We start from the raw sequence: 56,254 nt of genomic DNA on the forward strand, positions 1-56,254 counted from the left end.
CGCGGACGTGTCCGGCGAGCTCGGCGGCGGCCGCCATCGCCACTACTGGCCGCTGCCGCAACCTGAACCTGGTCAGCTCGGTACCAGCGACTGAGGTGCGCACGGTCGATCAGGCCAGCACGCGGTGGCCGGTCCCGCCACGGTCGTCCCCCCGGACTATGCCCAGCGCTACCTGGACGGATCCGCCGTGCCGGAGGTCTGCGGCCAACTGCTGCTGTCTGAGCCCGGCGAAGGGCGAACCGCTCACGGCCCGACCGAGGTGTCCTTCCCGTAGGGCAGCGGCCCGAAGCGCCTGGGCAGCCCCATGGGCCTGGCATGATCGAGGGATGTCAGAACGTATGGTCGCGGCTTGCGACGGTGCTGCCAAGATCAACCCCGGGCCTGCGGGTTGGGCCTGGGTGCTCGCCGACGCCGCGGGCACACCGCAGTGCTGGGAGGCGGGCCCGCTCGGCCGCACCACGAATAACGTGGCCGAACTCACCGCGCTCGCCGAACTCCTTGAGGCCACCGACCCGGCCGTGCCGCTGGAGATCCGGATGGACTCGCAGTACGCGATGAACGCGGTCACCAAGTGGATCGCGGGCTGGAAGCGCAACGGCTGGCAGACCGCGTCGAAGAAGCCCGTGGCCAACAAGGACCTGGTCATCCGCATCGACGCGCTGCTCGAAGGCCGCGATGTGACGTTCAAGCACGTCCTTGCCCACCAGGTGAACGGCGACCCGCTCAACGCCATCGCTGACGCCGCGGCTAGCACCGCCGCCACCGAGCAGGAGTCCGCGGGCACGGCGCACGGCGCCACTCACGTGCCGCGGCCGAGCCCCGAGACGGAGGACAAGCCGCGTGGGGCCCGCTCTCGCAAGACACCGGCGCGCAGGGCGCCGCGCGGCGGAGCGGGTGCCGTGATCAAGGCCAAGTTCCCCGGCCGCTGTGGCCACTGCCAGTCCCGCTACGAGATGGGTGAGAAGATCGCCAAGCTCGCGTCCGGTTGGGGCCACCCGGCCTGCAGCGAGGGCGCCCCTGCCGCCCCGTAGCGGAGGTGTGGTGCTATCACTGGATCGGGCGACTGAATGCATGTTGGTCCCACACGATTGGTAACGTGGGCGAGTTGTCTGTGTTCTGTTTCAGAGACGTCGCAGGACCGTCGTGACGACGCCGAGGATCGTGGCGTCGTTGCCGTTGATGGCCCTGTTCTCACCGCCCTTGTCACTGCTGTCCCGTCTCGTCGGGATCTGACGGGTGGGAGAGGTCAAGGCGCGCTGTGTGCCCGCCCGCCGTGGGGCCTGCCGCCCATCGATGGACACACCCGGGGCGTCCGGTGCGGTGCGGCACGCGGCCGCCTCGCGCGGTACGTAGCCTGGCCTGGGGTGTGCACCCGAGGCGCTCCCCGACGGGCCCGTCTTTCGCACGTGGGCGGGCCCGTACGCCCTTCGTGCACGGGCATGTGCGAGCCTCAGGTCGCCGACGTGGTCGACGCCGTCCTGCCCAGTTCGCGTTCGAGTTGGGATACCCGCCACGACAACGCGTTGATCTGCTGGGCCATATCCGCACGAGCTCCCGCAGATCCTGAGCGGCCGGGTGGCCGCTCAGGATCTGCGCCGGATGAGTGACGAAGCTGCCGACGCCTTGCACGGTGTGGACGAATCCTTCGCGGCGAAGGACCTCGAGCGCGTTGCGGACCGTCATATCCGCGATGCCGAAGCGCTTGCAAAGTTGGCGATCGGAGGGAAGCTGTTGACCGGGCTCGAATGTGCCGATCTTGATCTCCGCCCGGAGAGCACCGGCGGCCTGGAGGAGGAGCCTGCGACCGGGATGTAGCGACCGGCATGGTGTTCCTCATTCGTCTCCGCGGCTGCAGCCAGATCCACCTGCCCACGCTGATCAGCCCCGCGCGGGGAACCGCTCGATCAGCAATCGCCTCTGACGGGAGCCCAGCCCCTGGACGCGACGGCCGTCGGGGACGCCGATCTCCTTCATGATCTGCTCGGCCCGGACCCTGCCGATCGAGGGCAGGGCCTCCAGCAGCCGCCGGACAGGGGTCTTGCCGGCCACCGGGTCCTGGAGGGTGAGAAACTCGGGCAGTGAGAGTCGGCCGGACTTGACCGAAGCCAGCAACTCGGCCCGCTGCTGGCGGACAGCGATCGCCTTCTGCAGGGCCTTGGCTCGGTCATCCGCGGACAGAGCGGGCAGTGACATGGTCGATCAGTCCTCTCGTCAAGCCGCTGATGGCGGCCATCATGCCTGCGCGTCCCCCGGCTGAACAGGTGCTTCTCCCCCACCGGGCCCGTTTGCGTTGCTCCACGGGCGGCATGGGCTGGTGGTGAGCCCGGCTTGGCGGCGGGTCAGACCCTGCCGCTTCTCTCGCGGCGCGGGGTGAGGTCACACCGCCAACTGATGGCGCTACCTGGGCCTTTGACGATCGCGGTGGCGGTCGCGCACTCCACCGGTGTGCTGCTGCCTCCCGGCCCTCCGCTGTGGATCACGGTCCGAACCGGCGCCTGCATGACGCGGCGCCACTGGCACCGTGGTGTCACAGTTTCGGGCTGACCTCGCCCAACCCTCGGAGGGCGCCCCGTACGGAGCTGCCCCCGGGGGCCACGGGAGTGTGGGCCTGCTCCATCGACCCCGCCTCAGGGAACGCAGCAGAAGGGTCGCATGCTGCACAACTGCCTGCTGCGTCAGCGGATGCGCCGTCCCTGGACGCCGGCGCCGTGTAGAGAAATCCGCCCGCCTGGCGGGCGCGCCAACCATTCGCTGCCGAACCGGCCCCGGCCCCTGCACCCTTGGGCAGTTAGCTTCCGGCCAGGCCGAAGACGAACGCCGGCAGGAGACGAAAAGGAAGGGGGCCGGTCCGCGGTGCCGGCGTGGGTGGTGGGATCCATGAGAGCCGTTGGCGGACTCCTGCTCATCATCGGGTTCTGCTGCGCACTCATCGGTCCCATGATCGGGGATATCACGGACAATCGTTATCGCGGCGAGGACTGGGAGTCGACAGGTCCAGCGCTGATCGCCGCCGGTGGCGTCCTGGTCATCACGGCCCGCTATGCGATGTGAGCGGGCGAGCAGAGAAACGAAGGAGACGACATCGTGTGGGAGTTCATGGGACGCGTCCGGGATGGTCTTCCCGAACTGGAAGTCCATGCGCACGCGTGGCTGCCCGGCCCTCGGAGCCCGGCCGTCATCTACACCCATCCCCTGACGATCCAGATTCTCGACGAGGACGATGGCCAGCTGCAGGACACCGACGCCCTGCTGACGCGGGCACGGTGCCTGGGCTGGGTCACCACGGACGACTACGCGGGCTGGGCCGTGCCCTGTCCCGGCTGGAGCACCACCCTCATCGGCGACCACTTGCTGGTGCGGTCCCCGGACGGCGCTGCCTGGTACGACGGCACGCTGCCCACCAGCGAATGCTGGCGGCGAGCCGCGCGGGAGACCGGCCGCCTCTACCACTTCACTGCCGAGCACCAGGACCTCGGCGCCGTCGGCCGCGCCATTGCCGCGGGGCAGGCGCTGGCGATTGCCACCTCCCTCGACTGACCGGCCCGCACCACCCCTGACACGGCCGTCTCGATGAGCAGACAGCCCACCGATAGCATTCGCCGGGGAGAGATCCGCGAGGAGAGCCGCGGCGGCCAACTCACCAAGGGGAAACCCCGATGCTTCTGCGTATCCCGGTAGGCCGCGGGCGCAACGTGGAGTTCCGTTCTGGCCGGGACCGGCGCGAACCGGAACCGCTGCGACTGGACGGCCGCGCAGCCGCGTTCATCGCCCGGCTGACCGACGAGCTGCGGACCAGCGTCATCGTGCGGCGTTCTGTGCTGTCCGGCGGCGTGGCGGTGTTCCTGCTGGACCAGGACGGCGCCTTCTCCGCAGCCCCCAGGGACAGCGACGCCGAGGCAGTCAGGGCTCCGCGTTACCAGCCGCCATCATCCCGCCCGATCCCGCCGAACCCATCAACATGTACTTCGAGCCGGTCATCGGAACGAGCGTGGGATACGCCGGCAACGGCGCAGCTCACCTCGATGAGGCAGTCACCTGCCTCACTCAGCACTACACCCCGCGCTGGACCCCACAGCCCCGCTGTGGGTGCGATTTCTCGCCTCGGTGTCACCAGGTTTTCTCATTGCTCTGTCCGTGAAGACGCAGGTCGGAGGGTGGCCGTGGTGACATCCGGCGATGCAGCCGGGTGACAAGAGGTGAGAATGTCCAGCGCGCTGGAGTGAGAACTCGCACGTGCCGCCTCAGGCCACGCCGACGGCAGCGTCCTCCGGGGCACGGGCGACTGGTGGGAGTCGGACAGACGCAGCTATGCATCGTGCGGAGTTGATCGCCCCCCGGAAACGAACCTGCCGAACGGCCTACGCGCTGACTACGGTGATTGCATGCGTATGGGGGAGAGGCTGGGCCGCTGCGGGGCCCACATCGTGGTCACGGTCGTCCTGGCCAGCCAGGCGATCTCCACCGCGCTGCGAGGCCCCCAGCCCGCCGTGGCCGTCTACACAGCGCTGCTCGCCGGAGGTGTCTGGGCCTGGCACGGCCGGCACACGCACGACCGCGGGGTCTCCTCGGGCTACTTCGCGCAGTCACTGACCTGGGACCTCTTTGTCCGCCCCCGCACGCTTCCCGAGAACGACCACGGCGGCCTGTATACGGCGATGGCCGAGCGGATGCGGCAGACCGAGCATCACGTGCGGATCTTCGCCGCCCGGCACGGCCTGGAACGGATCTCCATCGCCCTGCCCAGTGAGCGCGGGGGCTTCGGCGACGCCCGCTCCACTCGCCACGGCAAGCGGGGACACCTGTGGCTCGGACAGCGGTGGTTCAGCCCACGCTACACGCGCCATCTGCCCGCGGTCCTGGAGCACGAACTGGCGCACCTGCGCCGCCGCGACACCCGCAAGCGCCTGCTCGCCGAGACATGCGCCGTGTCGGCGACCACCCTCGCCGCAGGCCTGCTGCCCCTTCCCGCCTTCGCGTGGGCCGCCGGTACGTCCTGGCTGGGAATCGGCGCCTTCCGCTGGTGGGGCGAACTCGCCTGCGACGCTCACGCGGTGCGCGCGTGCGGCCGCTCCCCCGTCGCTGACATGTGGAGCGCCGACCTCGCCGAGGAACGCACCACGCCCTTGGCTTTTCGGACCTGGACCACACTACGCGTCTTGCATATGCACCCGCCGCTGCGCCTGCGCCGCTGGTTCGCCCGCCGTGTACCGCTGTCGCTGCCCGCCGCCGACCACCCGCTGACCACGGCACCCGGGTCCGCCCAAGCTGTGCCGGGGCGTTGACCCGTCCGCCCCCGCGGAGTAGTGGTCAACTCTCCCACGCCACTGAGCGCGCCCGGCCGGGACGGCCCTCGTACCGTCCCAGTGCCCGGCGCGGACAGGACGGAGGGGCCGGACGGTCTCGCGCCTTCGATCGCACGTTGCGTGGGACCGCTCCCGGGTGCGCCGTCCGCCCCTTCCCGTTCTGGACCTGATCGCCCGCCCGGATTGATCCGGCACACCAACTGCTGCTCGCCGGGCCCGCCCTTCCGCCAGAGGAAGAGTCCGGCGATCGTGCGGGTCCCCCTCTGCGCAGCCGTCCTGCAGCGCTGGCGGTAGGGTGACTCGAAGGGGTTGGACTATGGCCGTTCGGCGGCATCCCGGCCTTGCGCGCCGCTACGCTCGGCAGGCGCGGCAGAACTCGTTGGCCGCGCGGTGGGGCACAGAGAGGCGCAGTACGTGGTATCCGTTCCGCCGATCACGAAGACGCCCTTGTGTTGTACGACGTGCGTTCAGACGGCCCGGGTACCGCAGTGGGTCCTGACCAGCTCGGCGAGATGCGCAGCGGCATCGGCGTAGCCAAGCCGCTCCAACTCCCACACGGTCCAAGCGAGTCGGCTATCCCGGTTCTCGGCCTTGCCTGCGTAGATCATGTGAGCGACACGGTCGATGACGTCGCCGACGTGGACGGGCGAGCCGTCGGCGGAAAACGTCAGCATTGACGCGAGGGAGTAGGCAGTCACCTCGGTAGTATGCGGGTTGACGTCGCCGGGGCCGTTCTCCTGGTGCAGCCGCCAGACGGCGCGCAGTGCGGCTTCGCGCAGCGACGCCAGCAGCGCGGCCTTAGCGTTCTTCCTCCGGTTGAACATCGGGTTCCTTCCCCTTGGGGGTGTGACAATCTCAGCGGTCGACGACGTCCGCGCCGATGTTCTCGGCGTGCCAGACGGCCAGGTTCTCGGCCTCCTGCTCGTCCAGCGGCACTGGTGCCGGGAGGCCGGTGACCTCGGCGTGCTCCAGGTGGTGCACGCTCTCCTCGTGGGGGTTGCTCATCCTGCTGTCTCCTTCACGGCGTTGGCGGCGAGGAAGGTGCCGGCCTCGGCGGCAGCCGCCGCGCTGGTGGACGCCAACGGCACCAGCGCCGAGTCCGACGACGACGCAGGACAAGACGCGGCCAGTGCCTCCGGCGGTCTCAATCTCGAAAGCGCCACCGCTGCCAGTCGTCGGTGCCGAAGATTTCCCACCGCCCGTACCGGGACGGTCCACCGTGGCCGGACGGATCACCGGTCGGGTGCGGTCAGGGGGCTGCTGTGCGCGTCCTGCAACCGGCTGGAAACCGACTACTTCCGGCGCCTGCGGATGTGCGTGAACCCGCCGCCGCACTGCTTCGAGGACTACTGGAGGTTTCCCCCGGCTTTGCGGTTCCGGTGGATCATGAGCAGCCCGGACTCCTTCCGGCACAAGGTCAAGCACATATGACCTGTTGGACCTAACAGGCCCAGCGGGTGTCTCAAGCCTTACCCTCCATCCCCGGGGCCGCCGCCGTCTCTGTGCAGCGGTTCAGTCGCCCGGGTGAGGTCTTCGAGCTTCTCGGACAGTGCCGCCGTGTTGCGGACCAGCTGCTCGATCCGCACACGCCGCACGATCGCCTTGGCCATGCTCCGGACATCGACTCCCGAGGGCCCGCCGGGCAAGTGCTCCTCGATGACCCTCTCGACCACCGCCACTAGCCGGTCCGGCTCCTTCTGTGAACCTGCCATCCGCTTCAGCCTTCGCGTTCCGTGAGAATGTCGCTGGCGTTGTTCCTGAGCGCTGCCGCCAGGTCGCGCAGCCCGGCCAGTCCGGCGTACTCATCGCGTGCCCCAGCGTCGGACACGTCGGCCTTGGTCTTCTCCCACAGGCCGTCGATGAACTCGTACAGCTCGTCGCGGGCGTCGTACTGCTCACGGAGGTGTGCGTCGCTCAGGGCTTCCAGCCCGGCTTTGTCGTGGGTGCTGATGTCGTCGCTCAGTTCCTGGGCGGCTTCCTGCAACGACTCGAACTCGACTGCCATGTGGCTCCTCCCCTTGGTGCAAGTGGACGTGGTGCGTTTCATCCTGCCTGTCGGGTAGGACAGGCCGGGTTCGGCCAGCAGACCCTGGCCGGGCGGCGGGCTGCACGCCCCAGTGGGCGGCTGCGTGGTCGATTGCCAGCTCCAGGACCCGCGTTCGTGCGGGGCCGGGGGCGTCGGGGGTTCCTCGTGAGGTTCAGTGCCCGGATCTGCGCCGTCGGGTGGTCCTTCACCCAGTCCCGGCAGCGTGGAGGATGTCGGACTCCTCGTTCCAGGTGAAGGTGATGATCTCGATATGCTTGGTGGTGCTGCGCTTCTCCACCGGGCCGTGGTGGAAGGCGTGGTCTCGGTCGCTGGGTATCCGTACGACCCGCTGGTCGTCGTCGCTGGTCATGGTGATCAGTCTCCCCGGGGTGCGCGGAGCGTGTCGCGCCGCAGCCCTGACCTGCGGCGGCATCCGCCCGCACGACCCCCTGGAGGCGCGTTGCAGGCTCTTGGCTGAGTCCGCGCGATGTCACTGGTCACCGGTAGCGTGACCGCCGTGATGGTAGGCACCGAAGACACCCGGCTGGTCGTGCTGCGCGGTAACAGCGCCTCGGGTAAGTCCTCCGTCGCAGCCGGCCTCCGCGAGAAGTTCGGCCGCGGCCTGGCCCTGGTAGGCCAGGACAACCTCCGCCGCATCGTCCTGCGCGAACGCGACCGGCCCGGCGCCGCAAACATCGGCCTGATCGACACCGTGGCCCGCTATGCCCTGGACGCCGGATTCCACGTCGTCGTCGAAGGCATCCTCGGCGCCGACCGCTACGGCGAGATGCTCGCCCAGCTGCGCGCCGACCACCGCGGCCCAACCTACGGCTACTACCTGGACGTGCCGTTCGAGCAGACCCTCGCCCGCCACGCCACGAAGCCGCAGGCGAGCGAGTACGGCGAAGCCGAGATGCGCGCCTGGTACCGGCCCCTCGATCTGCTGCCCAGCGGACTCGAAACTGTCATCGGTGCGGACAGCTCCCTGCACGAGACCGTCGACCGCATCATGCTCGACACCGGCCTGGCCCATCTGCCCGCGCTTGAGCACTGACGGGCAGGAGGCCGAGGGCGGTTACATGCCGAAGTGGGTCTCGGCACGCATGACGAGAATCTCGGCCAGTTCGTCGACGTCGATGGTGACGATTCCTCGCGGTTCGCTGCGAAGGACAGCTGTCAGCGAGAAGTCATCGAGCCGTGACGACTGAGTCAACAAGCTCGGTCACTTCACGGCCGAGTAGTTGACCAAAGAGTCTGCCTCCTCGCCGAACACCCGCGCGCACACGGACGACAACGTCATTGAGAAGTCCCTGTACAGACGCTTCCCGCGTAGCTCCTGGTACCGCGCAGCGCAGCCGAGCCCCGCTCAAGCGGGCCCGTCGACGATCAGTGGTCTGGTGGGCGAGTCCAGCCACGGGGTTGCGCGCCCGTCGGGGCGTACGGTCATGCCGTAGCGGTCGACGGGGGGTCGGCCTGCGTCGTGCCACAGTTTGTACGCTGTGGCGATCTCGTCCCAGAGCCGCCTGGGGCCGTGCTGGGCGACGCGGAAGGTGGTGCTTTGCTGGCCGTCGTAGTCGATGCTGGCCCAGCTGGTGGCCGCGTCGTCGGCCACCCACAGCCGGGTGTGGGCGTGGTCGGTCTCCGTGTCCCAGGAGTACCAGGCGCCGGGAACGGTCAGGCCCAGGTGGAATTGGGCGTTCAAGTCGGTGCCGGCAACTGCCCAGGGAGAAAGGGGCGTGGTGCTGGTGTCGGGCTGCTGGCCGGGGTGCAGAAGGTCGCGGGAAAGCTCGACGTCGACGCGCTGGGTGGTGATGAGCATGTACGAGCCGTATGGCGCGAAGCGGCCGCTGGCGCTCCCGTCTTGGTGTTTGGCGAGGACGAGGGTGCCGTAGCAGCACCAGGCGCTGTCCCAGGGGGTGACGATCACGCCCTCCGGGCGCGTCTGCTCGAGCCACTCGGCAGGGACCGAACGCACCGAGCAGGTGGCCAGGATCCGGTCGTACGGCGCAGCTGCGGGCCATCCCACCGTGCCGTCGGCACACACTACCGTTGGTTCGAACTCGACCCGTTTGAGGTTCTCCCGCGCCTGGACGGCGAGATGGGACTCGACCTCGGCGGTGGTGACGGAGTCCGGACCGAGAACCGAGCAGAGCAGGGCGGCGCTGAAGCCGGTTCCGGTGCCGATCTCCAGCGCACGCTGACCGTAGGACAGTTGGGCGCCCTGGAGCATCCGGATCACGGTACTCGGTGCGGACGCGGACGACGCTGGCACTTCCGTACCGTCGGAGGTGGTGGCGAACTGGGTGACCAAGGAAGCGTCGCTGTAGGCCGCCTGCCACCATCGCCCCGGCTCCTGGGCGCGGTCGCACAACTGGTAGCCGCCGTTGCCGTCGCGGAGCCAGATCTGGTCGGGAAGGAACTGGTCCCGCGGTACGGATCGCAGTGCCTGAGCCCATACCTCCGGCACGGGGTGACCGAGCCGACCGGAGATGCTGGCCAGCAGTCTCCCGATCCCCATCTCCACCGGGCCTGGGTCGGTAGCCACGGCCCTCGCCTACTCCTCCGGCGCCGGAGACGGCGGTGGTGTTGGCTCCGGTTCCGGTGGCGGGATAGGGCGTCCCGGCTGATCCCCATCGTCACCAATTGGACTGCGGTGCTTGGCCATAGCAGTCACGGGGTACCCCCTGCTGGTCGGCATCCGCTGCCAACCGTAGCGGCACGGTGACGCTCAGGACAGAGGGCTCTGGCGGGTGAGCATGGGGTCGGACGCCCACCGAGGTGGCTCGAAACGCCATCAAGGAGGACCCGGGCGCCGGACGTGCCCCGCGTGACGACATGATCGAAGAGTTCGAAGGCCTGGACCGCCACATCCCCCGCCCAGTGCGCCAGACCTGATCACCTGGCGCGACGCGGGACAGCTCACCATCCCGTCCGCTGTGAACTCCCAAGTCGACGGCGAGGTCGGCGTCATGGCCCTGCTGACGCGCCATCGTCCAGGCACTGCGGACCATCGCCCACAGTGCGGGATCGCGGGCCAGGTCCCGATCAGGGCCAAGCGCAGGACGGCGGCCGTACGTGGGGTGAGAACCTCCTCCCAGTCCTCCGTGTCCTCGCTTCAGGGTTCCGCGCCCTTGTAGCGAGCACGTGAGCGCAGGTGTTCATGCACCCGGTTTGCTGCCTTCTCAGGTGCGGCGAGCGCATTGTCGGTGATCAGCTCTGGCCAGGGCAGCCCATGCCGGAGCGAGGTTGCCTCATGGTCGAACTTCGATGAGACTGCTCAACCTGCTTCGCTGCGACAGGTCAACAGGCTCGAAAAGAGATCCCGCCCCATCGGGATGGTCGGCGGGATCTCGTCAACCGCCCCTGAGCTATCTCTAGGACGGCTGCTGGGCTGGGAAGGATTTCTAATGCTGTGTTGCGATGGGAACGTCCATTGCATCCTTGACGGGAGGCGCAGCGTTGGGATGGGCTGATGATTCGTCTTTGTCCGCGTAGTAGTCCGCTGGGGAGGTCGCGTCCATGCCCTCTGGCGCCTTTAGGGCCCGTAGGACAATGGTGACCACCACTGCGACGATCAGGTTGAGGATGAGGGCAGTCAGGCCGATGTAGCCCCTTTCTCCGATGATTGGGATGATCTCGTGTGCGCCACCGAAGTGGGAGCCGCTCTTGCCGGGTACAGGGACGCCGTAGGCTGTGAGCGTTCCGTAGCTCACACCGGTGGCCCAACCAGCTAGCAGGCCCCATCGGTGGAACCAGCGGGTGTACAGGCTGAAGACAACCGCCGGGAAAGTTTGCAGCAGCCAGATCGCCCCGAGCAGCTGCAGGTTCACTGCGAAGTTCTTGCCAAGTGCGAGAACGAAGAACAGTGCGCCGAACTTGATGAGCAGCGAGACGAGTTTCGCGACGCGGGTCTCCTGCGCCGGCGTGGCGTTCTGTTTGAAAAACTCCTTATAGATGTTGCGAGTGAATAGGTTTGCCGCAGCGATTGACATGACTGCGGCGGGCACCAGGGCACTGAGGCCGATTGCCGCGAAGGCGATCCCGGCAAACCATGCGGGGAACATGTTTTCGAACAACTGAGGCACAGCCAGTTGAGGGTTGCCTGCGATGCTCTCGCCCACACCAGCGGCTACCGCCATGAAGCCCAACAGTGCTATGAGACCCAGCAGTAGCGAGTACGCCGGTAGAAGCGCGGCATTCCGGCGGATCACGTTGCGGCTGCCTACAGAGAGCATCCCGGTGATCTGGTGAGGGGACATGCATACGGCCATGGCCGAGCCGAGGGCGAAAGTGGCGTAGGTCCACTGCATTTCGGGACCGATGGTCAGCGATCCGAGCGGCGCACCCGTTGCCGGGCTGGGTTGACTCAGGTGCTTTTCCACCGCGGTGAAGATGACATCAAATCCGCCGAGTTTGTAGGGGATGTAGACGACGGCGACGCCGAAGGCCAGGTAGACCAGGGCGTCCTTGACGAACGCGATGAGCGCTGGAGCCCTCATTCCGGAGGAGTAGGTGTAGGCCGCCAGTACAGCGAAGGCGATCAGCAGCGGGGCATCCTTGACCAGCCAATGGGTGCCCGGGCCGCCCCCGAGGCCCATCACATCCAGGACCATCTGGATTCCGATGATCTGCATGGCGATGAACGGCATGGTGGCCACCAGGCCGGTGATCGCTACGGCCAGGGCCAGCGCTTTCGAGCCGAAGCGGCCGCGGACGAAGTCGGCGCTGGTGACGTAGCCGTGCTTGCTGGTGACGGACCACAGGCGTGGCATGAAGATGAAGACCAGGGGAAAGGCGATCAGGGAGTAGGGCACGGCGTAGAAGCCGATCGCTCCCGCGCCGAAGATCAGGGCAGGGATGGCCACGAATGTATATGCGTTGTACAGCTCACCGCCGAGCACGAACCAGGTGGTCCAAGTGCCGAAGCGACGGCCGGCGAGTCCCCACTCGTCAAGGCGCATCGGATCGGCCGCGCGCCGCCACCGGGCGGCCCGGAAGCCCATGACCGTCACGACGGCGAAGAGAGCGGTGAAGACGATCAACGCGGGGATATTGATGTCCGTCACTGCTCTCTCCCTCTCCCAGACTTGTTTTCCGCTCGTCGAAGCAGCAGGTATGCGACTCCGGTCAGCGCGGCTCCCAGCGGCAGGAGCGCGAGCTGGTACCAGTAGAAGAAGGGAACGCCTCCCAGCGCCGGGGTGGTTCGGGCGTACGAGGGGACCCACAGGGCGGCCAGAATCGGGATCAGGAGGCAGACGGCTGCCCCGGCGCGTGCGGTGGTGAGGGAAGCCTGTCGGCTAGGCGGAGGGTGCTCCCCGCTCGTCGTGGGACTTGATGCCATGCGGTACCCCCTCAGATCATATGAACGCCTGACGGAGATGCACCGTAGGGCATCTCGGTGCACCTGGAGCCTCTTCGGCTTGAGATGCTCTGAAGACGCGACCAATCTTTTGACAGGTTTCGGACAAAAACGGCCGTTGAAGGGGAGGCGCCGGGCGGACAGCCTGCCCCCGCGTCCTCGCGTGGCACGCCGTCGCCGCTGTCCACGCCCAGCCTGATTCGGCCCCGGCTGCATCTGGGCAGAGCAGAGCTCGACGCTCTCGACCGCTGAGTTGAGTTCCGCGCCTCCGCCCCGCCGCCACACCCGGAGGACTTCCGTCACAGCGCTCGCATGCTGGAGACAGATGTCCTCACAGGCGTGGCAGTGGGACAGCGGGATCCTCACCAGGAGACGGAGTCTCAGGATCTCGGCGGCTGGCGTCAGGTTGCAGAGTCCTGGCGACACCACGTCAGCCGGGCTGCGGCGGCCCGGAAGCCCGGCCCGAAGCCCACAAGCAACCCGACATCACCAACCGGCGGAGCGTGGTCAAATGTCTTCGCAAGGACATCGAGGATCGATACGCCACCGAGGTTGCCGTGCTGTGCGAGGCTCTGTTGGGACAGGGCTCCTAGATCCTCGGCACCTCCCAGTCCCTTGACTGCACTCTCGATGATCTTCGTGCTTCCTGGATGAATGACGGCGAACTGAGGCTCCCACGGGTCGTCGGTGGCCATCCAAGCGCGTAGTTCGGGCATCACGTCATCGACCGACTGCGGGGCCCGACTGGTGCTGTCGAAGTGGTATCCGTCGTCCTCGATCCGCCGCCGGTAGCGATCCATGCTGTCGCGGAGCAGGTAGTCCCAGGTCGCATCGATGCGCGGTCCGTCCTCGAGTGGCGTCCCCGTCACGAGGCAAGCTGCAGCCGCGTCTCCGAAAAGGCCCTTGTAGATGAGGGATTCGATGCTGGTATCGGAATGCTGGTAGGTGGAGGAGAGAGACTCAGCGCAGACCACGAGGACGCGACGATGGGGCTGGGCTCGGATGACGTCTGCTGCGCGATTGAGCAGTGTGGCGCCGCCGGCGCACCCCAGTTGGCTGGTGGCGTTGAGAGGGATATCCGGTCGCAGACCAAGCGCGTTGGACAAGACCGTGTCCAGGCCGGGTACCGCGTCGCCGGTGGCGTTCGCGGTTAGTACGTAGTCGACATCGCTCGCGCTCAGGCCTGCCCGGTCAAGGGCAGCCTGGGCAGCCTGCTGTGCCAATGCGCTCACATGCAGGAATGCGATGAGGTTCCGCTTGCCGATCGTCTCTGAGGTCGCTACTTGCTCTAACGGCCGGGTGAAGCGGCGCGTCTCCACTCCGATATTGCCCAGGAGCCTCTCCGCGAGAGCAGAGAGCCGGCGGTTGTCGCTGTGCGCGCTCTGGATGTCGTCAATGATCTCACCGGTGGTGATCTCATACTCGGGAAGGATCACGGCGGGGCGGGAGATGAAGGCCATGAGGCTCCTCGATCGCATTCGACTAGACGCCGGAATCGGTGGGAACGGTGGCGGCGGAGCCGGAGATGGGCCTCGGCGCCGAGGGGTGTATTTGAGCAGTCTCGAGGTCGAGGGCCAGGCGCGCAGCCTGTGCGACGAGCTGGACGAGGTTCGGAGGTTGGGGATCAGATTCGAGGTGACGGTATTCCGCGGCAACCAGGAGAAAGAGCCGCTCGGGCAGGTCGAGGTGCGGGTGCCGGCCCTCACCGATCAGCGCGAGGGCCGCTTCGTCGGCGGGAAGACCGTGACGGTGGAGCGTGTGGGCTTGTTCGCGCACGTAGGTGAGGTAGGCCATGTAGTCGCGCAGTTGGTCAGGCCCCATGATCGGACCGTGCCCGGGGACGATGACGTCGGGATCGAGTTCGAGAATGCGGGAGCAGGCGTCCCAGACGCTGGCCAGCGGGCCCGCCCAGTGCACGGGATGGTCGCCGTGGAAGACGATGTCGCCGGCGCACACGGTTTTCCGCTGGGGGAGATGAACAATCAGGTCTCCTGCGGTGTGCGCCGGGCCGACCTCGATGAGCCGCACGTCGAGGGCGCCTACCTTGAGATCCTCGGCGCCGGTGAACGTGCGGTCGGGGCAACGCAGTTGCAGTCCGCTGTAGTCGAACCGGCCGAAGTGCTTCTTCATGTACCAGCCGAGCGGGGAATCCGGGTCGCCGCCGTGGACCAGCTGCTGCATCTGCGCCGGAGTCGGCTCCAGACACGCGTGATCCAGGGCGGACTGGGTGGCGATGACCTCCGCTTGGGGGAGGAACTCATTCCCATAGCAGTGGTCGCCGTTGGCGTGGGTGTTGATGACGGTCGTGATCGATGCGCCGTCAGGTAGCACCTGCTCTGCCGCCGTGAGGAGGCGTCTGGTCAGGGTCTCGGAATACGGCGTGTCGACGAGAGCTGCTGAGCGGTCGGAGGTGACGAGGACACAGTTGGCGAGCCCCCAGGTACCGGACCCGTCAGGTGCCCACACATGAACGCCTTCGGCGACAGGCACCAGTTGCGATGGATAGTCCATGGGCGACCATTCTGACGACCGCTGGCCCCTGCGCGACTGTGAGCGTGGTCACAGTCGTCGTATCTCGGTCGCTGCCCGAGCCGTGCCAGCAGTGCGGACCGGCTCCCGTGCCAGTTCACTAGGCGGGATCCTGTGGCGGGTGGTCAGGGGCGTCCGGTTCAAACAACAAGATCATCCAGCGCATACCGGTACCGCGGAAATCGAGGGGCGTGGAGACACACATCGTGACCCTCCCGTACCCCAGCTGCGCGTGGTACAGGGGGCGCGACTCGGAGGCGCGGGGATGGGTTTGTATGTCCGCCTCCACCCGCCGGTAGATCGGGCCGGCCACGGGGTCTGCCAGCACATCCTCGTGGAGCTGCGCCAAGACCTCGTTGTCATGATGCGCAGCCCATACGGCCCGCAGCTGCGCAAGAACAGGCACGGCCCATGTGTTCTCCCAGTTGGGGAAGTACTTCTTACGCGCTGCCTCGTCAAGCGCCATGAAACGCATGATGTTCTGCGGGACCTCTCCCGGGTCGAACATCGCTCTCCACGGGGCGTTCGAGAGCTTCAGCTCCCAGGCGACGTCGGTCCAGTAGGAGGGATGGGTGATGCCGTCGATGGCGCGTTGCCAAGCCTCAGGGATCGGCGGGGCGACGGGATGCAGGGGGCTGGGCGGTTCGTGGGTGCCAACGGCCAATCTCCACAGTGCCGTCCACCACTGCTCATCTGTGACGTTGAGTGCCCGGGCCACTGCCCGGAGATAGTCCTCGGACGGGTGCTCTATCTGGCCCCGCTCCAGTTTGCCGTAGGTCCCGGAGTCGGGGCGCCCCGTCAGCTCGTCCATGTTGGCCTGTGAGAGGCCCTGCGCGTGGTGCCCCCGGCCAGTCTTCACGGGTAGGCCTTTGTCTGCCGGGTTCACCTTGGCTCGTGCCGCTGCCAGGAGTCGCCCCAGTGCGCGGCGATCTTCCGGCCCACGGCTGTCCATGACGTACATCCCTTTCTGTCACATTTTGGGTCTCGCGTTTACTTGAACGGTGAATTTCAGGTAACCATCTTCCCTGGTTAATGGCTGAATCCGCTATGAAAATCAGTCACCGCCAGGGGCTCGCCGCCTTCGGTGCGCCCGTGGCGGACGGGGAAAGGAGGGATGCTGTGAAGCCGCCAACATGCCCGGTGACGCGGCGTCACTTAAGACGCTTCGCCTTGCCAGGCGACAGCGCGACTGCCCGGAGCGCGCACCTGCGTACACCCGACCCCCTGCGAACTCGCCGGTAACGCTACAAGACTTCGGCAAGTACCGAGCGCTCATTTGTTCGAGGCGGGCAGTCGCCGGGGGTCGCCGTGTTCAACCGGGGAAGAGCGCAGAGCCTGATAAGTCAGCTGTTTGGGGTTGTGTACCGCGCCCGCCAGACGCGGCCGACGCCCCACCGCTCGATCCAAACGTCGCCTCGATCAGCAGCCGACTGCATCGACGCGCCGACCGGCAGTGCATTACAGGGAGATGAGATGAGCCGTTCAGTGTTCATTGTTGGGGGCAGCCGCGGCATCGGCCGCGCGACTGCGACGGCCTTTGCCGAGCAGGGCGATAAGGTCGCGGTCACCTACCGGTCCGGAGAGCCACCCGAGCACACCCTCGCCGTCCGATGCGACATCACCAATGCCGAGCAGGTCGAGCAGAGCTTCAAGGAGGTCGAGGACAAGCACGGGCCGATTCAGGTTCTGGTGGCCAACGCCGGGATCACGCGTGACCAACTACTGATGCGCATGTCCGAAGAGGACTTCACCACGGTCCTCGACACCAACCTCACCGGCACCTTCCGCGTCGTCAAGCGGGCCAACCGCGGCATGCTGCGCGCCAGGAAAGGCCGCGTCATCCTGATCTCCTCGGCCGTGGGCCTACGGGGTGAGGCCGGACAGGCGAACTACGCCGCCTCGAAGTCGGCACTGGTCGGCTTCGCGCGCTCGCTCGCCCGCGAGCTCGGGTCGCGCAACATCACGGTCAACGTGGTCGCTCCTGGACTGACCAAGACCGCCATGTCTGAGGCACTCGGCGAGGAGCGGCTGAAGGCCATGTGCGATCAGATCCCCCTCGGTCGGGCGGCCGAACCAGAGGAGATCGCCGCCGCAGTCCGGTTCCTCGCCTCGGACGAGGCCTCCTATATCACCGGCGCCGTCCTGCCCGTCGACGGCGGCGTCGGCATGGGCCACTAGCAGCGGACCGCGCATGACCAGCCGAGCGGGCCCACTAAGGACACAGCGAACTGCACCCGGTTCACCAGCCGCACGAGCAGCATGCCGCGCAGCCGATACCGGGCACAGCCGTCGAGGGTTCGTCTTCATCTCCCTGTGCGGACCCTCGGCTGCGCGGAGGGGCGCCGCAGGCCAGCGGCGCCCCTCCCCCCCACCGCTACCGCAGCCGACCGCACCCCGCGCTGCGGGGACAACAGCGGCCACCCGGCAGATCAGAACCGAAGCTGCCGCATCCCACAGGTCCCACCGGGACAACGCCCTGGCATTCCGGGGGACCCTGACCGAATCGCTGCCGGGGCACCCAGGGGCGTGATGTCCGTGATGACGCTGGGAACCCTTGCAGATCGGCCAGTCGGCGTCCACTTCGGCGACGAGCAGCTGGGCGAGGAAACGTGACAACGCTCAGTGACCTGATACGCCTGAAGCCGGAACTCGAGCTTGTATTCGCCGAACCAGGACTGGCGGCACTCCATGCCGAGGCCGAAGTGAACACCGTGGTCACCTTCACCGAGGATGACATCACCAGGTCGCACCGAGACTACGCGGACTCAGCCGGTGCCCTTGTCCTGGTTTCGCTCCGAGGCCGGCCTCTCAAGGGGCTCACCGCCGCCGCCGTCGACCGCATGCTGCCCGCCCTGGCGCACCACAAAGCGGTGGGGCTGGTGCTGACGGCCTCTACTAGGGACCTCCCCGTCTATCCCGCCACCACCCGTGACCTCGCCAGCCGTCTGCGCGTACCACTGCTGACCACCACAGCGCCGCCTTCCCTCTGGAAAGACATCAACACGGCCCTGCAGCAGTTCAGACTGCAGTGTGCCCAGAGGCGGGCTGAGCACCTCGACGGCCTCCTGAACCAACTGCCGGCTCAACTCGCCGACACCAACGCAATACAGCGCCTCGCCGAATGGATCGCCACAGCGCTGGACGCACAGGTTCTGGTCAGTGCACCGGAACGCGGGGTGCTGGCGGCCGTGCCCGATAGCGCCCCCACCCAACTCGCGCACGCCGTCATCCGGCAGGCCATGGACTCCAAGAGGGCAGCGTCGGCGGACAACGCTGCAGCGCACACCCGGTTGATTTCCTTGGCCTCGGCCACCGGAATGGCAGCCGTGCTGGCCGTCGCCTCACCGTCCCCGTTCGATACAGCCGCCGCTTCTCTCACCCAGCACGCTGCGAAGGTGATGGGCCTTCTCGACCAAGCCCAGCTCGAGTACGAGAGGGCAGCACAGTCCGCTCGCGAAGCCAGAGTTGCGACCTTCCAGCTGCTGATGATCGGAGAGGTGACCAAGGCCCGCCGAGTGCTGGCCCCATCAGCACAGGGCCTGCTGGATACGGACGAGGTACGCGTCTATGTGATCGACTGCGGAACCGCCTCGCAGCGCGAGCAAACCGCTCGTCGATGCGAGACGGTCGCCGCCGGCAGAGCACTGGCGATCCGGTGCCCCGGTATGGAACAGCACGTCATCGTCCTTGAGCCGGTACACGATGAGGAGCCGAATACGGTCGGCCTCGCAGTCGAACTCGAGAAAGTTGTCGTCGGTTTCACCGACCTGCGCATGGGCGGAAGCGGCTGCCACCCACTCGCTCTGACGTCTGACGCTTATGAAGAAGCCATCACGGCTCTCGCGTTCACCACCCACCTGCAGGAGCCGGTCGCTCTCTCACCCGGCAGAGCCAAGCTCATCTACCTCCTCGAGCCCACGGCCGCCAACGCATGGGCCGAACACCTGCTCAAGCCGATCCAGAGCCTGCCGCGACCGCAGCGGGACCAGATTGAGACGGCGCTTCCTGTAGCGCTCAGCTTTCCGCGCGCTGCAGCCGCGGCGATCCTCGATGTCCACCGCAACACCGTGGCACATCTGGTGAACAGGGCGGAGAGGCTGCTCGCCCTCGACCTCAGCCTGGACCTGAACAAGGTCGTCGTCTGCCTAGCGCTCGACATCGCCGCGCAGCCCTCATCCCCGGAGGATTCCGACCACTCCACCAGCGGCGTTCCTGACCTCAGTGCCCTGTTGAAAGCACCAGAACCCACAGCGTGGGCCAAAGCGCTGCTCAAGCCCCTGCACGGGGAACGGCGGGACCTGATAGGGACCGCAACCGCGTGGCTGGAAAACCACACCACCGTGGAGCGCACTGCTCGCGCACTGAACGTCTCCGAGGTGACCGTGCGCAGCCACCTCAGATCGGTCGAACGTGCGACCGGGCTGGACCTGGCCGCCCTCCCGGGGAAGCGGGACCTGGCCCTCGCCCTGCACATCTGCACCGACCGCCCGGTCCTGACCCTGCCGCGACCGGCCGCCGCATAGCGGCCAGTCCAGGCCCTCTCACCACCCAAGGAGCACGCGTGAAAACCGACCACCATCGCAGCCGGCAGCAGTGGCCTTACCGGCCCGACGACAACACGACAGTGCATGACCGAAGGCCTTACGCCCCATCCTGTGCACCCGCACCGTACCCCAAGGCGACCACTGTGCAGACCCGAAAGGCGATCGACTGCAGATTGTGCACCCACGGAATAGCGAAAACCGGGCACCGTCCATAGCGTGAATCCCCATAGACACACCTGAACTGCCGGAGCAACTGACATGCCTTTCCCCCGCGTTACGGTGCTCGCCTCTGCTCGTGATGCCTTTCGGATCACGGACGGGCTCCGCGCGGCTGGGCTGTCGGCCGAATTCTGGGCTCTCCCCGAGGACTGCAGCGGAATCGAAGCATCGGTGCTCGCTGAGCTCGCATCCGTGGAAGAGGAATGGGCCGCTCAGCTTCTCCAGAGCAAGATAGTCATCTCAGCATTCAAGAACCCAGAGATTCTCCGCTCAGCGGTGATCCCGTATGCACTCCCTGCTCTGTCCCCTGGAGCGGTTTGGCTACAGATGGGGCCGGTCACGCCGACCATGGCACACGCTGTCTCAGCAGCGGCCGCCAGTCACCAGATCGCCCTCATCAGCGCACCCTTGAGCCCGGACCTCGGCGGCTCAGTCGTCCACAACTGTTTCTCCAGGACCACCGTTGAGGAGCCGGTGGCCAGCCCCACTCACGGCCGTGCCTGCCCCGACGCATCGCTGCTGGATGGGATGACGCTTACGGCGCCCACAGCGTCGGGACTCCGCCTGAGGTCCCCGGGTCCCATGCCCCGGGCAACCGCCGAGGCCCAACGATCGCCAAAACAATCCAGCGGGCCGCAGGGCACCCGAGGACGGATCAAACCGCCCCGCACCGAAGGAGCTTCCATGACAACCGTCGCCGGCTTTGACATCAGTCACGTCGACACAGAGCCGAAGCAGGTAGTCGTCCCCGGCAAGATCTGGGTGACCCACCTCCGACAGAGCAGTGACATCTCTGCCGCGATCTACTGGTTCGGCCCGGGCGCGGAAGCGGGGGAAGACCGTCACGACAAGACCGAAATCGGGTACGTCATCAACGGAGAACTCAGCGACGAAAATGGAACCTATACGAAGGGAACATTCTTCATAGCCCAAGCGGGAACCGTGCACCACCCACGATCCGAAAACGGGGCGATTGTTCTCATCGTGCACGTGGACCAAGAGAAATGAGCTGGGCGCCGGGGGAGTGATTGGAGTCAGCTCCCAGCGCCCAGCACTCAAACTACGACGGCAGCCGCCCTGTTGGAGCAGACCGGCCGCCAGACGACTCCCACAGAGTCGCCACCAGCAATTTCAGGAATCCACTGGGCTGTACCGACGTGTCGACACACGTCAGCAGCGCTCAGGGTAGCCTAGCCACACTGCCCAGGAACAGGGCTCGGCCAGCGACCGGAGCACAGCCCACGTACCGGAAGGCAACGACCATGCGCGGGCGTACCCCCACTGAGGCACAGTCGGCACTCGACGTAGGCACACCTCCAGGCCAGCCCCGGGCCGCAGAGCAAGTCGTCGGAGAGGGCAGCTAGCGGTCCACCGACGGCCCGAGGCGGTTGGGACGTAGCGACCCGCAGCCGGTCAACCCGACAGAGGAGCTAGCAACTCCCGTGCGCCAGCGGGCCAGCAGGAGCTGCCCCTCCCAACAGCAGCTCCGACCGTCCACATCGACGACGTCGGCCGAGGGCGGAAGGTCGGGGCCTGCGAAGCCCAGCGCTGTTTGCCGTCGAGCTCCGCCGAGACGCAACCGTCGAAGCAGCAGAGCCGACGGCCCACGCGACAACGCAGACGGTCCGCCGACGGCCTCTATGCAGCCGACCCGCGTAGCGCCCAAACCCTGAGCCCACCGCACTGTCTGCACGCTCCAGTCACCAGGAGCCAGCTCTCATGACGTACACCGTTCCAGCAACAGCGGGTGGTTCCGCACACGAGGCACGACGCGGCGTGGCAGCTGCCATCGAGCCGCCCGGGGCTGGCGACCTGTACTGCAGCGAGCTCAACCAGCTCGGCTGGGACTGCGCGACTGGCACCCTTCCCGCACCCGAGTACAGGCAGCACCCGCGCGACGGGCGAGCCGTACGCGGGACCACCTCACGCGCTTAGTTCAGCGGAAAGCATCACTGGAAGGAGGAAGAGTCCACCATGGCAACTATCGCCCTGATGGGGCGGCGCGACGGACCACCACCGGCTGAGAACCCCATTCCCCTCCCCAACGCTCCACGCCTCCCGCGGCCTATGGACGGCCGTCAGCCCACGGGAGACAGGCACCAGGACGCGGGCGGCTCGGCGCGGAGGGATCACGTCCAAGCCTCCTCGCCGCCGGTCGCCGACGAGCTCGCCGCCGCCATCCGGGCGAGGCACCTGAACGCGCTTCTCAAAGGGCGCCGGGAGGAGCTCCAGCTGAGCCAGGAGGATGTCGCTGAGAAGCTCCAGGTGAGTGCCCGCGCGTACGGCAACTGGGAACGCGGTCGGGTCAAGAAGTGGACCGATCACAAGCTCTACACCCTCTCCACGGTGTTGAAAATGACAGGACTTCAACAAAGGCGCCTGTTCTTGCTCACCGTCGACCGAGAGCCACAGCCGCACCGCGAGTCATTGTCCGGACCGCCCACTCCCGAGAACGCCCAGACGAAGACCTACCTGCGCGACTACGCGACCATGATCAATGCGGTCACCTTCCCGTCGTTCCTCGTCGATCACCGCTGGAACGTCAAGCTGACCAACCCCGCCTTCCGCGACCTCTTCAGGGATGCGCGATCGCACACCACGGCGATGCCGGATCAGAACTTCCTACGGTTCGTGATCTTCCACCCCGACGCGCCCACCGTCCTGGCCGACCACAGTCGAAGCTGGCTCCTGCCCATGCTGGCCCAGCTCTCCTCAGCGCTGGAGATCTATGACCAGGACCATGTCCTGCACGCCATCCGCAGGGACATCGCCCGGGATCCGGCAATCCATCACGCCTACCTCCACGACACGCCGAAGTGGCTGAACGCCGTCGGATGCGACGAAACGGTGCGGCCCCTGCACCACCCGGACCGCTTGGGCCTAACCCACTGCAGAATGGTCGGAGAAACGCCCAGGACACTCCAGGCCAGGGGCTTCACCCACATCACGATGGTCCTCACGACAGCAGGGGGCTTGAAGCGGACCCGGGAAGCGTAGTCGCGGACCAGGCACCGGGGAGAACATCAGCCGGCCCAGCGTCCGCTCCACCGCCCACCTGCGCGGTCAAGGACGGTCGTTGGCCAATCTCCATCTCGATGCCGAGGCGGGCGGCATGCTCGAGGAGGTGCTGGCGATAGCCGTCGTCCACCCACGCCTTGCGGATCGTGGGGGTGGGCCGCGGCAACCTGCTCGACGAGGCGGGTGCTGGCTACGAAGTCCGGCAACGCTCGCGGCGGTGAAGAACACCGACAGCAGGAGCCCGAGTGTGTAGTTGACGATACGCCTGTGCCGGCTCAACGGCCGGGCGCTGCGCCATGCCCTACGCGGCCCGGCCGGCGCATCCGGTGGACCGGTCCACTCACGAGCAGCAGTCTCACACCGAAAGAAGGCCGACTGGATGAATCACTTCGGCACCCTGTGCTACCCCCGGTGTTGCTCGGTCGGACCCGCGAGTTCAGCCGCTATGGGTAGCGCATGAAATCCACCGAATACCGATCGCTCTTCATCGACCACCTCGCCGGGCATCTGTCCGACCAGTACAGCAGCAAGTGGCCGGTGCCGCTGACGATGGCGGTACGGGTGGTCCAGATCCTGGCGTGGCAGTTGGAGCGGCAGGAGTTCGATGCATTCATGGCATGCGTGGCTGAGGCGGCGAAGCGTCAGCGCCTGGGCAAGCCTCAGGTGCTGCCGGACACGTTCGTCTCTCATCTGCACACGCCGCTGAAAGAGCGGTTTGGGGAATCGTGCGGGGAGGCTATCCGGATTTCTGCCTCGCTGATGGGGGTGGTGCACGAGATGCTGCCCGCAGAGGAGTTCGATCTCCTGCTCCGGTGTCTCGTCGACACCCGGCGGACGATGCGGAACGTCGAACTGCGTCTCTCGCGGCGCGCACCAGCAGCGTAACGTCCCCGCCGCGGTCCGCCCCGCCGCCCGGCGGACCCACCAACGCTACTGCGCCGTTGGGCAGGAGTCTGCTGACAGCGGCGCGATACGGGGTCAACCATGCTAGAGGGCCTCGCGCCCGGGTCGTCGCAGGTCTGCGTACACGCGCGCCCTCACCCCAGCTTCCCCTGGCACGCGCCTCACCGGACCGACACCGGAAGTCGCCCACCACCGGTCCAGCTCGGTCATTGCCGCCAGCGCGGTCGCTTCATCGGCGGCGGTGATGTCCAGGACCATCAGGCCTGGCTCGGATAGGTGCTGCTCGTGGATACCGTCCATGCCCGACCCGACGCCCAGGGCACCGGCTGCGGTTCGCCGCCGGGGGCCAGATCACTCACTTGGGTGGGGCCACAGCGCCCGAGTCTTGGTCAGCATCATTGTCCTGATCGGGCAACACGAAGGGCACGGCCAGAGGGCAACCACACCAGCGCCGCCCAATCACGCGGCCGACCGCGGACAGTTCTCAGCGGAGCAGATCCACCGAGCCCGTGGAAAACACGAAACAGACGCCCCCGAAGAGCGTGTCCGGTCGCCGACCGGCTGTGCCGTGGTGGTAGTCCACTACGGCACTGGTGAGCCATTCGCGGGCACTGTTCAGGTCTTCCCCTTCACCTCTCACGAACTCCAGCGCCCAGGCAGGGAGCGCTCCGGCAGAGGTGAGCAACGCGCCATGAAGGCTATCCAGCGCGGCATACCACTCGTCCATCAGAGCGATATGACGGCGGACCAGGCGGTCGACGGCCGGGAACCCGCCCTCGGCCGCCGCAGCTCGAAGGTCAGACTCCTGGACGAGGCCCGCCTTCAGACCTTTGGTGCAGTCCACGTAGACGGCGATCTCTGCCCGGCGCTCCGCCGGTACGCACGCGTACCGCGAGCTCTCCCAGCCAGCCCCGAAATAGTCCGCGTGCCAGGAAGCGGTGTCAGACTGAAGACGCAGCCGGATCTCCGCATCACCGATGCTGACGGTGTGGAGATCGTTGCCGACGTAGCACCACTCCCCATCGGGCCCGAAGCCTTCCGCGATGGCGCACCTGACCTCCTCCAAGCTGCCGCTGCGTGCTCGGACCAGATCACTCGACGCACTGATAACCGGGCGATGACCAACGGAAAGGTTCAAAGCGGAGATGTCGATGATCGCCGCGACATGGTCGGTACGCGTGGCAGTGGTCATGCCGACAGCTTGCGATCCGGACGGTGTGCTTCTGCTCGGCGGTCCCCCGCGTGTCGGGAGCGAGTGATCGAAAACCGCCCCTCCGGGCGCATCGCACCGGATAACCGCCCGGATATCCGAGGCGAAGACGCCGTGGTCGCCCAGCGGTGCGGTATTTACGGCGCCGGGCGGTCAGCTGCACTGCACGGTTCGCTACATCGGGCGGTTCCTGGGAATGACCCGCTGGCGGTGCCGGGCGTCAGCCGCCGCGCTCCGCGCGCGCCGCGCGCACGCTCTGTGGCAGCAGCCTGCCGCCCCGATGCTTCGGCCCATGCCGCCTTCGCCGACCTCGTAAGCGATACGGCCAAGCGCGTCTGACTCGGGTTCGACCAGATCACCCTCGAGCATCACGCGCTCGAGGACGCTCGTCACGACCGAGCGGTGCAAGAAGCGCTCATCGCCCTCGGCGCCGGTGAGTTGCCGGGCGGTGTCGCCACCGCTCGGCATCCTGGGCCTGGCGCCGTCTCATGTGGGGCCTGACGATCATCGATCCGCACGCGCCCACCTTCGTGCCGTAGGGCTGTACGAGGAGGTGCTGTACGCGCGACGGTCCGGCACGGATGCGGCTCCCTGCCCCGGCTGTGACACCCCGGATTACCTCATCAGCCGCCACCGCGACGCCTGGACGCTGATGCTCGCCTTTGCCGCCCCAGACGACGGCCCCATCGTCCGCGCTGTCACCGCGGCCCTCAAGGCCGGACCCCCTGCACAGTCCGCTATTGGTCATCAACGAACACGCGACGGAGCCGTTCGTTTCACAGACCCGGTCAGCGTCCTATCCCTTACTTTTCTGCAGCACTAGAGGGACCCTGGAGGCATGGATCCTGGCGCGGACCACGGCGTGCAGACGTGCAGGGAGGTCGATGCGGGCATGGCCCGCGTGTTCGGGCTGCTCGGGAAGCGCTGGACTGGACTGATCGTGTGCGTGCTGCTGCAGCGGGCGGTGTACTTCGCCGAGTTGCGCAGGGCGATCCCCGGGATCAGCGAACGCATGCTCTCGGACCGGCTGACAGAGCTGGGGGCGGCGGGGCTGGTCGTACGGGAGGTGGAAAAAGGGCCGCCGCTGCGCGTTGCCTACCGGCTGACGGAAGCGGGGCGGGCACTGGAGCCCGCGCTCAAGGAACTCGGGCGGTGGGCAGAGCGGTACCTGCCAGAGGCGGGCACGTGCCCGGTGTCCCCCGGCGCCAGCCCGGAACGGTCGGCTTACGGCGTAGCGGAATTGGGGAAGCTGGGGGACTTATCGACGGGATGCGGCCACGTTCGACGACCAGGGGTACGGGCCAGTCGATCTCGGAGCGGATCGGATGGCCCGCCGCATCGTCATCCTGGACCTGTCGGCCACCAGTTCGCTGGACGATGGCGCGCAGCCAGCCCGAAGTGGTCCCACCGAGAGGCCGTCGCGTTGCCCGCCGGATTCGACGCCCGGCGAGCTCAGCTCCGGGCCCCTCCACACTGCACTGTACGTACGCGCTCACACGTACCCCGGGTCGTCAGACGTCCGTGACGCGCAGCCCCGCGTGGGCCTTGTAGCGGCGGGTCACCGAGATCAGGTTGGCCACCAGCGACTCCACCTGGTGGGCATTGCGCAGCCGGCCCGCGAAGATCCCGCGCATGCCGGGGATACGGGCGGCCAGCGCCTGCACGATGTCCGTGTCGGCCCGCGACTCGCCCAGCACCATCACATCCGTGTCGATCTCCTCGACCGACTCGTCCTGGAGCAGCACCGCCGACAGGTGGTGGAAGGCGGCGGTGACCCGCGCCTCCGGCAGCAGTGCCGCGGCCTGCTCGGCGGCGCTGCCCTCCTCCGGCTTCAGCGCGTAGGCCCCCTTCTTGTCGAAGCCCAGCGGGTTGACGCAGTCGATGACCAGCTTGCCCGCGAGGACCTCGCGCAGCGTCTCGAGGGTCTTGGCGTGCCCCTCCCACGGAACCGCGACGATCACCACATCGCTGTGCCGCGCGCAGTCGGCGTTCTCGGCGCCCTCGATGCCCAGGCCCAGCTCGCCGGCGGCCGTCTCCGCCCGCTCGACGGCGCGCGAGCCGATGATCACCTTCTGGCCCGCCCTGGCCAGCCGGTAGGCCAGGCCCCGGCCCTGGTCACCGGTGCCGCCGAGCACGCCGACCACCAGGCCGGATACGTCGGGGAGGTCCCATGGGTCCTTGGCCGGGGTCTTCTGGGGTGCACCACTTGCGTCGGCTGTCGCCATGGGGTCTCTGCCTTCCTGGTTGAGATGCCTGCAGGGCCGAGGTGCGGGGTTGCTCAGAGGCCGAGGTCGACCTCGAACTCACCGGCCTCGAGGATCTCCTTGACGGCGACCAGGTAGCGGGCGGCGTCGGCGCCGTCCACCAGGCGGTGGTCGTAGGAGAGCGACAGGTACGTCATGTCGCGGACGGCGATGGTCTCGCCGAGCTCCGGGTGGTCGATGACCACCGGGCGCTTGACGGTCGCACCGATGCCCAGGAGGGCCGCCTGGTTCGGGGGCACGATGACCGTGTCGAACAGCGCACCGCGCGAGCCGGTGTTGCTGATCGTGAAGGTCGCGCCGGACAACTCGTCCGGGGTGATCTTGTTGCCCCGGACCTTGCCGGCCAGCTCCGCGGTCTTCTTGGCGATACCGGCGATGTTGAGGTCGCCCGCGCCCTTGATGACCGGGGTCATCAGACCCTTCTCGGAGTCCACCGCGATACCGATGTTCTCGGTGTCGAAGTAGGTGATGGTGCCCTCGGCCTCGTTGATCCGGGCGTTGATGACCGGGTGGGCCTTCAGCGCCTGGGCGGCGGCCTTGACGAAGAACGGCATCGGCGAGAGCTTGACGCCCTCGCGCTGCGCGAAGCTCTCCTTGGCCTTGGCCCGCAGCCGCATGATCTTGGTGACGTCCACCTCGAGCACGGAGGTCAGCTGGGCCTGCTCGTGCAGTGCCTTCATCATGTTGTCGCCGATGACCTTGCGCATGCGGGTCATCTTGACCGTCTGGCCGCGCAGCGGGGACGGCTCGATGGCAGCGGCCTTCGGGGCTGCGGCGGGCGCGGCCGGGGCGGCAGCGGCGGCCTTGAGCGCCTCGGCGGCGGCGAGGACGTCCTGCTTGCGGATGCGGCCACCGACGCCGGTGCCCTTGACCGTCGCCAGATCCACACCGCTCTCCGCGGCCAGCTTGCGCACCAGCGGGGTCACGTACGCACCCTCGCCCTCGCCGACCGGGGCGGCCGGAGCCGGAACGGACGGAGCGGGAGCCGGGGCGGCCGGAGCCTGCGGCGTGGGAGCCGGGGCGGGAGCCTCGGCCTGCGGGGCGGCCGGAGCCGGAACGGACGGAGCAGGAGCCGGGGCGGCCGGAGCCTGCGGCGTGGGAGCCGGGGCGGGAGCCTCGGCCTGCGGGGCGGCCCGGGCCGGAGCCGGAGCGGCGGGGGTCGGGGCCGGGGCGGCCTCGGCGGCCGGCGCCGGAGCCTCGGCCGGGGCGCCCGTACCGTTGTCGATGATGGCCAGCTCGGCGCCGACCTCGACGGTCTCGTCCTCGGCCACCTTGATGGAGGAGAGCACGCCGGACGCGGGGGCCGGGATCTCGGTGTCGACCTTGTCGGTGGAGACCTCGAGCAGCGGCTCGTCGGCCTCGACCCGCTCGCCCTCGGCCTTGAGCCAGCGGGTGACGGTGCCCTCGGTCACGCTCTCACCGAGCGCCGGCAGGGTTACGGAAACCGCCATGGTTCCTGTTGCTCCTAACGATCTGTGCGGGGATGGGCGTTGTTAGGCGCGCGGCCGAATCCGGGCGGCCGTCGCGCCTTCTCTCATTGGGCCGGGATCACCGCATGTCTACCGGCTATGGGCGGAGTCTCACTTCCAGTGGTTCTCCAGCGCTGTGACGAGTTCCTCGGCTCGTTCGTCCACATAGAACAGGCGACCGCCGGGCACCTCGACGATGTCGGTGGCCCCCGGGATCAGGCGCTGCAGCCAACGCGCCCACTTGAGCTTGAAGAAGAAGTCGCCGGTGCCCCATACGAGCAGTGTGGGGACTTCGCACGCGCTGAGCTGTTGTCGGATATGGGAGAGCTGGTCCGGCGCCATGGAGGCCAGCAGCCGCTCCATGAACCGGGTCCCCGCGCGGTTGCCGAGGATCGGCCGGAGGTAGTCGGTGACCACGTCGTCCGGGAGGGACATGGGCTTTTGGTAGCCGGTGCGGTAGAGCTGCTTGGCAAGGAAGGGGGGCCGGGCGACCGGACCGGCTGCCCGCAGCAGCCGGGCCTTGGCTGCCCAGACGGCGGGTTTGAACATCGGCGGTGGGAAGTTGCCCTCGGTGTCGCAGTTGGTCAGTGTGAGGGACGCGAACCGGCCGGCGTTTCGCGTGAGCACCACCTGCGCGACCGCGCCGCCGGTGTCGTTGCCGACCAGGTGGACCTCGCGCAGGTCCAGCTCCCGGATCACCGTGCCGACTGCGTCGGCGAGCCCCCACACCGACGGCTCCCCCATCGGCGGGGTGTGTCCGTGGCCGGGGAGGTCGACGCAGATGCAGCGGCGGTGGCCGGAGAGCAGGCGGACGGCGTTACGCCACAGCCGCCCGTTGGTGAAGACGCCGTGCACGAACAGCGTCACCGGCCCCTCGCCCACGTCGGTGAGGCTGATGCCGCCCACGGTGTGGCGGTGGGCTGCGTACTCGTCGGGCACGGTGCGTCCTCTCCTGGAGTCTTCGGTGAAGCCGTGGCGAGCGTGCCAGCGCCGCAGCGGTGCCGGGGCCCACCAGTTGACCGAGCCCGCGGTGGTCTACGGACGCCACGTCGCGGTTTCGCTGCTGGCCATGTGCATCCTCGAGCAGGTGTGCATGGAGTTGCAAGCGTTGGTCAGGAGGTTGTTGCGTGGAAGCCAGCTGACCTCGTATGTTACCGTGTAATCAATTGCACAGCCTCTCCGCTGCCAAAGTAGACCGAGTCAGCAGAACGGGGACGTGAAGGGGGTAGCGACATTCCAGCCACACCTGACCGGAAGGCTGAAAAGCAGCGTGTTACGCAGCGCGATATCGCTGAAAAGGCCGGCGTCACCCCGGCGACGGTGTCCCGGGCTCTGTCCGAAAGGACCCGCCACCAGCTCCTTCCCGAAACGGTGCAGCGCATCGAGAAGGTCGCCGAAGAGCTGGGATACCAGCCAGATGAGATAGCTCTCGGGCGTACGGTCGGGGTGCTCGTTCCGGACATGGCCAACCCGCTGTTCCCACTGATGCTGCGGGGAATCGAGGACGTACTGCGGGATGCCGGATACACAGCGGTCTTCGCGAACACCGACAACGATCCTGCACGCGAGGAGTCAGCCTTGCGGAATCTGCAGGCCCGGCGCGTCGACGGATTCATCGCCGCAACGGCGCGCCGCCACGACCCCCTGCTCACCGCAACGCAAGACAGTGGTACGCCGCTGGTGCTCATGCTGCGCCGGACCCAGGGCCCTGGCATGTGGTCGGTCTGTCCCGATGAGGCCGAGACAATGCAGCTGGTCGTCGAGCACCTCGCGGGGCTGGGCCATCGGCGTATCGCTCATCTGGCGGGACCTCAGGATCTGTGGAACGGATATCAGCGCTATCGGGGCTTTAAGGAGTCGATGGAGAGCTGCGGTCTTGAGGTCGATGAGCGGCTTGTGGGGTTCGGTCGGCGGTTCAGTCTGGAGGAGGGGCGCAGGTTGTGCGACGAGATGCTGGATCGCCGCGCCTCGTTCACCGCGGTGGTCGCGGGGAACGATCTGATGGCGATCGGCTGCGTTGACGCCCTCAAAGAGCGTGGCATTCAGTGCCCCGAGCAGGTATCGGTGAGCGGGGTCAATGACATGCCCCTTGCCGATCACCTGAACCCGCCACTCACCACCGTGAGGCTGCCACAGCGCGAGATGGGCGTTGCGGCAGCGCAGATGCTCCTGTATCGCCTGGCCCACCGGCGTTCGACTCCACGGCGCCAGTTGCTGACACCGGAACTGGTGGTCCGAGGCTCAACTGCGAAAGCCCGGTAGCCGATCCATAACGCGCCCCGTGCCGGAGACCTGCAAAGGCCCGGCGGTGTGCTCACTCGGTGCGGGGACGGTGGGGAGCGTGGTCGAGGAACAGCGCGCGTGCGTTCCTGCTGAGGACCCCGGGATCTACCCCGGTCCGGGCAAGGCGGTCCATGAGATGGGTGTCGGCCATGTCGTAGGGACAGTCCGTGCCAGGGAGCAGCTGCTTTGTTCCCACCAGCGTCTTCAGGAAGCGCAGTGCGTCATCGCTGTGGGTCAGGGTGTCGAACCAGAACTGGTTGAGATATGCGCTGGGTGGTTGGGAGATGTGTTCGCGGGCCTCGGGGCGTACGGCGTAGGCGTGGTCCAGTCGGCCCAGCTGATAGGGCAGGTAGCCTCCGCCGTGGACGAGGACGAACCTCAGCCTTGGCCAGCGGTCGAGTACGCCGGAGTGGATCAGGCGGGCCGCGGCGATGGCGCTGTCCAGGGGGTTTCCGATGGTGTTGGTCAGGAAGTAGGGCTCGAGCCGCGGTTTGGGGCCGACGAAGTAGGGATGCAGGAGCAGCGGCACATCAAGGTCCTGCGCGGCGTCGAAGACCGGGTCCAGGCGCGCGTGTTCCAGGGGAAGCTCTTCGACATTGGTTCCGATCTGCGCACCGCGCAGCCCGAGCACGGTGACCGCTCGCTGCAGCTCATCGGCAGCGCGTTCCGGTGCCTGCAGGGGCAGGTGCGCCAGGCCGTACAGCCGGTCACTGCGACTGATCAGGTCGGCGAGGGCATCGTTGGCACGTCGGGCGAAGGTCTCAGCGGGCTTGGCGTCCTCGTCGTAGAACAAGAGCGTCGGCGATGTTGAGAGCACCGACACATCGATGCCCGTCTGATCCATGCGCGCCAAGATCGCTTCGGGGTCGTGGAAGTCCCGAGAAAGCGGCGCTCGAAAGCCCTGCGGGTGGACCATGAAGCCGTCCTCCTCGCGGACACCGAACAACCCATCACTGCTGCGCGCCATGGCCAGCAGAGCGTCGGGGATGACATGGGTGTGGACGTCGACCGTTATGTCCTGGCCGTGCAGGAGTCGGTGAAGAAGGCGCGTCCAGGCGGACCTCGTCCTCCCGAGCATCGTCAGCGTGGCGGGTCTCATTGGTTACCGCTCTTCCTTTGTCTGATCCTCTGGACCGCGCTCGTCGAGCCCCCAAGCGCGACATCGCACCTGTGGTGGCCCACCGGATACGGGTTCCATGAGCATGTCGGCGCGTGCGGGCTCATTCAGCGGCCTGGCCAAGGCTCGTACCGAACGTGGGCGTCAGCCGGTGGAGTCCGCGTGGGTGGCGGTGGTCAGGCGACAGAGACGGCGCCATCGACGAGCAGCGTGCTGCCCGAGGTGGAGCGGGACGCGTGGTCAGATGCCAGGAAGCACACGGCGTGAGCGATGTCCTCAGGCTCAGCCAAGTATCCGAGCGGGATCTGAGAGACCACCTGGGCCTCGATGTTCGGGTCCTTAGTGACCCCCTCACTCATCGGCGTCCTGACAATGCCAGGGGCAACGGTGTTCACCCGGATGCCCCGCGGGGCCAGCTCTACGGCGAGTACACGCGCGAATGCCTCGATCGCTGCCTTACTGGCCGCGTAGACGGCGGTGCCCGGCGCGCCGTAGTGGGCAAGGTTGGACCCGATCACAACGATGGAAGGCCTCTGCTCCTGCACGTGGGACAGTGCGGCGTGGGCGAGCGCGACCGGCGCCCGGACGTGCGTCGCGAACATGGCATCCAGTTCCTGAAGGAGCCTGTCCAGAGGTGTCTCGGCGACCGGGGTCTCATCGCGCGTGTAGTAGATGCCCGCGTTCTGGACCACGATGTTCAGGGCGCCGTAGGTCTCCAAGGCGACGTTGACGATCCGCCTGGCGGCGCCCTCGGCGTTGATGTCCTCTTCCACTGCGCTGCACTCGCCGCCGGCGCGCTTGATCTCCTCGCTGGTCTTTCTGAGGCGTTCGGGGTTGCGGCCGACGAGGACGACACGGGCGCCGTTGGCCACGAGCATCTTGGCGGTGGCCTCGCCGATTCCTGAGCTAGCTCCGGTGACGATCGCGGCCTTGCCGCGGAGCTGGAGATCCATGGCGCGGCTCCTTTCCCTGGATGTCAGTGTGCGCCTCCTTGGGAGGCCTGGACGTTCGCGATGTCCCGGCCCTCCGCAGCGCCTTTGACGGCAGCGAGGCGGAGCCCGGCGAGGCCGGGTCAGAAGGCTGCCGACGGCGTCGTGGCACGTCGGTGCATCGGCTCGACGGACACCTGGGGACTGAGTCTCGCTCGCCGCATGGCCTCATGCGGGACGCAGCCGAGGTGTCCCAGGTTGTTCATCGCCAGACAGCAGTGTGGCGATCATGTGCAACTGATTGCACCGAGGATGCCCGGGCGAGCGTCTACTGTCAAGCACTTATGGCTGAATATCATCGCAAGCACCTGCCTCGGAAAGCCACTGTGACCTGGGAACATATGCAGATCGGCGGCAAGCTGTTGACGCATAACCGATGTCGTGCTTACTCTGCAATCAATTACATAGCCCGGGTCCAGGTCCGATCGACACCGAGATCAGGCCACCGGCCACGAGCCGCTTGCCGGAGGTGCCAGTGGCGTCGACCGCAGATGTCGTGTCCAGCGACCGGCTCCATGCCACCCGCCTCGAGCACGCTGTTCGGGCGCTGCCGCGCCCCGCATGTGGCGCTGTGCATGTGGCCGACATGAACACCATCCGGCCCGGGCCGCGCCCGAGAAGGTGAGGTAAGCGCGTATGAAGCTAGGTTTCGTTCTTCCGAACGTCGGCCCGAGTGCGACGCCTGAGGGGATCCGACGTATCGCGCAGCTCACCGAGAGGCTGGAATACGACAGCGTCTGGGTAACGGACCGGCACATCAAGCCGAAGAATCCTCAGGACGATTACCCCGCCTCAGCGACGGGCCAATGGCCAGAGACGTACAAGGACGTCCTCGATCCCATGATGTCGTTGGTCTGGGCCGCTGGCTGCACCACACGGGTCCGCCTGGGGACAAGCGTTCTGGTGATGCCCATGAGGAATCCGTTCCAGCTGGCCAAGCAGTTCGTGACCCTGGACGTGCTGTCGGGCGGGCGGGCTATCGCAGGCCTGGGGCAGGGCTTTTCACGCGATGAGTATGAACTGGTCGGGGTGTCACGAAAGGGCCTGGGGGAGCGCGCCGACGAGTTTCTGGACGTGATGAAGTCCGTCTGGGCCGGGGGCTCCGTGGCGTACGACGGAGAATACTTTCACATTCCACGCTCCGACGCCGGACCCAAGCCCATCCAGCGGCCGCCTGTCTACCTTGCGGCCTACACCGAAAAGACCATGAAGCGTGTGGCAGATGCGGCCGACGGCTGGTTCCCCGCCGGCTTCCCCGCCCAGGTGGTCGCCGACTGCATGAACATGATCCGGGAGACCGCCCGGCAGAAGGGCCGTGACGGCGACGCGCTGAAGGTGATCTACCGCGCCATCCTCCACATCACCGATCAGCCCCTCGGGAACGACCGCGCGATCTTCTCCGGCTCGTTGGAGCAGATCAGGGATGACATCGCCCAGGTGCGTGACATCGCCCGGGCCGATGAGCTGGTTTTCGACACGGTCAGTCCGGAGCCTCGAGCGATCGAACAGCTGGAGGCCGACGCGGAACAACTGAAGCACCTGGCGGACGGGGCGTAGGGCTCGGCCGTATCACCCAAGGGCCGCCGCACGTCCACTTCCAGAAAGGGGGCATCCGGACATGCCTGACATACAAAAGTTCTCCATAGACGACGCAAAGTGGAGAGAAGTCCGGGAGCAGCAGATCAGCGGCGACGGAAGAATCTTCGTCGGTGACATCATCGGCGAAGAGCTGACGAACAAGCTGTCGGCAGGGTATGTCCTACAGGGTCCCGGCACATCCAACTCGCTGACGACCTCCATGGACGAGGTGTTCGTCTGCCTGAAGGGTGAATACACCATCGAGACCGACGACGGCCAGAAAGCCACCGCCGGTCCCTGGGAATTCCTCTGGCTTCCCAAGGGCACGAACATCACCTACTCCGGTAAAGAGGGCGAAGAGACCTTGGCGGTGTTCTTTACTGTTCCGCCATACCGGGCCACCGAGTATTCGCTGGCGGTGGAAGAAGAATACTTCAAGCCTGTGCGCGAGAAGCCCACAATCACGTCGACCTGATGTCACCCCAATGCACTGGCGGAGTCACGCCATTGCCTTGGCCGGGTAGCCGCCAATGAGACGCCTCCTGACACGGCCGCAGCGGCCCAGAAGAATCGTTCCGCCTGTCGGTGCCGCCGCTTCCATTCGGCACCAGAGCCGTCACTACGGCAGTGCGAGGAACTCTTGGGGTTCGCCGACGTGATCCACGTCCTGTGCCGCGGGCGACAGGTCGCCATGTGCTCGGCGCCGAGGCCACCTACCGCGACATCTTCGCCCACGCCCTCCCCTGACCGAAAGAAGAACCCCATGGGTACCGCAACGTTCGGGCGCCCCGTCGACTGGCAGGAACCAGTCGATTACGGCCGCCTGCGCACCGATCGGCTCAAGCGACTCAAGGCCCACTTGGATGACTCAGAGCTCGGGGCCCTGCTTGCGTTCGACTTCTACAACATCCGCTACATGACAGCCACGCACATCGGCACGTGGGCGATGGACAAGCTCCTACGCTTCGCGCTGCTACCACGCGGTGGCGAACCGGTCATCTGGGATTTCGGATCCGCCGCCCGCCACCACCAGCTCTACAACGGCTGGCTGGAAGGCAGGGCTCACGCCGGTCTGTCCACCCTGCGCGGAGCTATGCCCCCCGGGGCCGGGCGCGCCGAAGACGTCGCCAGCAAGGTGTACGCCGTTCTCGCCGAGTACGGCTTGCAAAACGAGCCCGTCGGAGTGGACGTCGCCGAGTGGCCGGTGATCGCGGCGATGCAGGACCAGGGGCTGACCGTCACCGACGGCCAGCAGCTGTTCATGAATGCCCGGCGGATCAAGACCGATGACGAGATCACACTGCTGTCGACAGCGACCAGCATGGTCGACGCCGCCTACGTGCAGCTCGCCGAGTTCCTGCGCCCCGGCGTCCGGGAGAACGAATGCGTCGGCCTGGTCTCCAAGGTTCTGTACGACCTGGGCTCCGAGCACGTGGAAGGCGTCAACGCGATCTCCGGCGAACGCTGCTCACCCCACCCGCACGTCTTTTCGGACAGGCTCATCCGCCCCGGTGACCCGGCATTCTTCGACATCCTGCACTCCTACCAGGGTTACAGGACCTGCTACTACAGGACTTTCGCTGTCGGCGGCGTCTCGCGAGCCCAATGGGACGCATACCAGCGCTGCCGCGACCACATCGAACAGGCCATCGCGCTGGTCAAGCCCGGCGCCACCACGGCCGACATCGTCTCGGTATGGCCCAGGGCCCAGGAGTTCGGCTTCGCCAACGAGGAGCAGGCATTCGGGCTGCAGTTTCTCCATGGCGTGGGCCTGTCCATCCACGAGAAGCCGATCGGCTCCCACCTGATTTCCCATGACCATCCTGAGGTTCTGAAGGAGGGCATGGTCCTAGCTCTGGAGACCTACGAGCCCGCGGACGACGGCACGGCGGCCCGCCTCGAGGAAATGGTCGTGGTGACGCGGTACGGGTGCAAGGTCATCACGAAGTACTCCCTGGATAAGTGGGTGCTTGACACCCCGCGCTACCACTTTGTCGGCTGGGAGCCACCGACCCGCGGTGTGAACCCCAACCCCACCACAGCACCAGCACCAGGAGGTGAGTGACGTGCCGACCCCCGCCCCCCAGCAGGCGGCATCGCCGTTGACTCCCGCCAGTCGCGACGATCTTCTGGCGATGCTGGAGCAGATGGCGGTCATCCGTTACACCGAGAAGGCCGCCTATGACCTGTTCATGAAAGGCCTGGTGAAGGGCACCACCCACCTGGCTGCCGGCCACGAAGCCATCGCCGTCGGCGCGAGCGCAGCCCTCCGCCCCGACGACTACGTCCTGGCAACCTACCGCGGCCACCACCACGCCATCGCCCGCGGACTGCCGCCCGAGGCCTGCCTGGCCGAGCTCATGAGCCGCGCCACCGGCGCCAGCCGCGGCAAGGGCGGCAGCATGCACATGACCTACGCCAAGGGCAACATGCTCGGCTCCTACGCAATTATCGGAGCCCACCTGCCCATGGCCGCCGGTGCTGCCTGGGCAGCGCAAAGGAGAGGCACCGAACAAATCGCCGTCGCCTTCTTCGGCGACGGAGCCACAAACATCGGCGTGTTCCACGAGACGCTGAACCTCGCCGCCGTCTGGAACATACCGGTCCTTTTCATCTGCGAAAACAACCTGTACATGGAGTACACCCCGATCGCCTCGGTCACCGCGGTGAAGCATCCGGCCGCGGACCGCGCACCGGCCTACGGCATGCCGGCGGAGATCGTGGACGGTAACGATGTCGTGGCGGTACGCGATGCCGTAGCGCGGCACGCCGCACGCGCCCGTAGCGGCAAAGGCCCAACGATTATCGAGGCGCCCACCTACCGGCACTACGGGCATTCCAGGACAGACGACGGCAAATATAGGCCCGAGGAGGAAGTGCGGGAATGGCTCGCGCCCGAGCGGGACCCCCTGCCGCGACTGGAACAGCGCGTCCGCGACGCCGGAGCCGACCCCGCCCCCGCCCTGGCCCGGGCTCGCGCCACCGTCGACGCGGCGATCGAAGCCGCCAAGGCAGCCCCACCGCCAGACCCGAGCGAAGCCTTCACCGATCTATGGGCCGACAAGGAGGGGGAGTCATGGAGAAACTGATCACCTATCGCGCGGCCGTTGCCGACGGTATCGCCCGGGAAATGCGCCGCGACCCCTCCATCGCCCTAGTCGGCGAGGACGTCGGCGCCGCAGGCCACGTATTCAAGATCACAGCCGGCCTATGGGAGGAGTTCGGCCCGGACCGGGTCCGCGACACCCCCATCAGTGAGCAGGGTTTCCTCGGAATGGCCATGGGCGCCGCCATGACCGGCATGCCCACCATCGCCGACCTGATGTTCGCCGACTTTGCCGCCAACGGCTGGCCATACATCGCCAACGAGGCACCGAAAATCCGGTACATGACCGGTGGTCAGATCAAGAAGTTGCCGCTGGTCATGCAGTTCGCCAACGGCGGCGGACTCGGCTTCGGCGCTCAGCATTCCCAGGCGATCGAATCCTGGCTGCTGACCATCCCCGGTATCCGCATCGTCGCCCCGTCCACCCCCGCCGATGCTACCGGCCTGATGGCCAGCGCCATCCGCGCAGGCGACCCCGTGGCGTACCTCGCACACAAAGCACTGCTGGCAACCAAAGGTGCCCCGGCGCCGCCCGACCACGTGGTGCCACTGGGCGAGGCCGCCATTCGTCGCGAGGGCCATGATGTGACCCTGGTGGCCCTGGCCTGGTCGGTGCCGTTGGCGCTGCAGGCCGCCGAACAGCTGGAAGCAGAGGGCATCTCCGCGGAGGTGATCGACCTGCGCTGCCTCAATCCGTTGGATACACGAACGGTGAAGGCCAGCGTTGCGAAGACCAATCGTCTGGTCATCGTCGAAGAAAATCCCTATCAAGGCGGATGGGGCGCCACCCTAGCCTCCCTCATGGGCCAGGAAGCCTTTACTGACCTCGACGCGCCGATTACCCGGATCGCGGCTGCCAACGTCCCGATCCCCTTCGCCGACATCCTCGAACAGCAGGTACTGCCATCGATAGCCGGGGTGACCGACACCGTCCGCAGCCTAGTACTCACCTGAAAGGGAGACCGTGATGACACGCAGCCCCGATCCCATCGGACCCGCCCCCGGGCCCGTGGTCGAGCGCGGCCGCATCGTGCGGGACGTTGTCGACGGGCCGTGCGCGTACTTCTCCCGGCTGGCGACGGCCGGACCGTACACATTCCTCTCCGGCCTGGCCGTGGACAACAGCGGCAACAAGCCAGATGGAATCGACGTCCTCCCGCCGTACTACCTCTCCCGGCCGGAACAGGCCAGAAGCGAGACAGAGTTCTTCTACAAGCGGTACGTGGAGCGGCTTCCGGAGCTGCACTCGTCGATTGGCGATGTGGTGCAAATCGAGACCTGGGTTCCGGAGAAGAAGCTGGGCCCCGCCTTCCTCGAGACCACTCGGGGTCCCGGATTCCATGACGTTCCCGAGGAACGTCCCACCAGCGCACTGATCAGCACCGGTAATCTGGTGCATGACTTCGCCTCGGTGGTCCACACCGGCATTGCCGTCAGCCCCCGCTACGGCACGAGCAAGCAGGTCGTCCCCGCCAGCGAGGGGTATCACGAGAGCTTCAAAGACAAGAACTACGGCAGCAGTTTCACCGGCGGAGCTCCCTTCAACGAAGCCATCACCGGCGGCGGAATGGTCTTTACGGTGGGAGATACCGCCGTCGACTGGGCGACACGCGACATCCACCCCAAGGCGAAAGTCGACCCCTTCGTCGCGTGGGGAAGCGAGATTGCCAGCGAGACGGAGTTCGTGCTGACTCGGCTGGAGCAGTATCTGAGCCGGGTGGGCGCGACTTTGGACGACGTCGTCCACATGACGGTCTACCTGACCCACTTCGAAGACCTGGCGGAACTGGACCGAGTGTGGCGCAAGCGATTCGCCACCGATCCTCCGGCCCGTACCGTGATCCCTTGCTCCGGATTGCTCATCCCCGCCTACGAGGGCACAGACCTGCACCACCGCGACCGGGCCGTGCGCATGGAGCAGATCGCCCAGTCGATCAACCCGGGCGGCGGCTACACCAAGCAAATCGTCAGCACCGGCGCCAGGCCCCTGGGCCACGAATCGGAAGCCATCAAGGCCGGCCCTCTGTTGTGGACCTCGAACGTGGTCGCAGGCGACGCCTCCGGCCTCCACACGGCCCCCGACATTGCCAGCCAGCTCGACTACCTCTTCACCCGCCTCGACGCCATCTGCCAGGCCGGCGGAACCAGCCTGAGCAACCTCGTACGACTCCGCGCTTTCGTCACCGAGCCCGTTGACGGCTATGCCGTCTACACCATGCTGCGCAAGGCCGTCCCCGAAGATCCCCCCACCGTGGCGGTCACCGCCGTACCCGGACCCCTGCACGTGCCTGGAGCACGTGTGGCCCTCGACGCCGTGGCCTACGTGCCCTGAAGAGGCTGATGCCCGATGCGAACGACAACCGGTACCCGGAACCGAAGAGGTAACTCGACCTGCAACGAGCCGTCTATGACCACACAACTTGTCGGGCGGTGCTCTCACCGCCGACACCCCCGAAGGAGGTCCCGATGAGTCAGCAGTCCAAGGCCAGCACCCGCCTGGGGTTGCTCCAGCCCAAGCTCGAGGCCGGCGACAGAGCACCGATGATGGTCGACAACCTTGAGCGCCACATTGCCGAGGCAGCGAAGCTGGGAATCGACCTGCTGGTATGCCCAGAGCTGTATCCCGGCCCGGTGACCTGGCACACCCGCTACGACGTGGTCGAGAGGATCCAACGCGCGGCGCAGCGCCACGGTGTCGACGTCGTCATGGGCACGACCGAGAAGGCCGACGTAGACGACGAGCAGGCCTATCACATCGTGTGTGTGGTGATCTCCCGCCACGGAGAGATCATCGGCCGCTACTACCGTCACCGCCCTGACAGCGACTACTACTACGGCCTCTACGCATTGGGCCCGCACTGGCAGTTCACCTACGTCGCTTACGACTACGGCGAAGATGAATTGCCTGTGTTCGACATGGGCGACTACAAGCTCGGCATCGCCATCTGCAGCGAAATCTTCGTCCCCAAGATCGCTAGTGAACTGGCGGACAATGGTGCCGAGCTCATCGTGAACCCCACCGGGATTCTCATCGACGACCTGGGGTTCACCGAGAACTGGCACACCATGGTTCGCCAGGCCGCCATCTCGAAAAACGCCTACTCCGGCACGACCATGGGCCTCATGGACGGCGCCCTGCGAGAGGCGCATGTGAAGACGGGATTGAAGCCTGTCGATCCGGCAACCGGCCTCAACCGTGGGCACGCCATGATCGCGTCACCGGAATACATTCTGGGCACCATGACGGGGCCGGGGATCCTGACCGCCAACCTCGACTTCGATTACATCCGCGGCATGCGCAGCTCGCCCGAATTCCCCAACGGCATCCACTCATTGCCGCCGCCCTACGCCTCCCTTCCCGGCCTGCACAACCTCTCGTGATCCGCCTGAGCTGCGGACAGTCATCCACAAAAGGAGTCAGCAAATGGCCTGGTACGCAGTCGAAATTCCCATTACCAGCAGCAATGGGGGAAGCGGACGCCAGGTGTTCGTGTACGAGGACACTAATCGCCGCTGCGCTGAAGCTAGGGCGCTCGCTGACGTGCACTCCGAGGAGGCGATCCGCCACCGCCGGGGCGCGGCCGTCGAGCTCAACAAGATGACGACCAGTCCCGTGGCGTTGGATATCTTCCCGCTGCCCAGAGGCCCTGTCTCGCCCGTGGAGACCGCATGCTGATGCATCCCCAGCGTGAGCGAGTCTCCACGCTGAGGCCGTGGTGGGGGGCGAGTGGCTTGCGGAACCTGCTGGGCTGCAGACCGTCGAGGTTCTCGTTCGGCGGTGGCAGCTGCCCTGACCCGGCGCCACGATCCACCGAGCCCGTAGCGCCACCGATCAACCAATTCCGTACGGCCTCACTACAACGGGGCCTGCGGGAACACGTGATGAGGATTCCAACAGACAGAAGAGGTATACGGCCATGGCCCTCTACGCAGTTTCGATGCCCGTGATCACGGCCAACGGCGGAAGCGGCAGCCAGACGTTCGTGTATGACGAACCCGACTCCTGCTCTGCTCGGGCCAGGGCGCACGGCGACGTTTACACCGAGTCGGCGGTCCGCCACCGCCGCGGCGCGGCCGTCGACCTCAGCAAGATCACTGCCTATCCCTTGTCGCTAGCGCGGTAGCAGGTGTCCCACCCGTGCCGACGCCCTCGCAGCCGTCTGTGCCCAGGAAGGACTTCTTGATGACGACGAGCGCGCAGGGGTCCGAGGAGTCCGCACCGACCGCGAACGCCATGCGGCGGGCGCTGCGCCGTGCCCGCGATGGCGTGGCGCTGGACGTCGTCGAGGCCGCCGTGCTGCTCCAGGCCCGCGGCGACGACCTCCGGGACCTGTGCGCCTCCGCCGCCCGCGTGCGCGACGCCGGACTCGATGCCGCGGGCCGCCCCGGCGTCATCACGTACTCGAAGAGCGTCTTCATCCCGCTCACCCGCCTGTGCCGGGACAAGTGCCACTACTGCACCTTCGCGACCGTCCCCGGCAAGCTGCGCCGGGCGGGCCATGGGATGTTCATGTCCCCCGATGAGGTCCTGAGCATCGCCCGGCGCGGGGCGGAACTGGGCTGCAAGGAAGCGCTGATCACGCTGGGGGACCGCCCCGAGGACCGCTGGCCCGAGGCCCGCGAGTGGCTGGAGGCGGAAGGGTACGACGACACCATCGCGTACGTACGCGCGATGTCGATCCGCATCCTGGAGGAGACCGGGCTGCTGCCGCACCTCAACCCCGGCGCCATGACGTGGACGGACTTCCAGCGGCTCAAGCCCGTCGCCCCGTCGATGGGCATGATGCTGGAGACCACGGCGACACGGCTGTGGAGCGAGCCCGGCGGCCCGCACTACGGCTCCCCGGACAAGGAGCCGGCCGTCCGGCTGCGCGTCCTGGAGGACGCCGGGCGCAGCTCCGTCCCCTTCACCAGCGGGCTGCTGATCGGGATCGGGGAGACCTACGAGGAGCGCGCGGAGTCGCTGTTCGCGCTGCGCCGCATCTCGCGCGCGTACCACGGCATCCAGGAACTCATCATGCAGAACTTCCGCGCCAAGCCGGACACGGCGATGCGCGGCATGCCGGACGCGGATCTGGACGAACTGGTCGCCACCGTCGCCGTCGCGCGGCACATCATGGGCCCCTCCGGCTGCCTCCAGGCGCCGCCCAACCTGGTGGACGACGAGTACGCGCGCCTCATCGGCGCCGGTATCGACGACTGGGGCGGCGTCTCCCCGATCACTCCGGACCACGTCAACCCCGAACGCCCCTGGCCGCAGATCGACGAGCTCGCAGCCCGTTCCGCCGCCGCGGGCTTCTCCTTGCGTGAACGCCTCGCCGTCTACCCGGAGTTCGTCCAGCGCGGCGAGCCCTGGCTGGACCCCCGTCTGCTGCCGCACGTGACCGCCCTGGCCGAGCCGGAGACCGGCCTCGCGCGCGAGGACGCCGTGGTGGAGGGCCGCCCCTGGCAGGAGCCCGAGAATGCGTCGATGAGCTCTGACGGGCGCGGCTTCGTCTCCACGGGCCGCACGGACCTGCACCGCACCATCGACACCGAAGGCCGCACCGCCGACCGCCGCGACGACTTCGACGAGGTCTACGGGGACTGGGAGGCACTGCGCGAGGCGGCGGCCCCGGGCATGCTCCCGTCCCGTATCGATGCGGATGTGAAGTCCGCGCTGGCCGTGGCAGCCGACGACCCGACCCGGCTCACCGACCCCGAAGCCCTCGCCCTCCTCCACGCCGAAGGTCCGGCCCTGGAGGCGCTGTGCCGGGTCGCCGACGACGTGCGCCGCGCGGCCGTCGGTGACGAGGTGACCTACATCGTCACCCGCAACATCAACTTCACCAACGTCTGCTACACGGGCTGCCGCTTCTGCGCCTTCGCCCAGCGCCGTACCGACGCCGACGCCTACACCCTGTCCCTGGACCAGGTCGCCGACCGCGCCCAGCAGGCCTGGGACGTCGGCGCGGTCGAGGTCTGCATGCAGGGCGGGATCCACCCCGACCTGCCCGGCACCGCGTACTTCGACATCGCGCGCGCCGTGAAGAAGCGCGTCCCGGAGATGCATGTGCACGCCTTCTCGCCCATGGAGGTCGTCAACGGCGCGACGCGTACGGGGATGTCCATCGGGGAGTGGCTGGCGGCCGCCAAGGAAGCGGGCCTGGACACCATCCCCGGCACCGCCGCGGAGATCCTCGACGACGAGGTCCGCTGGATCCTCACCAAGGGCAAGCTGCCGACGGCCACCTGGGTCGAGGTCATCAAGACGGCCCACTCGCTGGGCATCCGCTCCTCCTCGACGATGATGTACGGGCATGTGGACCAGCCCCGCCACTGGCTCGGCCACCTGAGGCTGCTGGCTGAAATCCAGCAGGAGACGGGCGGTTTCACCGAGTTCGTCACCCTCCCCTTCGTCCACACCAACGCGCCCGTCTACCTCGCCGGCATCGCCCGCCCCGGCCCCACGACCCGCGACAACCGCGCCGTCACCGCCATGGCCCGCCTCCTCCTCCACCCACACATCCGCAACATCCAGACCAGCTGGGTGAAGCTCGGCACGGAGGGCGCCGCCGAGATGCTGTGCTCCGGGGCCAACGACCTGGGCGGCACGCTCATGGAGGAGACCATCTCCCGTATGGCGGGCTCGAGTTACGGCTCGTACCGCTCGATCCGTGACCTGGCCGCCATCGCCGACGCCGCGGGTCGGCCGTCCCGTCCCCGGACGACCACGTACGGCGAGGTCCCGGCCCAGCGGCAGGAGGCGGCGATGGCATCGGACGGGCACCTGCCGGAACTGCTGCCACCGTTGTTCTCCCCGGATGGCGCAACACCACTGCCGCTCCCCCAATCCTGGAGCCGAACGGGCGGCACGTGACGATGATGGCCATACGAAGAATCGGAGACGCCGCGACGGGCGGCGGCTGGTCCCTGGTGGTACCGCTCAAGCCGCTATCGCTGGCCAAGAGCAGGCTCGCGGAGACGGCGGGGGACGGCCTGCGGCCCGGGCTCGCGCTCGCGTTCGCCCAGGACACGGTGGCCGCCGCGCTCGCCTGTGCGGACGTACGGGATGTGCTGGTCGTCACCGACGATCCGCTCGCCCGGGTCGAACTGTCGGCCCTCGGCGCCCGTACCCTGCCCGACGCCCCGGGGGCGGGGCTGAACGCGGCGCTCGCGCACGGAGCCCGGACGGTGCGCGGCGAGCGCCCCAAGGCGCAGGTGGCCGCGCTCAACGCCGATCTGCCGGCGCTGTGCCCCGCGGAGCTGGCCCGGGTCCTGGCCGCCGCGGGGGCGTTCCCACGGGCGTTCCTGGCCGACGCGGGCGGGGTGGGGACGACGCTTCTTACGGCGGCGCCCGGGTGGGATCTCGTCCCGGCTTTCGGGGACACCTCCCGGACGCGCCACCTGGCCTCGGGTGCCGAGGAAATCACGCTCGCCGGGGTGGATTCCGTACGCCGCGACGTGGACACCCGCGAGGACTTGCTCGCTGCGCTGGCTCTGGGTGTCGGCCCCAGGACGGCTGCCGCCTCGGCCACGCTGCTGATCACAGAGCTTGGGGTGAGCCATCGCAGCCACCACCCTCCCGCTCACCTGCTGACACCGAGGGCGGCACAACTCCGTCAGAGAACCTCAAGAGAAGACCCGGGATGCCGGTAACCCGAGCTCACTCCCACACCACTTGTCTCACGCCTATCCAGGAGGGATTCCCGTGCCGATCGCGACTGTCAACCCCACCACCGGGGAAACGCTCAAGACCTTCGACGCACTCGGCAGCGAGGAGATCGACACCCGGCTGGACCGCGCCCAGCGGGCGTTCCGCGAGCACCGGGTGACGTCATTCGCCCGGCGGGCCGAGCTGATGCGCGACGCGGCGGAACTGCTCGAGGCGGACCGGGACGACATCGCCCGCACCATGACCCTCGAGATGGGCAAGACCCTGAACGCGGCGCGCGCCGAGGCCGCCAAGTGCGTCAAGGCCATGCGCTGGTACGCGGACCACGCCGAGGAGCAGCTGGCCGACGAGCGCCCGCGGTCCGCCGACGTCGAGGACTCCGGCGGCTCCCAGGTCATCGTGCGCTACCGCCCCATCGGACCCATCCTGGCGATCATGCCGTGGAACTTCCCGCTCTGGCAGGTCGTACGGTTCGCCGCCCCCGCTCTGATGGCCGGGAACGTCGGGCTCCTCAAGCACGCCTCGAACGTCCCGCAGACCGCCCTCTACCTGGAGGACCTGTTCCGCAGGGCCGGCTACCCCGAGGGCTGCTTCCAGACGCTGCTGGTCGGCTCCGACGCGGTCGCCGACATCCTGCGCGACCCCCGGATCGCCGCCGCCACGCTCACCGGCAGCGAGCCGGCGGGCCGCGCCGTCGCCTCCATCGCGGGCGACGTGATCAAGAAGACCGTCCTCGAGCTGGGCGGCAGCGACCCGTTCCTGGTCCTGCCCTCGGCCGACCTCGACCGGGCCGTGCCGACCGCCGTCACCGCCCGCGTGCAGAACAACGGCCAGTCCTGCATCGCGGCCAAGCGCTTCATCGTGCACACCGACATCTACGACGCCTTCGCCTCGCGCTTCGTCCAGTCCATGTCGTCACTGGCGGTCGGCGACCCGATGGAGGAGTCCACCGACGTGGGACCGCTCTCCAGCGAGCAGGGCCGGCGCTCCCTGGAGGAGCTGGTCGACGACGCCCGGGGTCGCGGCGCGACGGTCCTGTGCGGCGGCGACCGGCCGGAGGAGCGGACCGCGGGCTGGTTCTACGAACCCACGGTGCTGGCCGACATCACCCCTCAGATGCGCATCCACTACGAGGAGGCGTTCGGGCCCGTGGCCACGCTCTACCGGGTCGCGGACCTGGACGAGGCGCTCCAGGTCGCCAACGACACCCCGTTCGGCCTGAGCTCCAACGTCTGGACACGGGACGCGGCCGAGCAGGAGCGCTGCGCGCGAGACTTGGAGGCCGGAGGCGTCTACTTCAACGGCATGACCGCCTCACACCCCGGGTTCCCCTTCGGGGGTGTGAAGCGGTCGGGCTACGGGCGCGAGCTGGCCGGCCACGGCATCCGCGAATTCTGCAACGCCACGACAATCTGGCTCGGCGTGCCCACGCCCTGACCACCCACGCGTGGAAGGGACAATCGGCCGTCGCGTCGGGGAGGCTGGCACGGCCGCCCACATGGGTCCAGCGTCCCGTCTGCTTCCGTACGGGTGGCGATCTCCTTCAACAGCCCCTTCCTCGGCCGCCGCGTCGCCCTGCGTGCCGTCGACGCCGAGGTGGTCGGGAAGGTACGCGCGGGCCGCCTCGCCATGGGCTTTGAGCTTCGTCTGGTTGGGTGTCGCGGCGGCGAGCTCTTCCACCAAGCCGCGGATCGTGGTCGCCCGCTCAAGTTCTGGGCAGGACTCGGCGACTTCGGCGGCCATCTCGATTCGGCCAACAGCCCCACGCGCTCCCGGGCCGCCTTGGTGCTGGTATCCGCGTGGCCACTCCTCGGGGACCACCTCGTCACCGAGGCCGGGGCTGGCGGTGATGAGGTACGCGAGAGGCCTTGTCGAGGACGACGTACGCGCTCGACGTCGCTGTCACACTTCGCCTGGCCGCCTCGTCCTTCTTGCGAGGTTCCGTCCGGCGTCGACGGCATCCTGGCTGCACATGTAGGAGGGAAGGAGGCCGCAACCATGGCGGAGCTGAGCGCGTTCGAGGAATGCCGAGGCCGTCTGTGGGGTATTGTCTACCGGGTCACGGGGTCGGTCGCCGACGCTGACGAGGCGTACAGGAGGCCTGGCTGCGCTGGCAGGCGATTGCCGACGGCGAAGCAGCCGATCCCTGCGCGTACCTCACCACCGTCGTCAGCTGCATCTGCCACGACCAACTGGGGCTCGGCCCGCTCCCGGCGCGAGTCCTACGTTCGGCCCCTGGCTTCCTGAGCCCGTCATCGCAGACGGCCACGGCCTCGACCCACAGGACCGGGTAACCCTTGACGAGTCCGTCAGCATGGCCCTGCCCACGCTCCTGGAGCGGCTCACCCCCGCCGAGCGCACAGCCTTCGTTCTGCACGAGGTCTTCACCGTACCGTTCCCCGAGCTCGCCGAGGCCGTCGGCCGCACCCCCGAATCCGTACGGCAGCTGGCCTCCCGCGCCCGCAGACGCATACGTGCCGACGTCCCGCGCCGCCCGGTAGACCGCGGCGAGCACCGGCGCATGGTCGAAGCCTTTCTCGAGGCCGTGACGGGCGGGGAGTTCGACAGCCTGTTGACGATCCTCGACCCCGACGTCGTCTGGCGCTCCGACGGCGGCGGCCAGGTCACCGCGGCGCGCATGCCGGTGGCCGGCGCCGAGAAGGTGGCCCACTTCGTGCAGCGCATCGCGCGCCGTTACGACCCTGCCCGGATGGACGCGCTGGTACGGGACATCAACGGCGCGCCGGGACTGGTCATCGTCGACCCGGTGCGGCAGGAGGCGGCGGTCTTGGCTTTCACCCTCGCCAGCAGCGGGCTCATCACTCGGATCGACGCCGTCGTCAACCCGGACAAGCTGCGCCACCTCGACCGGGACATGCTCGATGTCTTCCTCGGGCGCCGGGACGGTCATGCGAGCCAGCCAAGTTGGGTGTAGACGACCTCCCTGATGATTGACGTGCGATTCTCGCCTTGGCGTCGCCATATTTTCTCATTGATCTGTCCACGAAGTCGCAGGTCAGAGGGTGACCGTGGTGACATTCGGCGATGTGCCATGGTGAGAAGAGGTGAGAATGCCCAGCGCGCTGGAATGAGAACTTCCACCGTGATCGACGCCTTATTCGACCTCGCGGACACGATCATCACCGTCCGTAGCCTCATCCGACAGTCCTGGACCACCCACCGCTGGGACAACCGCCCGAGGCGACGCCCGTGAACCCATCTGTTGGCGCGGATGCCCCCTTCGGGAAGGGGCCGGGGCGTCTGTATCGATGTGCGGCTCCGCCGCGTGGGCGGGCCGCAGGCGCCCATCTCCGCCTCTACCCGCGCTCAGGAATAGCCGCGGGCCCGGCTGGCGTTGCCACGAACATGACGACGAACGCGCTGCGGCCCGAGGTGCTGCGATACACCGCCTTCTCCAGCGCCCCCGACGGCGGAAACCCCGCCGGCGTCGTTCTGGACGCCACCGCCCTGGACGACAGCGAAATGCTGGCCATCGCCGCCGATCTCGGATACTCGGAGTCCGCATTCCTGACCGCGCCCCCGGAGGACCTCGGTGGCCAGGAGGGGCGGGCGTACAGCATCCGTTACTTCAGCCCCAAGGCCGAGGTGCCGTTCTGCGGGCACGCCACCGTCGCGACCGCCGTCGCGCTCGCCGAGCGGATAGGCCCCGGGGAGCTGGTATTCGCGACGCGCGCCGGCACCGTGCCGGTGGAGGTGGCCGAGGAGGACGGGACGCTCCGGGCCACGCTCACCAGTGTCGAGCCGCACATCGAGGAGATCGCCGACGCCAACCTCGCGGAGACGCTCGCCGCGCTCGGCTGGCCGGCCGCCGATCTCGACCCGGCCTTCCCGCCCCATATCGCCTTCGCCGGCGCCCGCCATCTCGTTCTCGCGGCGGCGACGCGCGCTCGCCTCGCTGAGCTCGCGTACGACTTCGCGCGCCTCGAAGCCCTGATGAACCGATTGGACCTGACCACGGTCCAGTTGGTGTGGCGGGAGTCGGCCACCGTCTTCCATGTCCGTGACCCGTTCCCCGTCGGCGGCGTCGTCGAGGACCCGGCGACCGGCGCCGCGGCCGCCGCGTTCGGTGCGTACGCCCGTGAGCTCGGCCTGGTCCCCGAGGACGCCGTCCTCACCCTGCACCAGGGCGAGGACCTGGGCCGCCCTGGCGAGCTTACGGTGACGCTGCGCGCGGGTGACCCGCGCGTCCGTGTCAGCGGCGCGGGAGCTCGCATCAGCTAAAGCGCCAGCCATGACGGCAGTGCAGGCACAGGCCTTCCCAGTGGTGACAGACCTTTTCGCCTCCCGGGGTGCTCCATCGCGCCCATCCGCGCAAGCTCTAAATGACCCCACCAGAGTCACGTCCTCGAATCGGGCAGCCACACGGTCCAGTAGCGAGCGCCGTCGGCAAATCTGTCAGCCGGGGCCACACCATTTCGTCGGTTTCTTGGCGTTGCCGACGAGCTCGGCGATGCTGCCGTAGTCCACCGCACTGAGCCGACAGCCCAACAGACTCTCGAGTCGGAGAAGTCGCGTCACCATGAGCCGACCCTACTGACCGCACGGAACGACGGAGGCGCCGCCGGAGAACATCACCTTCGCCTTCGGCGTCGTTCCTCGGACGCCCACCGCCAGCCGCCGCGTCTGGAGTCTCCGCAAAGGCCGACGAGTGTGTGCGCCGTAGCGCACATCTGCCCCGTGTTCCAGGCCGCCGAGACAGGTGAACAGGTCTATGGGTGCCCGGTCGGCACTGGGCTCTACCGTCGTAGTGCCTTGCGCTGAGACAACAGGGCAGGGCAGGTACAGATGTGCGATGAGAGCGTTCATGAGGGGTGTTCCTGATGGGAATGGCGAGTCACGACTTCGAGTCGGATATGAGGAAGTGCGTGCGCTTGGGCAGGGAGGCTGCACTCTCCGGCAACTACGGCCTCGGAGCCATGGTCATCAGGCACGGAGAAGTCATAGGCGAGTCGGGCAGCGGGCTCGTGGAAGGGACAGATCCGACCGCACACCCCGAAGTCGTGGCGATCAGGATGGCCGCTCAGCGCACTGGCTCCCGGTATCTTCCAGGTGCGTATCTGGTGACGACACTGGAACCCTGCCCCATGTGCACTGCCGCGGCGATCTGGGCGAAGATGAGCGGCATCGTCTACGGCGCCACCCAGCCGGACGCCGTGCGCTGGGCAGCAGGACATCCCGATGACACCTTCACCTGGCGTCAGATCGGAATGCGCGCCCGGGACGTGGTACGTGCCGGCCAGCCCGCCATCGAAGTCCACGAAGACGTGTGCCGAGAGGACTGTCTGGAGTTGTTCTCGCTCACGGGCTCTTCGCCGCGTGGCGTACACGTGCCCTGAGGGCGAGCGTGTCTGCCACGCAGACGCCAAGCGCGGCAGACACGGGCTCAGCAGCCGGAGCGACGGTGCCAGGCAAGGCTCCTTTCCCTCGTTCTTCTCCGAGGCGGCGCGGGCGAGGTCGGGCGCGCAGTACGTAGACCTCCCCCGCGGCGGGCTGCTGTTGGACGAACTGCTCCAGCCGGCCCACGAGACGTCGGGATCGAGGTTGGTCACCTCGGCGCGCGTCCCGCGTGACAGGGACTGCGCCGTCGGCAGGCGGAAGGCGGGCTGGCGGCCCTGGGTGAGCACGGGCCGCTGACACCGGTCAGGTTCGTCGACAAGCTCCAGGAGGGCGGGGTCGATTGCGCTTAGTCGGGGCCCGTGGTGCCGAGCTTGAACGTCCCGCCAGTTGCACCGTTGCCCAGCCTGGGGCAAGGAGCTGGCGCTACGGTGAATAGGCCTCGGTGCGAGATGCACCCCCGTCGTCTCGCACCGAGGCCGTACCAGACCATCCACTCTCTTCCTCGAGCACGACGCCATTGGAGGCCGGGTCAACCGCGCCATCATGCACGGACACTTCTGGTCCCCGTCCTACCTCGCCGCCTCCTGCGGAGGCGCCCCCCTGTCGATCATCAAGGAGTACATCGAGAACCAGAAGCGTCCCGAACCTGGGATACGAAGCGATGCGACGGCGCTCCGCGCCGCCCCGTTAAGGATGCGATTCATCCCGCCCCTCCGGGCGGGGATTCTCGCAAGATCACGCTAATTTCTCCCGAACCATGTTTCGTACCCTGATACCCAAGGCATCTCGCAGATCAGCGCCGTACGTTACCTATCCCGAGCGAAGCCGAAGGTAGAGGAGCAGAGCATGCTGAGTGCTTCTTTGGGTGAGGTACTCGCGGTCTACCGCATCCGGGCCGGCCTCGAACCCGCACTTGTCGCACAGCGCGCGGGCCTCTCTGAAGACCGCTATCGCGCGCTCGAGTTGGGAACCGGATGGCCCGGTGCAGCGGCCCTCCGGTCCGTGATCGACGCCCTTGAGATTCCCGAAGCTGAGCGTGCGCGATTCGAGCTCGCTGAAGCCCCGATCGACGAGTATCTGCAGCGCATGCTCCACGGGTACAACATCCCTGCACTCATCGTGGACAGCAGCTGGCGGACCATGGCAGCCAATTTCTTCGCCATAGATCTTCTACCAGGGTCGGACACCCCTGGCTGGAGCCTGATGCGTTGGATACTGCTCGACGATGATGCTAAGAAGCGGCTGGCCAATTGGGACAACACCGCGCGAGTCTTCGCGGCCGCACTGCGGGAAGCCCTCGCAGCGGCTCCCGCCGATAGCGAGCTAATCGCCATCCGCGCCGCCGTTGACCCTGCGCTGTACACGAGTGCCCCGGCAGATCTCGATTGCCCCGACGGGCGCGCCCTTATCTGGCGGACGCCCGCAGGGCCCTATCACGTCTCGGCGTGCCTGGTCACAGTTCCGGGAGGACGTCCAGACCTGCGGCAGATCACCATCGTGCCCAGGACGGCTGAGCCGGTGCTCATGGAGGAGCCCAGTGGGCACGAGGTCATCTGGCACGGCTCAGTGCTGGCCGATCTGGCGCGCTGTGGCATCTGCCACAGCGCTCTGATCGGCGGTCTGTTGACCGACTACCGCTGCGTCCACGGATGCCTTCCCGATATCCCGCCACCCGAGCTCGAGCTGCGTATTGCTCGAGAAGCGCTGCCCCGCATATTCACGCCAGAGGCCATCCGCCAGCTCGCAGCCGCCCAGGAGATCCTCACCGCGGGGGAGGCGGAGCTGGCCCTCAACGTCCCAGTCACTGCCCAACACGCCGTACATCAGTGGCAGCACTCGATGACCCCTGCCCGGCGGCGCGGAATGCTCATGCTTGCGCTCGCGTCTGTCGCTGTCAGTCCAGCGGGGGGCCAACGTGTCGGACCTCGTGCGGTTCACCTGGCGTACGCATGGCGCAATCTCTCCTGACGCCCGATCGAGCAGGCTGACCCTGGATCGAACACGGAGGGGCGCGTCAGGCTGACCGCTCGCACCCTGCCAAGCCATGGAGTTGTGCAGTAGGGGGCTAGCGCCGACGGGAATTGGGTGCCAGGCAGCTGCCTTCGTCGCGTCAGGACCATCGGGGCCCGGCCGGCTGCCCCAGCGTGGGTATCGTCGCAGTTCTTCCCGACCGGTGGGTCCCCGAGGGCGACAGTGAGGATTTGGACCAGCCTGCCACGTGGCTGTTATCCGACGTCCAGGGCTCAGCTTAGGAGGCGCACGGCAGGCAGCGCATTGGCCTCTATGTGGGGGGCATCCCGCGGTGCGGGATGCGGCGACGACTCCCAGCGGGCATGAGGAGCAGCGGACGGGACGGGATCGGCTGCATCCACCTTGCCGGTCTCGCGAGTCACCTACCGTCCGATCACCGGCGATGCGACTCGGGCGTCGTCACGGGTTACGGAGGGGACCGATGGGACGTAGGAAGCCGTCGCGCACGTATCGCACTCGCTCATCAGCGGGTGCCTCCGGAGGGAGGCCGCCCTCGGAGTACTTCCCAGCCGGTACGACGATTCAGATCGTTGTGGATGCAACAGTCAAGGCGCAGACTGCGCTCATGGAACGTGGGGTCAATCAGCGCCCTTCTCTCACAGCTGTGGCTGGCGGAAAGATCATCGGCGTGGCGTGGACTCGTCCCCTGTATACGGGGGAGGATGCACAAAGAGGCGTCGCGGACCTCTCGCTCTTTGCCGCTGCTGCACGCGCGGACTGCGTCATTCTCTCCTGGGAGACGTGCGACCTGGCCATCGCTTGCGACCTGCCTCTAGCCGCCCTGGTGCCCACGCTGAACATCTTGGTCGCCGGTGACGATGGTTCTCACCTGCACTACCAATTTCCCTACGATGAGCAGCGGCTTGATAGACCCCTGACGCAGCGAGGGCTCCAGGGCGCGGCGCCCATCTGGCATGAGCCACTGCTGCTGGAGAACGGCCCGCTGCCCGCGCCCATCAGGCAGGCCGTTGACCAGGCCTATGAGCGTCGCGACTCCATGGCCCGGTCGGGATTGGAACCGACCTTGGTGTGGATGCGCTCGCACGGCTACACCGTCAGCGTGATCGATCATCATCCTCTTCGCGCAGCAGATGATGGCAGCGACAGCTGATCGGGCGATTCGTCATGATCGGGCGGCCTCGAGGCGCATGGCGGTGAAGCATGGATGGTTGGTGACCATCCAGGCCTTGACTAACCGGGCGAAGCTGGCGTTGCCGTGCCGACGTTCGCGGTAGGTGCGCGCTGGGGTCAGCCCGGTATCGGAACTTGGCCCGGGGCATGGACCGGTCACCGGGGGCCCGTGACTGCATTCCGACACCAGACATAGCGCCGGTCCGGCTCCATCGTGCATTCGATGAGCGATACCCACCTGCCACCTCCATTCTTATGGTGGTGCCTATGCCGACCACAGTGGGGGCGTGGTGCCGTCCAGCCGACCTGGCAAGATGAAGGATCACGGTGGCCTTCACTCGTCGGCTCATGCGGCTTTGGGCTTCGTAGCAGTAACACCCGGTGGCCCCGCCTCCAAGATTTTCTTGCGGTAGGCGGCGTCGGTTCCGTACATCTTGCGTGACTTGGGCTCGTGAACGCCGTTGGTGCATCCGCCGAGATGCCTGCGGCCTATTCGGTCGATGGCGCGGTCGAACCCGTCGTGCCACAGATATGGTCCGGCTGCTGCGTCGTCTTCACTTGCGTGGGCGGACTCCCACCCGGTCCACAGTGCGGTGAGTTCGGAGACGACGGCGCCGTGTTCCCACCAGCACTCGCGCGGTAGCTGGTCCGTGGTCAGTTCGAAGGTGTCAGCGATGCGGATAACCCAGGAGGTGAACTCGGCCCATAGCTTCTCGCGGACGGCAGCTTCCAGCCTGTGCCAGACCACCGGGGCTCCAGGCGTGCGGTCGCTGGCCTCCGCGCCACCGCCACCGCCCCCGCTACTGCTGCTGCCCGCCTTGAGTGAGGCTGCGTCCTCGACCCGGGTCAGGCGTGCGGCGAAGCCGGTCATTTCGTTGTTGATCGATTCCAGGGCGTCGAAGAGTGGTCCCAGCGGATCAGGCATCGGTGACCGCCTTCCGCAGATGGCGATGTGACGGTGGGGTCTTGACAGTGCGGACCTTCGTGGTCGTGCGAGGGCGCCTTGGGTGGATCCGTTGATGTAGCACGATGCGTCTGTGCATCTGCTGGGTGCGGCGCGGGATGGCGGCCTCGATGCGGGTCAGGCGCGCGTGGTGTTCGGCCAGTTCGCTGTTGAAGCTGTCCAGGGTGTCTATGAGGAGGTCCCTGTCGTTCGTGTCCGACCGCACCGAGCTCGGGCCCGACGACAGGGCCCGTGTCTCGGAAGGGGAGCGGTTGCCCTCCAGTCGGCCTAGACGCAAGGAGAGGACAGTGAGTTCTTTGCCGATGGCTTTGATGGCGTCGAATAGGGTGCGCTGGGGGTCAGGTCGACGCATGGGTGTTCACCTTCTTCAGGGATTCCTTGGTGGCCGCTGCGATCTCCTTGGCACGAGCGCCCTCGTGGACGCGCTCGAACTTGACCCGGGTGACGGGGGTGCGACGGTGCACGACAAGGCCTTCGCGCTCCTTGATCTGGCGGATGTCGCCGGGCTCGAGGACTGCGCGGCGCCGGGTGGAGACGCTGATGGAGGCACGATCACCGTCGTCGCTGATGGACTCGGTGTCTTCTTCGAACTCGCCAGCCAGGGCCGAGTATGTTTTGAGCTCCTGCTCGTCGGACACGCCACCCAGGATGATCTTGACGGTCGCGGCCGCGAACATTTTTCGGACGCCCAGTTCGCCCCATCTTTCGTGAGCTTGGGCTAGATTCTGCAGAACTGCGACCATGAAGATGTTTTGCGATCCTGATACGGACATCAAGGACGGGATCTGCGGCAACGGGGCCACGTTGGCGAGCTCGTCACCCAGCAGCGCGAGCGGCGGGTCGAGCCGACCGTTGGGCATCCGGGCGGCGATCACCTTGGCCGTGTCGAGGATCGCGCGACTGAAGGCGGCCATGATCGGCGCCAGGCTTGAACCCTCTTCCTCCTCGCCGATCAGGAAGACGGTGCCGCCCGCGGTCAGCCACTTCGCAATGCTGAAGTTGTTCTTGTCGCGTGCCGAGTGGCCGAAGATCGCCGCGACCTTCTGGTCGTACAAGGCGAGGAAGGACTGCTCGGCGGTGCGCCAGCTCGCCGAGCGCTCCTCGGGGGCGGCGGCGTGCTGGGCAGCCAGGGCGCGGGCGAGGTTCTGCTGGTTGTGTCGCGCGAGTATGTCGACGGCCTGGCGCTCGCTCGGTGAGGT

At 67.3% G+C, this 56,254-nt stretch carries 52 protein-coding genes and 4 pseudogenes (1 of these 56 cut by a window edge); 31 read left to right on the forward strand and 25 right to left on the reverse strand.

Translation table 11 applies throughout. From position 1 onward, the window contains the following. The first annotated feature begins 326 nt into the window (after positions 1-326). The gene (locus tag ACTWP8_RS21450) at positions 327-1,031 is read left to right on the forward strand and encodes a ribonuclease H family protein (protein ID WP_443323771.1); all 705 of its coding nucleotides are present in this window, start codon (positions 327-329) and stop codon (positions 1,029-1,031) included. 90 nt (positions 1,032-1,121) lie between these two features. On the opposite strand, the gene ACTWP8_RS21455 is transcribed toward ACTWP8_RS21450, so the two are convergent. From ACTWP8_RS21455 to mihF, 3 genes are all read right to left on the reverse strand, one after another. Next, the gene (locus ACTWP8_RS21455) at positions 1,122-1,250 is read right to left on the reverse strand and encodes a hypothetical protein (protein ID WP_443323772.1); all 129 of its coding nucleotides are present in this window, start codon (positions 1,248-1,250) and stop codon (positions 1,122-1,124) included. Then, positions 1,204-1,761: a GntR family transcriptional regulator gene (locus tag ACTWP8_RS21460; RefSeq protein WP_443323883.1), complete on the reverse strand. Its 558-nt coding sequence runs from the start codon at positions 1,759-1,761 to the stop codon at positions 1,204-1,206. Before ACTWP8_RS21460 ends, ACTWP8_RS21455 begins: the two co-directional genes overlap by 47 nt. Before the next feature lie 117 nt (positions 1,762-1,878). Further along, complete coding sequence (gene mihF, locus ACTWP8_RS21465) at positions 1,879-2,193, reverse strand: integration host factor, actinobacterial type (RefSeq protein WP_443323773.1); 315 nt, start codon at positions 2,191-2,193, stop codon at positions 1,879-1,881. Between the two features lie 684 nt (positions 2,194-2,877). On the opposite strand from mihF, the gene ACTWP8_RS21470 reads away from it, so the two are divergent. The 3 genes from ACTWP8_RS21470 (at position 2,878) to ACTWP8_RS21480 (ending at position 5,282) form a co-directional block, all read left to right on the forward strand. Further along, positions 2,878-3,051, forward strand: a complete 174-nt coding sequence (locus ACTWP8_RS21470) for a hypothetical protein (protein ID WP_443323774.1) — start codon at positions 2,878-2,880, stop codon at positions 3,049-3,051. Between the two features lie 33 nt (positions 3,052-3,084). Then, entirely contained in the window at positions 3,085-3,537 is a 453-nt protein-coding gene (locus tag ACTWP8_RS21475) for a hypothetical protein (protein ID WP_443323775.1), read from the forward strand. Between the two features lie 845 nt (positions 3,538-4,382). After that, the gene (locus ACTWP8_RS21480; protein ID WP_443323776.1) at positions 4,383-5,282 is read left to right on the forward strand and encodes a hypothetical protein; all 900 of its coding nucleotides are present in this window, start codon (positions 4,383-4,385) and stop codon (positions 5,280-5,282) included. Between the two features lie 488 nt (positions 5,283-5,770). Here ACTWP8_RS21480 and ACTWP8_RS21485 read toward each other — a convergent pair whose 3' ends face one another. Together ACTWP8_RS21485 and ACTWP8_RS21490 are read right to left on the reverse strand one after the other, a co-directional pair. Further along, positions 5,771-6,127, reverse strand: coding sequence for a hypothetical protein (locus ACTWP8_RS21485; RefSeq protein WP_443323777.1), 357 nt, complete (start codon positions 6,125-6,127; stop codon positions 5,771-5,773). 31 nt (positions 6,128-6,158) lie between these two features. Beyond that, positions 6,159-6,308, reverse strand: a complete 150-nt coding sequence (locus ACTWP8_RS21490; protein ID WP_443323778.1) for a hypothetical protein — start codon at positions 6,306-6,308, stop codon at positions 6,159-6,161. A 21-nt stretch (positions 6,309-6,329) separates the two neighbouring features. On the opposite strand from ACTWP8_RS21490, the gene ACTWP8_RS21495 reads away from it, so the two are divergent. After that, a complete protein-coding gene (locus ACTWP8_RS21495; protein WP_443323779.1) occupies positions 6,330-6,734 on the forward strand; it encodes an endonuclease domain-containing protein in 405 nt (134 codons plus the stop codon). A gap of 38 nt (positions 6,735-6,772) precedes the next feature. Here ACTWP8_RS21495 and ACTWP8_RS21500 read toward each other — a convergent pair whose 3' ends face one another. The 3 genes from ACTWP8_RS21500 to ACTWP8_RS21510 form a co-directional block, all read right to left on the reverse strand. Next, positions 6,773-7,015, reverse strand: a complete 243-nt coding sequence (locus ACTWP8_RS21500; RefSeq protein WP_443323780.1) for a hypothetical protein — start codon at positions 7,013-7,015, stop codon at positions 6,773-6,775. A 5-nt stretch (positions 7,016-7,020) separates the two neighbouring features. Next, complete coding sequence (locus ACTWP8_RS21505; RefSeq protein WP_443323781.1) at positions 7,021-7,308, reverse strand: hypothetical protein; 288 nt, start codon at positions 7,306-7,308, stop codon at positions 7,021-7,023. Positions 7,309-7,534: 226 nt separating this feature from the next. Beyond that, positions 7,535-7,699, reverse strand: a complete 165-nt coding sequence (locus ACTWP8_RS21510) for a hypothetical protein (protein ID WP_443323782.1) — start codon at positions 7,697-7,699, stop codon at positions 7,535-7,537. A gap of 150 nt (positions 7,700-7,849) precedes the next feature. Here ACTWP8_RS21510 and ACTWP8_RS21515 point away from each other — a divergent pair, with 150 nt between their 5' ends. After that, positions 7,850-8,383 (forward strand): AAA family ATPase, encoded by a 534-nt coding sequence (locus tag ACTWP8_RS21515; protein WP_443323884.1) that lies wholly within the window; start codon positions 7,850-7,852, stop codon positions 8,381-8,383. A 21-nt stretch (positions 8,384-8,404) separates the two neighbouring features. On the opposite strand, the gene ACTWP8_RS21520 is transcribed toward ACTWP8_RS21515, so the two are convergent. The 7 genes from ACTWP8_RS21520 to ACTWP8_RS21550 all read right to left on the reverse strand — a co-directional run bounded on the left by ACTWP8_RS21520 (position 8,405) and on the right by ACTWP8_RS21550 (position 16,178). Then, positions 8,405-8,542, reverse strand: coding sequence for a hypothetical protein (locus ACTWP8_RS21520; protein WP_443323783.1), 138 nt, complete (start codon positions 8,540-8,542; stop codon positions 8,405-8,407). A 153-nt stretch (positions 8,543-8,695) separates the two neighbouring features. Next, entirely contained in the window at positions 8,696-9,874 is a 1,179-nt protein-coding gene (locus tag ACTWP8_RS21525) for a methyltransferase domain-containing protein (RefSeq protein ID WP_443323784.1), read from the reverse strand. 859 nt (positions 9,875-10,733) lie between these two features. Continuing rightward, positions 10,734-12,395, reverse strand: coding sequence for a monocarboxylate uptake permease MctP (gene mctP, locus ACTWP8_RS21530; protein WP_443323785.1), 1,662 nt, complete (start codon positions 12,393-12,395; stop codon positions 10,734-10,736). Next, entirely contained in the window at positions 12,392-12,904 is a 513-nt protein-coding gene (locus ACTWP8_RS21535) for a DUF3311 domain-containing protein (protein WP_443323885.1), read from the reverse strand. Before ACTWP8_RS21535 ends, mctP begins: the two co-directional genes overlap by 4 nt. Before the next feature lie 185 nt (positions 12,905-13,089). Beyond that, positions 13,090-14,148: a PhlD gene (locus ACTWP8_RS21540; protein WP_443323786.1), complete on the reverse strand. Its 1,059-nt coding sequence runs from the start codon at positions 14,146-14,148 to the stop codon at positions 13,090-13,092. Positions 14,149-14,170: 22 nt separating this feature from the next. Beyond that, complete coding sequence (locus ACTWP8_RS21545; protein WP_443323787.1) at positions 14,171-15,199, reverse strand: MBL fold metallo-hydrolase; 1,029 nt, start codon at positions 15,197-15,199, stop codon at positions 14,171-14,173. A gap of 118 nt (positions 15,200-15,317) precedes the next feature. Next, positions 15,318-16,178: an MmyB family transcriptional regulator gene (locus ACTWP8_RS21550; protein ID WP_443323789.1), complete on the reverse strand. Its 861-nt coding sequence runs from the start codon at positions 16,176-16,178 to the stop codon at positions 15,318-15,320. A 512-nt stretch (positions 16,179-16,690) separates the two neighbouring features. Between ACTWP8_RS21550 and fabG the strand changes: the two genes are divergently transcribed. The 5 genes from fabG to ACTWP8_RS21575 all read left to right on the forward strand — a co-directional run bounded on the left by fabG (position 16,691) and on the right by ACTWP8_RS21575 (position 23,883). Beyond that, on the forward strand, positions 16,691-17,395 hold the full coding sequence (gene fabG / locus ACTWP8_RS21555; protein ID WP_443323790.1) for a 3-oxoacyl-ACP reductase FabG: 705 nt from the start codon (positions 16,691-16,693) through the stop codon (positions 17,393-17,395). Between the two features lie 662 nt (positions 17,396-18,057). Beyond that, entirely contained in the window at positions 18,058-19,740 is a 1,683-nt protein-coding gene (locus ACTWP8_RS21560) for a helix-turn-helix domain-containing protein (protein ID WP_443323791.1), read from the forward strand. A 924-nt stretch (positions 19,741-20,664) separates the two neighbouring features. Further along, complete coding sequence (locus tag ACTWP8_RS21565; protein ID WP_443323792.1) at positions 20,665-20,988, forward strand: cupin domain-containing protein; 324 nt, start codon at positions 20,665-20,667, stop codon at positions 20,986-20,988. Positions 20,989-21,954: 966 nt separating this feature from the next. After that, positions 21,955-22,977, forward strand: a complete 1,023-nt coding sequence (locus tag ACTWP8_RS21570) for an MmyB family transcriptional regulator (RefSeq protein WP_443323793.1) — start codon at positions 21,955-21,957, stop codon at positions 22,975-22,977. Between the two features lie 477 nt (positions 22,978-23,454). Continuing rightward, positions 23,455-23,883: a hypothetical protein gene (locus ACTWP8_RS21575; RefSeq protein ID WP_443323794.1), complete on the forward strand. Its 429-nt coding sequence runs from the start codon at positions 23,455-23,457 to the stop codon at positions 23,881-23,883. 102 nt (positions 23,884-23,985) lie between these two features. On the opposite strand, the gene ACTWP8_RS21580 is transcribed toward ACTWP8_RS21575, so the two are convergent. Together ACTWP8_RS21580 and ACTWP8_RS21585 are read right to left on the reverse strand one after the other, a co-directional pair. Further along, a complete protein-coding gene (locus tag ACTWP8_RS21580; protein WP_443323795.1) occupies positions 23,986-24,201 on the reverse strand; it encodes a DUF6207 family protein in 216 nt (71 codons plus the stop codon). 184 nt (positions 24,202-24,385) lie between these two features. Beyond that, on the reverse strand, positions 24,386-25,093 hold the full coding sequence (locus tag ACTWP8_RS21585; RefSeq protein ID WP_443323796.1) for a hypothetical protein: 708 nt from the start codon (positions 25,091-25,093) through the stop codon (positions 24,386-24,388). 856 nt (positions 25,094-25,949) lie between these two features. Here ACTWP8_RS21585 and ACTWP8_RS21590 point away from each other — a divergent pair. After that, positions 25,950-26,303, forward strand: a pseudogene (locus ACTWP8_RS21590) (winged helix-turn-helix transcriptional regulator); the annotation flags it as partial. A gap of 319 nt (positions 26,304-26,622) precedes the next feature. Here ACTWP8_RS21590 and npdG read toward each other — a convergent pair. From npdG to ACTWP8_RS21605, 3 genes are all read right to left on the reverse strand, one after another. Continuing rightward, positions 26,623-27,336 carry an NADPH-dependent F420 reductase gene (npdG, locus tag ACTWP8_RS21595; protein ID WP_443323797.1) on the reverse strand — a complete coding sequence of 238 codons (714 nt, stop codon included), beginning with the start codon at positions 27,334-27,336 and terminating at the stop codon, positions 26,623-26,625. Positions 27,337-27,389: 53 nt separating this feature from the next. Then, entirely contained in the window at positions 27,390-28,826 is a 1,437-nt protein-coding gene (gene sucB / locus ACTWP8_RS21600) for a 2-oxoglutarate dehydrogenase, E2 component, dihydrolipoamide succinyltransferase (protein WP_443323798.1), read from the reverse strand. Positions 28,827-28,955: 129 nt separating this feature from the next. Further along, entirely contained in the window at positions 28,956-29,783 is an 828-nt protein-coding gene (locus ACTWP8_RS21605) for an alpha/beta fold hydrolase (protein ID WP_443323799.1), read from the reverse strand. A gap of 348 nt (positions 29,784-30,131) precedes the next feature. Between ACTWP8_RS21605 and ACTWP8_RS21610 the strand changes: the two genes are divergently transcribed. Then, on the forward strand, positions 30,132-31,106 hold the full coding sequence (locus ACTWP8_RS21610) for a LacI family DNA-binding transcriptional regulator (protein ID WP_443323886.1): 975 nt from the start codon (positions 30,132-30,134) through the stop codon (positions 31,104-31,106). A gap of 52 nt (positions 31,107-31,158) precedes the next feature. Here the strand turns inward: ACTWP8_RS21610 and ACTWP8_RS21615 are convergent, their stop codons facing one another. Together ACTWP8_RS21615 and ACTWP8_RS21620 are read right to left on the reverse strand one after the other, a co-directional pair. Further along, positions 31,159-32,226 carry an amidohydrolase family protein gene (locus tag ACTWP8_RS21615; RefSeq protein ID WP_443323800.1) on the reverse strand — a complete coding sequence of 356 codons (1,068 nt, stop codon included), beginning with the start codon at positions 32,224-32,226 and terminating at the stop codon, positions 31,159-31,161. 194 nt (positions 32,227-32,420) lie between these two features. Further along, positions 32,421-33,197, reverse strand: coding sequence for an SDR family NAD(P)-dependent oxidoreductase (locus tag ACTWP8_RS21620; RefSeq protein WP_443323801.1), 777 nt, complete (start codon positions 33,195-33,197; stop codon positions 32,421-32,423). A 672-nt stretch (positions 33,198-33,869) separates the two neighbouring features. On the opposite strand from ACTWP8_RS21620, the gene ACTWP8_RS21625 reads away from it, so the two are divergent. The 18 genes and pseudogenes from ACTWP8_RS21625 to ACTWP8_RS21710 all read left to right on the forward strand — a co-directional run bounded on the left by ACTWP8_RS21625 (position 33,870) and on the right by ACTWP8_RS21710 (position 54,071). Beyond that, positions 33,870-34,790, forward strand: coding sequence for a TIGR03619 family F420-dependent LLM class oxidoreductase (locus ACTWP8_RS21625; protein WP_443323802.1), 921 nt, complete (start codon positions 33,870-33,872; stop codon positions 34,788-34,790). Between the two features lie 61 nt (positions 34,791-34,851). Beyond that, positions 34,852-35,286 carry a hypothetical protein gene (locus tag ACTWP8_RS21630; RefSeq protein WP_443323803.1) on the forward strand — a complete coding sequence of 145 codons (435 nt, stop codon included), beginning with the start codon at positions 34,852-34,854 and terminating at the stop codon, positions 35,284-35,286. A gap of 288 nt (positions 35,287-35,574) precedes the next feature. Further along, positions 35,575-36,876, forward strand: a complete 1,302-nt coding sequence (locus ACTWP8_RS21635; RefSeq protein ID WP_443323804.1) for a M24 family metallopeptidase — start codon at positions 35,575-35,577, stop codon at positions 36,874-36,876. Positions 36,877-36,946: 70 nt separating this feature from the next. Next, complete coding sequence (locus tag ACTWP8_RS21640) at positions 36,947-37,900, forward strand: thiamine pyrophosphate-dependent dehydrogenase E1 component subunit alpha (protein ID WP_443323887.1); 954 nt, start codon at positions 36,947-36,949, stop codon at positions 37,898-37,900. After that, positions 37,888-38,871: an alpha-ketoacid dehydrogenase subunit beta gene (locus ACTWP8_RS21645; protein WP_443323805.1), complete on the forward strand. Its 984-nt coding sequence runs from the start codon at positions 37,888-37,890 to the stop codon at positions 38,869-38,871. Before ACTWP8_RS21640 ends, ACTWP8_RS21645 begins: the two co-directional genes overlap by 13 nt. Positions 38,872-38,884: 13 nt before the next feature. Then, positions 38,885-40,249 carry a RidA family protein gene (locus ACTWP8_RS21650; protein ID WP_443323806.1) on the forward strand — a complete coding sequence of 455 codons (1,365 nt, stop codon included), beginning with the start codon at positions 38,885-38,887 and terminating at the stop codon, positions 40,247-40,249. 134 nt (positions 40,250-40,383) lie between these two features. Then, positions 40,384-41,298 carry a carbon-nitrogen hydrolase family protein gene (locus ACTWP8_RS21655; RefSeq protein WP_443323807.1) on the forward strand — a complete coding sequence of 305 codons (915 nt, stop codon included), beginning with the start codon at positions 40,384-40,386 and terminating at the stop codon, positions 41,296-41,298. Positions 41,299-41,341: 43 nt separating this feature from the next. Next, the gene (locus ACTWP8_RS21660) at positions 41,342-41,593 is read left to right on the forward strand and encodes a hypothetical protein (RefSeq protein ID WP_443323808.1); all 252 of its coding nucleotides are present in this window, start codon (positions 41,342-41,344) and stop codon (positions 41,591-41,593) included. A 507-nt stretch (positions 41,594-42,100) separates the two neighbouring features. After that, positions 42,101-44,776 (forward strand): bifunctional FO biosynthesis protein CofGH, encoded by a 2,676-nt coding sequence (locus ACTWP8_RS21665; protein WP_443323809.1) that lies wholly within the window; start codon positions 42,101-42,103, stop codon positions 44,774-44,776. Between the two features lie 5 nt (positions 44,777-44,781). Beyond that, a complete protein-coding gene (gene cofC / locus ACTWP8_RS21670) occupies positions 44,782-45,555 on the forward strand; it encodes a 2-phospho-L-lactate guanylyltransferase (RefSeq protein ID WP_443323810.1) in 774 nt (257 codons plus the stop codon). A 52-nt stretch (positions 45,556-45,607) separates the two neighbouring features. After that, complete coding sequence (locus ACTWP8_RS21675; RefSeq protein ID WP_443323811.1) at positions 45,608-47,008, forward strand: NADP-dependent succinic semialdehyde dehydrogenase; 1,401 nt, start codon at positions 45,608-45,610, stop codon at positions 47,006-47,008. Positions 47,009-47,569: 561 nt separating this feature from the next. Further along, positions 47,570-48,506, forward strand: a pseudogene (gene sigJ, locus ACTWP8_RS21680) (RNA polymerase sigma factor SigJ). Positions 48,507-48,662: 156 nt separating this feature from the next. After that, positions 48,663-48,785 (forward strand): annotated as a pseudogene (locus tag ACTWP8_RS21685) (IS5/IS1182 family transposase); the annotation flags it as partial. Positions 48,786-48,937: 152 nt separating this feature from the next. Further along, positions 48,938-49,813, forward strand: a complete 876-nt coding sequence (locus ACTWP8_RS21690; protein WP_443323812.1) for a PhzF family phenazine biosynthesis protein — start codon at positions 48,938-48,940, stop codon at positions 49,811-49,813. Positions 49,814-50,418: 605 nt separating this feature from the next. Next, positions 50,419-50,928: a nucleoside deaminase gene (locus ACTWP8_RS21695; RefSeq protein WP_443323813.1), complete on the forward strand. Its 510-nt coding sequence runs from the start codon at positions 50,419-50,421 to the stop codon at positions 50,926-50,928. Positions 50,929-51,472: 544 nt separating this feature from the next. After that, positions 51,473-51,571, forward strand: a pseudogene (locus ACTWP8_RS21700) (transposase); the annotation flags it as partial. Positions 51,572-51,775: 204 nt separating this feature from the next. After that, positions 51,776-52,897: an MmyB family transcriptional regulator gene (locus ACTWP8_RS21705; RefSeq protein WP_443323814.1), complete on the forward strand. Its 1,122-nt coding sequence runs from the start codon at positions 51,776-51,778 to the stop codon at positions 52,895-52,897. 628 nt (positions 52,898-53,525) lie between these two features. After that, complete coding sequence (locus ACTWP8_RS21710) at positions 53,526-54,071, forward strand: hypothetical protein (RefSeq protein ID WP_443323815.1); 546 nt, start codon at positions 53,526-53,528, stop codon at positions 54,069-54,071. Between the two features lie 366 nt (positions 54,072-54,437). Here ACTWP8_RS21710 and ACTWP8_RS21715 read toward each other — a convergent pair whose 3' ends face one another. The 3 genes in view from ACTWP8_RS21715 to ACTWP8_RS21725 are tightly spaced (each overlapping or abutting the next) and all read right to left on the reverse strand, a layout consistent with a single transcriptional unit that may run on beyond the window. Then, the gene (locus tag ACTWP8_RS21715; protein ID WP_443323816.1) at positions 54,438-55,016 is read right to left on the reverse strand and encodes a DUF4913 domain-containing protein; all 579 of its coding nucleotides are present in this window, start codon (positions 55,014-55,016) and stop codon (positions 54,438-54,440) included. Beyond that, positions 55,009-55,407, reverse strand: coding sequence for a hypothetical protein (locus ACTWP8_RS21720; RefSeq protein WP_443323817.1), 399 nt, complete (start codon positions 55,405-55,407; stop codon positions 55,009-55,011). Before ACTWP8_RS21720 ends, ACTWP8_RS21715 begins: the two co-directional genes overlap by 8 nt. Then, positions 55,394-56,254, reverse strand: the end of a protein-coding gene (locus ACTWP8_RS21725) for a type IV secretory system conjugative DNA transfer family protein (RefSeq protein WP_443323818.1). 1,002 nt of this gene lie beyond the right edge of the window; 861 of the gene's 1,863 nt are visible here — the last part of the coding sequence; its start codon lies off the right edge, out of view; its stop codon occupies positions 55,394-55,396. Before ACTWP8_RS21725 ends, ACTWP8_RS21720 begins: the two co-directional genes overlap by 14 nt.

It is taken from the genome of Streptomyces sp. 7N604, from assembly GCF_052245475.1.
In the GTDB taxonomy this organism is placed as follows: domain Bacteria; phylum Actinomycetota; class Actinomycetes; order Streptomycetales; family Streptomycetaceae; genus Streptomyces.

What these genes read in the sequence shown, in the direction of transcription:
- ACTWP8_RS21450 (WP_443323771.1), top strand. Translation starts at nt 327, where the DNA reads ATGTCAGAACGTATGGTCGCGGCTTGCGACGGTGCTGCCAAGATCAAC.
- mihF (WP_443323773.1), bottom strand. Translation starts at nt 2,193, where the DNA reads ATGTCACTGCCCGCTCTGTCCGCGGATGACCGAGCCAAGGCCCTGCAG.
- ACTWP8_RS21470 (WP_443323774.1), top strand. Translation starts at nt 2,878, where the DNA reads ATGAGAGCCGTTGGCGGACTCCTGCTCATCATCGGGTTCTGCTGCGCA.
- ACTWP8_RS21480 (WP_443323776.1), top strand. Translation starts at nt 4,383, where the DNA reads ATGCGTATGGGGGAGAGGCTGGGCCGCTGCGGGGCCCACATCGTGGTC.
- ACTWP8_RS21485 (WP_443323777.1), bottom strand. Translation starts at nt 6,127, where the DNA reads ATGTTCAACCGGAGGAAGAACGCTAAGGCCGCGCTGCTGGCGTCGCTG.
- ACTWP8_RS21490 (WP_443323778.1), bottom strand. Translation starts at nt 6,308, where the DNA reads ATGAGCAACCCCCACGAGGAGAGCGTGCACCACCTGGAGCACGCCGAG.
- ACTWP8_RS21500 (WP_443323780.1), bottom strand. Translation starts at nt 7,015, where the DNA reads ATGGCAGGTTCACAGAAGGAGCCGGACCGGCTAGTGGCGGTGGTCGAG.
- ACTWP8_RS21505 (WP_443323781.1), bottom strand. Translation starts at nt 7,308, where the DNA reads ATGGCAGTCGAGTTCGAGTCGTTGCAGGAAGCCGCCCAGGAACTGAGC.
- ACTWP8_RS21510 (WP_443323782.1), bottom strand. Translation starts at nt 7,699, where the DNA reads ATGACCAGCGACGACGACCAGCGGGTCGTACGGATACCCAGCGACCGA.
- ACTWP8_RS21515 (WP_443323884.1), top strand. Translation starts at nt 7,850, where the DNA reads ATGGTAGGCACCGAAGACACCCGGCTGGTCGTGCTGCGCGGTAACAGC.
- ACTWP8_RS21535 (WP_443323885.1), bottom strand. Translation starts at nt 12,904, where the DNA reads ATGCAGCCGGGGCCGAATCAGGCTGGGCGTGGACAGCGGCGACGGCGT.
- ACTWP8_RS21540 (WP_443323786.1), bottom strand. Translation starts at nt 14,148, where the DNA reads ATGGCCTTCATCTCCCGCCCCGCCGTGATCCTTCCCGAGTATGAGATC.
- ACTWP8_RS21545 (WP_443323787.1), bottom strand. Translation starts at nt 15,199, where the DNA reads ATGGACTATCCATCGCAACTGGTGCCTGTCGCCGAAGGCGTTCATGTG.
- ACTWP8_RS21550 (WP_443323789.1), bottom strand. Translation starts at nt 16,178, where the DNA reads ATGTACGTCATGGACAGCCGTGGGCCGGAAGATCGCCGCGCACTGGGG.
- fabG (WP_443323790.1), top strand. Translation starts at nt 16,691, where the DNA reads ATGAGCCGTTCAGTGTTCATTGTTGGGGGCAGCCGCGGCATCGGCCGC.
- ACTWP8_RS21560 (WP_443323791.1), top strand. Translation starts at nt 18,058, where the DNA reads ATGCTGCCCGCCCTGGCGCACCACAAAGCGGTGGGGCTGGTGCTGACG.
- ACTWP8_RS21565 (WP_443323792.1), top strand. Translation starts at nt 20,665, where the DNA reads ATGACAACCGTCGCCGGCTTTGACATCAGTCACGTCGACACAGAGCCG.
- ACTWP8_RS21570 (WP_443323793.1), top strand. Translation starts at nt 21,955, where the DNA reads ATGGCAACTATCGCCCTGATGGGGCGGCGCGACGGACCACCACCGGCT.
- ACTWP8_RS21575 (WP_443323794.1), top strand. Translation starts at nt 23,455, where the DNA reads ATGAAATCCACCGAATACCGATCGCTCTTCATCGACCACCTCGCCGGG.
- ACTWP8_RS21580 (WP_443323795.1), bottom strand. Translation starts at nt 24,201, where the DNA reads ATGGACGGTATCCACGAGCAGCACCTATCCGAGCCAGGCCTGATGGTC.
- ACTWP8_RS21585 (WP_443323796.1), bottom strand. Translation starts at nt 25,093, where the DNA reads ATGACCACTGCCACGCGTACCGACCATGTCGCGGCGATCATCGACATC.
- npdG (WP_443323797.1), bottom strand. Translation starts at nt 27,336, where the DNA reads ATGGCGACAGCCGACGCAAGTGGTGCACCCCAGAAGACCCCGGCCAAG.
- sucB (WP_443323798.1), bottom strand. Translation starts at nt 28,826, where the DNA reads ATGGCGGTTTCCGTAACCCTGCCGGCGCTCGGTGAGAGCGTGACCGAG.
- ACTWP8_RS21615 (WP_443323800.1), bottom strand. Translation starts at nt 32,226, where the DNA reads ATGAGACCCGCCACGCTGACGATGCTCGGGAGGACGAGGTCCGCCTGG.
- ACTWP8_RS21620 (WP_443323801.1), bottom strand. Translation starts at nt 33,197, where the DNA reads ATGGATCTCCAGCTCCGCGGCAAGGCCGCGATCGTCACCGGAGCTAGC.
- ACTWP8_RS21625 (WP_443323802.1), top strand. Translation starts at nt 33,870, where the DNA reads ATGAAGCTAGGTTTCGTTCTTCCGAACGTCGGCCCGAGTGCGACGCCT.
- ACTWP8_RS21630 (WP_443323803.1), top strand. Translation starts at nt 34,852, where the DNA reads ATGCCTGACATACAAAAGTTCTCCATAGACGACGCAAAGTGGAGAGAA.
- ACTWP8_RS21635 (WP_443323804.1), top strand. Translation starts at nt 35,575, where the DNA reads ATGGGTACCGCAACGTTCGGGCGCCCCGTCGACTGGCAGGAACCAGTC.
- ACTWP8_RS21640 (WP_443323887.1), top strand. Translation starts at nt 36,947, where the DNA reads ATGCTGGAGCAGATGGCGGTCATCCGTTACACCGAGAAGGCCGCCTAT.
- ACTWP8_RS21645 (WP_443323805.1), top strand. Translation starts at nt 37,888, where the DNA reads ATGGAGAAACTGATCACCTATCGCGCGGCCGTTGCCGACGGTATCGCC.
- ACTWP8_RS21650 (WP_443323806.1), top strand. Translation starts at nt 38,885, where the DNA reads ATGACACGCAGCCCCGATCCCATCGGACCCGCCCCCGGGCCCGTGGTC.
- ACTWP8_RS21655 (WP_443323807.1), top strand. Translation starts at nt 40,384, where the DNA reads ATGAGTCAGCAGTCCAAGGCCAGCACCCGCCTGGGGTTGCTCCAGCCC.
- ACTWP8_RS21660 (WP_443323808.1), top strand. Translation starts at nt 41,342, where the DNA reads ATGGCCTGGTACGCAGTCGAAATTCCCATTACCAGCAGCAATGGGGGA.
- ACTWP8_RS21665 (WP_443323809.1), top strand. Translation starts at nt 42,101, where the DNA reads ATGACGACGAGCGCGCAGGGGTCCGAGGAGTCCGCACCGACCGCGAAC.
- cofC (WP_443323810.1), top strand. Translation starts at nt 44,782, where the DNA reads ATGGCCATACGAAGAATCGGAGACGCCGCGACGGGCGGCGGCTGGTCC.
- ACTWP8_RS21690 (WP_443323812.1), top strand. Translation starts at nt 48,938, where the DNA reads ATGACGACGAACGCGCTGCGGCCCGAGGTGCTGCGATACACCGCCTTC.
- ACTWP8_RS21695 (WP_443323813.1), top strand. Translation starts at nt 50,419, where the DNA reads ATGGCGAGTCACGACTTCGAGTCGGATATGAGGAAGTGCGTGCGCTTG.
- ACTWP8_RS21705 (WP_443323814.1), top strand. Translation starts at nt 51,776, where the DNA reads ATGCTGAGTGCTTCTTTGGGTGAGGTACTCGCGGTCTACCGCATCCGG.
- ACTWP8_RS21710 (WP_443323815.1), top strand. Translation starts at nt 53,526, where the DNA reads ATGGAACGTGGGGTCAATCAGCGCCCTTCTCTCACAGCTGTGGCTGGC.
- ACTWP8_RS21715 (WP_443323816.1), bottom strand. Translation starts at nt 55,016, where the DNA reads ATGCCTGATCCGCTGGGACCACTCTTCGACGCCCTGGAATCGATCAAC.
- ACTWP8_RS21720 (WP_443323817.1), bottom strand. Translation starts at nt 55,407, where the DNA reads ATGCGTCGACCTGACCCCCAGCGCACCCTATTCGACGCCATCAAAGCC.